The 57,671-nt window shown below is 40.8% G+C and carries 54 protein-coding genes (1 of these 54 only partly in view); 32 read left to right on the plus strand and 22 right to left on the minus strand.

Features of this window, described 5'->3' with window-relative positions; all coding sequences use genetic code 11:
- Positions 1-2 precede the first annotated feature (2 nt).
- From R2S08_RS13865 to gldN, 6 genes are all read left to right on the plus strand, one after another.
- Positions 3-977 (plus strand): DUF4271 domain-containing protein, encoded by a 975-nt coding sequence (locus R2S08_RS13865; RefSeq protein ID WP_316835747.1) that lies wholly within the window; start codon positions 3-5, stop codon positions 975-977.
- Between the two features lie 18 nt (positions 978-995).
- Positions 996-1,766 (plus strand): uroporphyrinogen-III synthase, encoded by a 771-nt coding sequence (locus R2S08_RS13870; RefSeq protein ID WP_133783430.1) that lies wholly within the window; start codon positions 996-998, stop codon positions 1,764-1,766.
- A gap of 93 nt (positions 1,767-1,859) precedes the next feature.
- Positions 1,860-3,215, plus strand: coding sequence for an SUMF1/EgtB/PvdO family nonheme iron enzyme (locus R2S08_RS13875; RefSeq protein WP_316835748.1), 1,356 nt, complete (start codon positions 1,860-1,862; stop codon positions 3,213-3,215).
- 42 nt (positions 3,216-3,257) lie between these two features.
- On the plus strand, positions 3,258-4,064 hold the full coding sequence (gldL, locus tag R2S08_RS13880; RefSeq protein WP_133783425.1) for a gliding motility protein GldL: 807 nt from the start codon (positions 3,258-3,260) through the stop codon (positions 4,062-4,064).
- A gap of 42 nt (positions 4,065-4,106) precedes the next feature.
- Positions 4,107-5,645 carry a gliding motility protein GldM gene (gene gldM / locus R2S08_RS13885; RefSeq protein WP_316835749.1) on the plus strand — a complete coding sequence of 513 codons (1,539 nt, stop codon included), beginning with the start codon at positions 4,107-4,109 and terminating at the stop codon, positions 5,643-5,645.
- A 30-nt stretch (positions 5,646-5,675) separates the two neighbouring features.
- Positions 5,676-6,632: a gliding motility protein GldN gene (gldN, locus tag R2S08_RS13890; RefSeq protein WP_316835750.1), complete on the plus strand. Its 957-nt coding sequence runs from the start codon at positions 5,676-5,678 to the stop codon at positions 6,630-6,632.
- Between the two features lie 45 nt (positions 6,633-6,677).
- Here the strand turns inward: gldN and uvrC are convergent, their stop codons facing one another.
- The 3 genes from uvrC to R2S08_RS13905 are packed head-to-tail and all read right to left on the minus strand — an operon-like array spanning position 6,678 to position 13,434.
- Positions 6,678-8,474, minus strand: a complete 1,797-nt coding sequence (uvrC, locus tag R2S08_RS13895) for an excinuclease ABC subunit UvrC (RefSeq protein ID WP_316835751.1) — start codon at positions 8,472-8,474, stop codon at positions 6,678-6,680.
- Between the two features lie 30 nt (positions 8,475-8,504).
- A complete protein-coding gene (locus tag R2S08_RS13900) occupies positions 8,505-10,730 on the minus strand; it encodes a penicillin-binding protein 1A (protein ID WP_316835752.1) in 2,226 nt (741 codons plus the stop codon).
- A 1-nt stretch (position 10,731) separates the two neighbouring features.
- A complete protein-coding gene (locus R2S08_RS13905) occupies positions 10,732-13,434 on the minus strand; it encodes a tetratricopeptide repeat protein (protein WP_316835753.1) in 2,703 nt (900 codons plus the stop codon).
- A 202-nt stretch (positions 13,435-13,636) separates the two neighbouring features.
- On the opposite strand from R2S08_RS13905, the gene R2S08_RS13910 reads away from it, so the two are divergent.
- The 11 genes from R2S08_RS13910 to R2S08_RS13960 all read left to right on the plus strand — a co-directional run bounded on the left by R2S08_RS13910 (position 13,637) and on the right by R2S08_RS13960 (position 21,538).
- On the plus strand, positions 13,637-13,858 hold the full coding sequence (locus R2S08_RS13910) for an AtpZ/AtpI family protein (RefSeq protein ID WP_133783413.1): 222 nt from the start codon (positions 13,637-13,639) through the stop codon (positions 13,856-13,858).
- Positions 13,859-13,899: 41 nt separating this feature from the next.
- Complete coding sequence (locus R2S08_RS13915) at positions 13,900-14,298, plus strand: hypothetical protein (protein WP_316835754.1); 399 nt, start codon at positions 13,900-13,902, stop codon at positions 14,296-14,298.
- 17 nt (positions 14,299-14,315) lie between these two features.
- On the plus strand, positions 14,316-15,446 hold the full coding sequence (gene atpB, locus R2S08_RS13920) for a F0F1 ATP synthase subunit A (protein WP_316835755.1): 1,131 nt from the start codon (positions 14,316-14,318) through the stop codon (positions 15,444-15,446).
- A 37-nt stretch (positions 15,447-15,483) separates the two neighbouring features.
- On the plus strand, positions 15,484-15,693 hold the full coding sequence (atpE, locus tag R2S08_RS13925) for an ATP synthase F0 subunit C (RefSeq protein ID WP_108553637.1): 210 nt from the start codon (positions 15,484-15,486) through the stop codon (positions 15,691-15,693).
- Positions 15,694-15,765: 72 nt separating this feature from the next.
- The gene (locus R2S08_RS13930; protein WP_133783410.1) at positions 15,766-16,260 is read left to right on the plus strand and encodes a F0F1 ATP synthase subunit B; all 495 of its coding nucleotides are present in this window, start codon (positions 15,766-15,768) and stop codon (positions 16,258-16,260) included.
- 32 nt (positions 16,261-16,292) lie between these two features.
- The gene (gene atpH / locus R2S08_RS13935) at positions 16,293-16,841 is read left to right on the plus strand and encodes an ATP synthase F1 subunit delta (protein ID WP_316835756.1); all 549 of its coding nucleotides are present in this window, start codon (positions 16,293-16,295) and stop codon (positions 16,839-16,841) included.
- Positions 16,842-16,894: 53 nt separating this feature from the next.
- Positions 16,895-18,469, plus strand: coding sequence for a F0F1 ATP synthase subunit alpha (gene atpA / locus R2S08_RS13940; RefSeq protein WP_316835757.1), 1,575 nt, complete (start codon positions 16,895-16,897; stop codon positions 18,467-18,469).
- Positions 18,470-18,495: 26 nt separating this feature from the next.
- Positions 18,496-19,374: an ATP synthase F1 subunit gamma gene (gene atpG / locus R2S08_RS13945; RefSeq protein ID WP_133783404.1), complete on the plus strand. Its 879-nt coding sequence runs from the start codon at positions 18,496-18,498 to the stop codon at positions 19,372-19,374.
- A 110-nt stretch (positions 19,375-19,484) separates the two neighbouring features.
- Positions 19,485-20,267 (plus strand): 5'-nucleotidase, lipoprotein e(P4) family, encoded by a 783-nt coding sequence (locus tag R2S08_RS13950; protein WP_316835758.1) that lies wholly within the window; start codon positions 19,485-19,487, stop codon positions 20,265-20,267.
- Between the two features lie 59 nt (positions 20,268-20,326).
- Positions 20,327-20,542, plus strand: coding sequence for a hypothetical protein (locus R2S08_RS13955; protein ID WP_316835759.1), 216 nt, complete (start codon positions 20,327-20,329; stop codon positions 20,540-20,542).
- Positions 20,543-20,689: 147 nt separating this feature from the next.
- A complete protein-coding gene (locus R2S08_RS13960) occupies positions 20,690-21,538 on the plus strand; it encodes a DUF4349 domain-containing protein (protein ID WP_316835760.1) in 849 nt (282 codons plus the stop codon).
- Positions 21,539-21,597: 59 nt separating this feature from the next.
- Here R2S08_RS13960 and ruvC read toward each other — a convergent pair whose 3' ends face one another.
- Positions 21,598-22,167 carry a crossover junction endodeoxyribonuclease RuvC gene (gene ruvC, locus R2S08_RS13965; protein ID WP_108551695.1) on the minus strand — a complete coding sequence of 190 codons (570 nt, stop codon included), beginning with the start codon at positions 22,165-22,167 and terminating at the stop codon, positions 21,598-21,600.
- A 42-nt stretch (positions 22,168-22,209) separates the two neighbouring features.
- Between ruvC and R2S08_RS13970 the strand changes: the two genes are divergently transcribed.
- From R2S08_RS13970 to R2S08_RS14000, 7 genes are all read left to right on the plus strand, one after another.
- The gene (locus R2S08_RS13970) at positions 22,210-23,187 is read left to right on the plus strand and encodes a hypothetical protein (protein ID WP_316835761.1); all 978 of its coding nucleotides are present in this window, start codon (positions 22,210-22,212) and stop codon (positions 23,185-23,187) included.
- Entirely contained in the window at positions 23,165-24,295 is a 1,131-nt protein-coding gene (locus R2S08_RS13975; protein WP_316835762.1) for a glycosyltransferase family 2 protein, read from the plus strand. Before R2S08_RS13970 ends, R2S08_RS13975 begins: the two co-directional genes overlap by 23 nt.
- Entirely contained in the window at positions 24,292-25,380 is a 1,089-nt protein-coding gene (locus tag R2S08_RS13980) for an ABC transporter permease (protein WP_316835763.1), read from the plus strand. Before R2S08_RS13975 ends, R2S08_RS13980 begins: the two co-directional genes overlap by 4 nt.
- 28 nt (positions 25,381-25,408) lie before the next feature.
- Complete coding sequence (locus R2S08_RS13985) at positions 25,409-26,011, plus strand: ribonuclease HII (protein ID WP_316835764.1); 603 nt, start codon at positions 25,409-25,411, stop codon at positions 26,009-26,011.
- 93 nt (positions 26,012-26,104) lie between these two features.
- On the plus strand, positions 26,105-27,295 hold the full coding sequence (locus R2S08_RS13990) for a glycosyltransferase family 4 protein (protein ID WP_316835765.1): 1,191 nt from the start codon (positions 26,105-26,107) through the stop codon (positions 27,293-27,295).
- A 39-nt stretch (positions 27,296-27,334) separates the two neighbouring features.
- On the plus strand, positions 27,335-28,414 hold the full coding sequence (gene gcvT, locus R2S08_RS13995; protein WP_316835766.1) for a glycine cleavage system aminomethyltransferase GcvT: 1,080 nt from the start codon (positions 27,335-27,337) through the stop codon (positions 28,412-28,414).
- Positions 28,415-28,429: 15 nt separating this feature from the next.
- Positions 28,430-29,143 carry a 2-phosphosulfolactate phosphatase gene (locus tag R2S08_RS14000; protein ID WP_316835767.1) on the plus strand — a complete coding sequence of 238 codons (714 nt, stop codon included), beginning with the start codon at positions 28,430-28,432 and terminating at the stop codon, positions 29,141-29,143.
- Positions 29,144-29,146: 3 nt separating this feature from the next.
- Here R2S08_RS14000 and R2S08_RS14005 read toward each other — a convergent pair whose 3' ends face one another.
- Complete coding sequence (locus R2S08_RS14005; protein ID WP_316835768.1) at positions 29,147-29,929, minus strand: patatin-like phospholipase family protein; 783 nt, start codon at positions 29,927-29,929, stop codon at positions 29,147-29,149.
- Between the two features lie 7 nt (positions 29,930-29,936).
- Positions 29,937-30,965 (minus strand): gliding motility lipoprotein GldB, encoded by a 1,029-nt coding sequence (gene gldB / locus R2S08_RS14010; protein ID WP_316835769.1) that lies wholly within the window; start codon positions 30,963-30,965, stop codon positions 29,937-29,939.
- 26 nt (positions 30,966-30,991) lie between these two features.
- Between gldB and R2S08_RS14015 the strand changes: the two genes are divergently transcribed.
- Together R2S08_RS14015 and R2S08_RS14020 are read left to right on the plus strand one after the other, a co-directional pair.
- Complete coding sequence (locus tag R2S08_RS14015; RefSeq protein WP_316835770.1) at positions 30,992-31,705, plus strand: porin family protein; 714 nt, start codon at positions 30,992-30,994, stop codon at positions 31,703-31,705.
- A gap of 3 nt (positions 31,706-31,708) precedes the next feature.
- Positions 31,709-33,349: an NAD+ synthase gene (locus tag R2S08_RS14020; RefSeq protein ID WP_316835771.1), complete on the plus strand. Its 1,641-nt coding sequence runs from the start codon at positions 31,709-31,711 to the stop codon at positions 33,347-33,349.
- Here the strand turns inward: R2S08_RS14020 and R2S08_RS14025 are convergent.
- Genes R2S08_RS14025 through rsmI form a run of 4 tightly spaced genes read right to left on the minus strand, consistent with a single transcriptional unit; the run spans position 33,346 to position 36,979 of the window.
- Positions 33,346-33,984 carry a Pr6Pr family membrane protein gene (locus tag R2S08_RS14025; RefSeq protein WP_316835772.1) on the minus strand — a complete coding sequence of 213 codons (639 nt, stop codon included), beginning with the start codon at positions 33,982-33,984 and terminating at the stop codon, positions 33,346-33,348. The two genes, R2S08_RS14020 and R2S08_RS14025, sit on opposite strands and share 4 nt — an antisense overlap.
- 7 nt (positions 33,985-33,991) lie before the next feature.
- Complete coding sequence (lnt, locus tag R2S08_RS14030) at positions 33,992-35,578, minus strand: apolipoprotein N-acyltransferase (protein WP_316835773.1); 1,587 nt, start codon at positions 35,576-35,578, stop codon at positions 33,992-33,994.
- Between the two features lie 7 nt (positions 35,579-35,585).
- Entirely contained in the window at positions 35,586-36,239 is a 654-nt protein-coding gene (locus R2S08_RS14035) for a PH domain-containing protein (RefSeq protein ID WP_108551721.1), read from the minus strand.
- 26 nt (positions 36,240-36,265) lie between these two features.
- Complete coding sequence (gene rsmI / locus R2S08_RS14040; RefSeq protein WP_108551723.1) at positions 36,266-36,979, minus strand: 16S rRNA (cytidine(1402)-2'-O)-methyltransferase; 714 nt, start codon at positions 36,977-36,979, stop codon at positions 36,266-36,268.
- Between the two features lie 48 nt (positions 36,980-37,027).
- Between rsmI and serS the strand changes: the two genes are divergently transcribed.
- Positions 37,028-38,299, plus strand: coding sequence for a serine--tRNA ligase (gene serS, locus R2S08_RS14045; RefSeq protein WP_316835774.1), 1,272 nt, complete (start codon positions 37,028-37,030; stop codon positions 38,297-38,299).
- A gap of 112 nt (positions 38,300-38,411) precedes the next feature.
- Here the strand turns inward: serS and R2S08_RS14050 are convergent, their stop codons facing one another.
- The 5 genes from R2S08_RS14050 to ileS form a co-directional block, all read right to left on the minus strand.
- Positions 38,412-38,726 carry a hypothetical protein gene (locus R2S08_RS14050; protein WP_316835775.1) on the minus strand — a complete coding sequence of 105 codons (315 nt, stop codon included), beginning with the start codon at positions 38,724-38,726 and terminating at the stop codon, positions 38,412-38,414.
- Between the two features lie 118 nt (positions 38,727-38,844).
- Positions 38,845-39,552: an SIMPL domain-containing protein gene (locus R2S08_RS14055; RefSeq protein ID WP_316835776.1), complete on the minus strand. Its 708-nt coding sequence runs from the start codon at positions 39,550-39,552 to the stop codon at positions 38,845-38,847.
- Between the two features lie 89 nt (positions 39,553-39,641).
- On the minus strand, positions 39,642-40,244 hold the full coding sequence (locus tag R2S08_RS14060; RefSeq protein WP_108550814.1) for a lipoprotein signal peptidase: 603 nt from the start codon (positions 40,242-40,244) through the stop codon (positions 39,642-39,644).
- Positions 40,244-40,627: a TraR/DksA family transcriptional regulator gene (locus R2S08_RS14065; RefSeq protein ID WP_199076627.1), complete on the minus strand. Its 384-nt coding sequence runs from the start codon at positions 40,625-40,627 to the stop codon at positions 40,244-40,246. Before R2S08_RS14065 ends, R2S08_RS14060 begins: the two co-directional genes overlap by 1 nt.
- A 5-nt stretch (positions 40,628-40,632) precedes the next feature.
- Positions 40,633-44,022 (minus strand): isoleucine--tRNA ligase, encoded by a 3,390-nt coding sequence (gene ileS / locus R2S08_RS14070; RefSeq protein WP_316835777.1) that lies wholly within the window; start codon positions 44,020-44,022, stop codon positions 40,633-40,635.
- Positions 44,023-44,556: 534 nt separating this feature from the next.
- On the opposite strand from ileS, the gene R2S08_RS14075 reads away from it, so the two are divergent.
- The 3 genes from R2S08_RS14075 (at position 44,557) to R2S08_RS14085 (ending at position 46,844) form a co-directional block, all read left to right on the plus strand.
- The gene (locus R2S08_RS14075; RefSeq protein WP_316835778.1) at positions 44,557-46,260 is read left to right on the plus strand and encodes a lactonase family protein; all 1,704 of its coding nucleotides are present in this window, start codon (positions 44,557-44,559) and stop codon (positions 46,258-46,260) included.
- Positions 46,261-46,393: 133 nt separating this feature from the next.
- Positions 46,394-46,579 carry a hypothetical protein gene (locus tag R2S08_RS14080; RefSeq protein ID WP_108555509.1) on the plus strand — a complete coding sequence of 62 codons (186 nt, stop codon included), beginning with the start codon at positions 46,394-46,396 and terminating at the stop codon, positions 46,577-46,579.
- A gap of 10 nt (positions 46,580-46,589) precedes the next feature.
- Positions 46,590-46,844, plus strand: coding sequence for an isoleucyl-tRNA synthetase (locus R2S08_RS14085; RefSeq protein ID WP_316835779.1), 255 nt, complete (start codon positions 46,590-46,592; stop codon positions 46,842-46,844).
- Positions 46,845-46,910: 66 nt separating this feature from the next.
- On the opposite strand, the gene R2S08_RS14090 is transcribed toward R2S08_RS14085, so the two are convergent.
- From R2S08_RS14090 to R2S08_RS14120, 7 genes are all read right to left on the minus strand, one after another.
- Positions 46,911-47,102, minus strand: a complete 192-nt coding sequence (locus R2S08_RS14090) for a cold-shock protein (protein ID WP_316835780.1) — start codon at positions 47,100-47,102, stop codon at positions 46,911-46,913.
- A 217-nt stretch (positions 47,103-47,319) separates the two neighbouring features.
- Entirely contained in the window at positions 47,320-47,631 is a 312-nt protein-coding gene (locus R2S08_RS14095) for a hypothetical protein (protein WP_316835781.1), read from the minus strand.
- Positions 47,632-47,862: 231 nt separating this feature from the next.
- Positions 47,863-49,056, minus strand: a complete 1,194-nt coding sequence (gene fabV / locus R2S08_RS14100) for an enoyl-ACP reductase FabV (protein ID WP_316835782.1) — start codon at positions 49,054-49,056, stop codon at positions 47,863-47,865.
- 147 nt (positions 49,057-49,203) lie between these two features.
- A complete protein-coding gene (locus R2S08_RS14105) occupies positions 49,204-50,364 on the minus strand; it encodes a TIGR03364 family FAD-dependent oxidoreductase (RefSeq protein ID WP_316835783.1) in 1,161 nt (386 codons plus the stop codon).
- An 11-nt stretch (positions 50,365-50,375) separates the two neighbouring features.
- Positions 50,376-51,707, minus strand: coding sequence for a DUF5690 family protein (locus tag R2S08_RS14110; protein WP_208300937.1), 1,332 nt, complete (start codon positions 51,705-51,707; stop codon positions 50,376-50,378).
- A 96-nt stretch (positions 51,708-51,803) separates the two neighbouring features.
- Positions 51,804-52,694, minus strand: a complete 891-nt coding sequence (locus R2S08_RS14115) for an alkaline phosphatase (RefSeq protein ID WP_316835784.1) — start codon at positions 52,692-52,694, stop codon at positions 51,804-51,806.
- Positions 52,695-52,783: 89 nt separating this feature from the next.
- On the minus strand, positions 52,784-53,353 hold the full coding sequence (locus R2S08_RS14120; RefSeq protein WP_133783358.1) for a helix-turn-helix domain-containing protein: 570 nt from the start codon (positions 53,351-53,353) through the stop codon (positions 52,784-52,786).
- A 424-nt stretch (positions 53,354-53,777) separates the two neighbouring features.
- On the opposite strand from R2S08_RS14120, the gene R2S08_RS14125 reads away from it, so the two are divergent.
- Complete coding sequence (locus R2S08_RS14125; protein ID WP_316835785.1) at positions 53,778-56,930, plus strand: TonB-dependent receptor; 3,153 nt, start codon at positions 53,778-53,780, stop codon at positions 56,928-56,930.
- Positions 56,931-56,934: 4 nt separating this feature from the next.
- Positions 56,935-57,671 carry the 5' portion of a RagB/SusD family nutrient uptake outer membrane protein gene (locus R2S08_RS14130; protein ID WP_316835786.1) on the plus strand. It continues 808 nt past the right edge of the window, so the window shows 737 of its 1,545 coding nt (coding positions 1-737); the start codon lies at positions 56,935-56,937; the stop codon falls past the right edge of the window.

Here is a 57,671-nt window from a genome sequence, read left to right on the forward strand (position 1 = left end):
GCATGTATAAATATTTGGTGGTTTTTTTCTGTTGTATACTTGGTCATTTGGCCGTAAATGCCCAGGCTTTGCCGCAGCAACCGCTCGATTCTGCAGTGAAGCCAGTGTATAGATACAGGGTGGTGAGGGATTCTGCATTTTATGCAAGACAAAAATTTGTAACCGACTCCATCCTTATGCACAGTTGGCTGATTCCGGATTCTTTGCTGAGTTCTACGCTGCTGATGGATAGTATTATGAAACTGAAGGTATACAGCAGGCCAGCTGGCGAGCCCTGGTATACGATTTATAATAAAGTGAAAAAAGAAGATTTGTTTAAATCCGGAACGCCTTTACCCAAAGGACAGGTGTGGATTTTGGGCTTTATTGCATTTCTGCTGGTTGTTTTTGCTATACTAAGGAATTCTTTTTCCAAACAGCTGGATAGTATTGTTCAGTCCTTTTTCAGTAACCGGGTTTTGAATAATTTAAATAAGGAAGATAACTTGTTTACATCCTGGCCGTTTTTGCTCTTATTTATACAGTTTGGTTTCACCATCGGAATGTTTTTCTACCTGGTGACGCAGTTTTACAATATTTCTTACTGGGGTGGTGGATTCCGGTTCTTTCTGACCATTTCTGTACTGATTGTGATTTTATATGCAGTGAAAATTATTCTTTTACGCCTGATGGGTTTTCTGTTTAACATACAAAAGCCGGTACATGAATATATTTCTATATTATATTTAAGTTATTTTAATATTTCTCTAGTATTTATTCCCCTGGTGGTGGCATTTGCCTTATCTCCACTGAGATATGGTCTTTATTATATTGCAATTTCTTTCATTCTGCTGGCTGTAATCTTTGCATTTCAGTTTATTAGAGCAGGTATAAATATTTTATCTCACTATCGGCTTTCAAAAATCTATTTATTTTTGTACTTTTGTGCCCTCGAAATTTGTCCTATTTTGATATTAATCAAGGCAATAGGGTTATAATAAAGCGGTAATTAGATAATGCAAGAAAACAAAGAAGATAGGTTGCGTAAGGTAAAAAGTATATTGATTACTTTACCGAAGCCTGAAACAGAGAAGTCGCCTTATTTTGATTTGGCTAAAAAATTCAATTTAAAGATAGATTTTAGGTCTTTTATCCATGTTGAAGGAGTTCCTGCTCGGGACTTTAGAAAGGATAAGATTAACCTTGCTGATTTTACTGCGGTTGTTTTTACCAGCAGAAATGCCGTAGATCATTTTTTCAGGATTTGTGAAGAAATGAGATATGAGGTTCCTTCTGATCTGAAATATTTCTGTATTTCAGAATCAACAGCCCTGTACCTGCAAAAGTATATTCAGTACCGTAAACGGAAGATATTTTTTGGAAAACAAACAGCAGCGGATCTTGCTGAGGTATTGAAAAAACATGCCAATGAGAAGTTCCTGTACCCATGTTCTGATGTGGCTACAGAGGATACCATGAAATTCCTTCAAAAGAACGGGTATGATTTCACACCAGCTGTGCTGTTCAGAACGGTTGTGAGTGACCTTTCTGATCTTGCTGAGGTCTTTTATGATGTCATTGCATTCTTTAGTCCTTCCAGTATCCAGTCCCTGTATACCAATTTCCCGGATTTCGCTCAAAACAATACTCGTATAGCTGCTTTTGGTGTGAATACGCATAAGGCGGTTACAGATAATGGTCTGATTGTGGATATTGCTGCACCTTCGCCCGAAGCTCCTTCGATGATTATGGCGATTGAAAACTATATTAAAAAATCAAATAAATAAGAATTCGATTCTGCTGAAGCCTTTTTTATAGCTGAATAATTGTTTATATCAATGATTATTGATAAAATTGTTATAAAATTGCTTCAGTAGAATATGAGAAAAATTTACTTTTTTGGTTTTATTGTTGTTGCAGCATTATTTTCCAGTTGTGGAAAAGGCGGTCAGGGCGAACTGGTCGGTGTTTACAACAAAAAATTCAAAAATAATAGAATCCCATTAGGGATGGTTTATATCCCCCCAGGCCGTACGCTCATTGGCATGTCAGATGAGGATATCAACAACACTCAGAGCGCTCCAAGCAGAATGACCTCTTTTAGTGCGTTCTATATGGATCAAACAGAAATTACGAACGCCGAGTACCGTCAGTTTGTAAATTGGGTAAGGGACTCGATTGCCATTACCATGCTTGGTCCAAGTGGAGCTCCTAATTTATTTAAGCCTGTGCCAACTACCCAGGGCGGTGCAACTCTGACCTCCAACAGAGACATTGACTGGAGAAAAGCAGGCGATCTGTGGAAAGGGAAAAATAATGCTTATGCCAGTAAGCTATCGGATCTCTACTATAGTGGTGACGATGCTCTTCCAGGAAGACGTGAAATAGATATCCGCAAGCTCAAATATTCTTACAGTATTGTTAACCTCGATCTTGCCGTACAGGGAAGAAAAGACAAAACCAAAAACCGTAAGGATTTTATACAGAGTTATGTGGATTCTCCGGATCCAAGTAAACCAAACGAGTTTCCTTCTGTTGCGGTTTATCCGGATACCTTGGTTTGGAAAGTAGATTTTTCTTATTCGCAGAATGATCCGATGGTTAAAACCTATTTTAACCACCCGTCCTATGACAATTATCCTGTGGTAGGGGTAACCTGGGAGCAGGCCAACGCTTTTTGCGTATGGAGAACCCGGTTCTATCAGTCGGTTGCCGCTTCGAGAAGAATGCCTCTGAATGCAAGACCGGAATACAGGCTGCCAACGGATGCTGAATTTGAATACGCAGCAAGAGGTGGAAATGTGAAAACCAAATATCCTTGGGGAGGCCCTTATGTACGTAATGCCAAAGGCTGTATGCAGGCTAATTTTAAAGTTGGACGTGGAAATTATTCTGATGACGGTGGTTTGTATACGGTGAATGTTAAATCGTATTTTCCGAATGACTATGGCTTGTACAATATGGCTGGTAATGTAGCAGAGTGGACAGTGACGGCATACAATCAGTCTGCTGCCCCAATGCTTTCAGACTTCAACCCGAACTTTACTTATGTGGCTAAACCCTCAGACAGTAAATACCTGAAACGTAAAGTTGTTCGTGGTGGTTCATGGAAAGATATTGGTTTCTTTTTGCAGAACTCTGTTGCTACTTACGAGTACCAGGATCAGGCAAGGTCGTACATTGGTTTCAGATGCGTGGTTTCATACCCGGGATCTGATATCAACTATAAAAATTAATCATAACAATTAATTATACAAATTATCTCTATCTAAATTCGCATGGCAGCAACACGTAAATTCGACTGGTTACACGTAGCAATTTCCTGGGGTGCAAGTATTGTAATCCTGGGTGCATTATTTAAAATTCTTCATATTGGGGGTGTCCTTGGTAATTATGCCATAGGTATTGGACTGGGGGTTGAAGCTTGCTTATTCTTCCTTACCGGTTTAAGACAACCACCAGCGGAGCCAGAATGGGAAAGAGTTTATCCTGAATTGAGTGACAGTTACACGGGAGAGTTACCAAAAACTTCATCCAGACCTGTTGCTGCGGTTTCGGCCGGAAATACAGCTGCATTGGATAAAATGCTGTCTGATGCTAAAATTGGTCCTGAATTGATTGAAAGTCTGGGTACCGGCCTTCGTACATTTGGGGATAAAGTTGCTGCGATTTCAAGTGTTGCTGATGCTTCGGTTGCCACAACGGAATTTACAGGTAAATTAAAGTCTGCTTCTGCAGGTTTTGAACAATTGAACAGTGCTTTTGGAAAAGCGACAGAACAATTGGCTGAAATGGGCAAGAGCAGCGGCGAGTCCAAAGCTTACCATGAACAGGTAACAGCACTGGCTAAAAATCTTTCTGCTTTAAATGCGGTTTATGAATTGGAATTACAGGATTCAAGTGCGCATTTAAAGTCAATGAATAAATTTTATCAAAATCTTTCTCTGACTATGAACAATTTTAATGAATCTATGGAAGATTCTAAACAGTTCAAGGAAGAAGTAGGCAAACTGGCCAAAAATTTATCTTCACTAAATGCCATTTATGGTAACATGTTGTCTGCAATGAACCAGACCCGTGTTTAATTAGTAGTTTATTTATTAATTAACCAAAACAGACCTATTAAAATGGCCGGAGGAAGAGAAACAACAAGGCAGAAGATGATCAATATCATGTATTTGGTATTGCTTGCTATGCTTGCATTAAACGTGTCGGATACCATATTGAATGCTTTTAAAAACATCAATGATAGTTTAGAGTCATCCAAGACGAACGTAAATACAAGTGTAGATCAATTATTTTCTGCATTTCAGAATACAAAATTAAAAGAAGAACCCGCAAGGGCGCAGCCGATTTGGGAAAAAGCCAATAAGGCAAAAACTTATGCAGATGAGCTCAATGCTTATGTTGAAAAGTTAAAGCAGCAATTTGTTGCTGAAGGTGGAGGTCTTGATCCGGAAACTGGTGACATCAAAAGAAGAGAGAATCAGGACATTGCCCAGGGCATTATGATCAATCATAAAGAAGGCGATAAATTGAAGGATAAGATCAATGAGACAAGAGAAAAGCTGATCAATTTGCTGGAACCTGCAGATCGCCATTCGGTAACTTTTAGCCTGGAGGCAAAAGATGCGACAAAGAATGTGAATGGTAAAAAACAATGGTCGGACATCAATTTCGGTGAAGGTACACCGTTGACTGCGGCAAATACGATTTTAACAAAGATCCAGGCCGATACTAAAAATGCGGAAGCGGAGATTGTGAAAAAGTTATTTGGCAATATGGATAAGGCACAAGTAAATCTTGACCAGTTTGATGCCGTTGCAGTTGCACCTACTTCTTATGTGATACAAGGCCAGCCTTATACAGCTCAGGTATTTCTGACCGCGAGTGATAGCCGTTCAACACCAGAAATTACAGTAGGCGGAAGCCCATTGGCGGTAAAGGACGGAAAGGCGACTTATATCGGAGGTACTTCTGGTGTCGGTGTATTTAAATGGGTGGGTGTTGTGCGTGTAAAACAAACGGACGGACAGATTAAAGAATACAAAACACCAGAACAGAGTTATCAGGTTGCTAAACCATCTGCAACGGTGTCTCCGGATAAAATGAATGTGATCTATGCCGGAATTCCAAATCCGTTTTCTGTTTCAGCTGCAGGTTTTCCTTTAGAGAGCGTTAAAGCTAGCATCAGTGGGGGAAGCATAAGTGGCGGGGGCGGAAAGTTTACCGTAAGTGTTGGTGGTGCACAGGTTGGAAAGGAACTAAGCATTAATGTAAGCGCAACCAACGCGGGTAAAACGGTAAACCTGGGTTCCCAGAAGTTCCGTGTAAAAGCTTTGCCTACACCGAGAGCAATGGTTAAAGGGAAATCAGGAGGCAATGTGCCTTTATCCTGGTTAACCGGTTCGAATGAGCTGGAAACCCAACTGGAAGATTTTGTATTTGACGTAAAATACAGGGTACTCCGTTATTCGGCTACCTTTATTAACCCACGTTCTGATGCGGTCACAATGCAAGGCAGCGGAGCTGGATTTGGAGGAGCGGTTAAAGGTGCGCTCAATTCCATTAAACCTGGTGCAACGGTGATCTTTAAAGATATTGTTTGTGAAGGACCGGACGGCAGGCAAAAGGTGCTGGATCCAATTACATTTATCGCCAAATAGCCTGTGAGAATAAAAGAAAATCATACCCAAATGAAAAAGGTTATATATACAGTTGTTTTATTGTTGTTGTGCAGTGCTTCATTTGCGCAGACCGGCAAGCGTAAAACAACCGCTAAAAAAGCGAAGACGACAGCTTCAAAGCCGGCTCCGACAGTTGCCCCTGCTGTTGCGGCTACGGATACAACGGCAAAAGTGCAGAAGAAAATGAAGCTGAAGACGCCGCCGAGAGATGGCTTTTCTGTAAGAAATGATATTGACAGTAATGTGATGGTGCCATATGCAGATGTTCGTGAAGAGGATGTCTACTACGCAAAACGCATTTGGAGAGAGATTGATTTGAGAGATACGGTGAATTCTGTACTGAATTCTGAGAAATCTAAACTGATCGATATTTTGCTGCAGGCTATTGGAAACGAAGAACTGACTGTATATTCTCCAAAAGATACGGCTTCGGGTAAGGTATTGGATGATAATGATTCCTTTAAGATTGCCATGTCACCCCAGGATGCGCTTCGCAGTGCCAGAGGGACCAGCGAAGGTGTTGCAGATTCTGTAACGGGTAAACTTACAGGTCCTGTACTGAACCGCCTGAATGCCGATGAGTTTGTTAAATTCAGGATCAAAGAAGATTGGATCCTGGACATTAAACGTTCGGTTTTTGAGCCGAGAATCATTGGGATTGCACCGATGAAGATGGAGGAAGGAAACTGGAGACCTGTATTCTGGGTGTACTATGACGATGCGAGGGAATTGCTGAGTAAGCAAAGATTGGTTAATCCGGGTAATGATGCATCTGTATTGACTTTTGATGATTTCTTTGTAAGAAGGCTGTTTGCAAGTTATGTGATTAAGGAAACGAATCCTTCCAATAAGAATATTACAGATATCCTAGGGCTTACAGATCCTAAAGATCCGAGAAAGCTGTATGAATCTGAAAGAATTAAGAAATCCATTTCAGACTTCGAACAGAGTCTTTGGGAATACTAAAACAGTATAAGGATTTATGGCCCCGGTTTTCTGACCGGGGCTTTTTTATTTATTGAAATAGGTTAAAAGGGTTTTGACCTGGCTTTTATTAAGTACTTTGGCTAATTCCTGTTCTTCGGCTTCCTTAATCCTTTTAACGGATTTGAAATGGCGGAGCAGTTTGTCTGCCGTTGTTTTACCTATACCTTCTATACTTTCCAGTTCTGTTTTCAGGGTTCCCTGATCTCTTTTCTTTCTGTGAAAGGTAATTCCAAAGCGGTGTGCTTCGTCACGAAGCTGTTGGATCACTTTTAGCGTTTCTGATTTCTTATCGAGGTAAAGAGGAAAGCTGTCTCCTGGGTAGTATAATTCTTCCAGTCTTTTGGCAATTCCGATTACAGTGACCTGTTTTTCTATGCCAAGCTTCTTTAGGCTACTCATGGCAGAGGATAGCTGGCCTTTACCGCCATCAATGATGATGAGTTGAGGCAAAGGCTGTTCTTCTTCCAGCATGCGCTTATATCGTCTGTAAACGGCTTCTTCCATCGTAGCGAAATCATTGGGGCCTTCAACGGTCTTGACGTTGAAGTGGCGGTAGTCTTTTTTAGAGGGTTTGGCATCTCTAAAGACGACTATAGCCGATACAGGGTATTTGCCCTGGAAGTTGGAGTTATCAAAACATTCAATGTGATGTGGAAGCCTGGTTAGCCTCAGGTCTTTCTGCATTTGTGTCAGGATACGCTCAGAACGAAGGTCGGGATTGAGTTTCTCATACTGGTTGAGTTTCTCTTTTCTGAAAAACAGCACGTTCTTTTGTGAAAGTTCCAGCAGACTCTTTTTTTCTCCGAGTTTCGGAACCGTGAATTTGAGTCCTGCATCGCTGAGTTTGATCTCAAAAGGGACGATGATTTCTTTGGAGGTGCTGTTGAATTTTGTCCTGAATTCGGTGATGGCCAGGGTCAGGAGTTCTTCATCCGTTTCATCCAACCGTTTTTTAATTTCAATGGTTTGGGTTTGAATGATGCTTCCATTCATTATCTTGAGGTAGTTTACAAATGCATAACGTTCATCTGATGCAATGCTTACCACATCAATATTGGTAATGGAGCTGTTTACTACTGTAGACTTGCTCTGGTATTTTTCCAGGACAAGTAGTTTTTTCTGATAATGGTGTGCATATTCAAAATTGAGTTCCTCAACCGCATTCTTAATGATCTGTTTAACGTCTTTGATCACATTACCAATCTTTCCGTTAAGAATGTCTTTAATTTCTTCAATATTCTGATTGTAATCTTCTTCCAGCTGGTAGGCCTGACATGGGCCTTTACAATTTCCAATCTGGTATTCAAGGCAAACTTTAAACTTTCCAGCTTCTATATTTGGCCGGGTTAAAGGAAGATTACAGGTACGGAGCGGATAAGTTTCCTTGATCAGATCCAGAATGGTGTGCATCATGCCTACAGAAGCATAGGGCCCAAAATAAGTGGAGCCGTCCTTCACCATTTTCCGGGTCCAGAAAACCCTGGGGAAAGTTTCTTTTTTAATGATGATCCAGGGATAGGTTTTATCATCCTTCAACATGATGTTATACCTTGGCTGATGCTTTTTGATCAGGCTGTTTTCGAGCAGCCAGGCATCAATTTCGGTATCGACAATAGTAAAGGTGATTTTTCGGATCCTGGAAACCAATACCCTTGTTTTTCCGTTGAGCTGGTTATCTTGTATAAAATAGGACCCGACCCGGTTTCGCAGATCTTTGGCCTTACCGATATAGATCAGGGTGCCTTCTGCATCCCAGTACTGGTAAACACCAGGTTTATGGGGAATATCGGCCAGGGCCTTTTTATGGTCAAAAGCACTCATCTGCAATCAGTTTTTGAAAAAAATATACGGTTAGAAACCTAATTTCTCATCCAGTTCGGTTTTGTTTTGGTCTGGCTGCTGGTACTGGTTGCAGTCATATACTATAGAAACACCATTCTTAGGGACATCAAAATCGTCTTTTCTGATCTTGAGTTTTGGATTGGCATACACTCTTTTCAGGAAGCCGGCAAAAATAGGCAGTGCCGTATTTCCCCCTTCACCTTCCCGGGTACTGATGAAATGGAACGCACGGTCTTCGCAACCTGTCCATACCCCACCCACAAGTTGAGGTGTGATGCCCATAAACCATCCATCGGAGTTGTTCTGCGTGGTACCTGTTTTACCTCCAACTGGTGTCTTGATACCATATTTGTAGCTTAAGCGCGATGCCGTACCATTGAGTACTACGCCACGGAGCATACGGGTCATTACATAAGCCACTTCTTCATTCAGTGCCGGGTGTACACTTGGGTGTTTCTCATATAAAACTATCCCGTTTTTATCTTCAATACGTAAGATATAAGTAGGCTCCGTCCAAAGGCCTTTATTGGCAAAAACACTGTAGGCACCTACCATATCGTATACCGAGGCATCGAAGGAGCCCAGGGAAATGGAAGGGTAGGCCGGAACGTCTGAAGTAATTCCCATTTTTTTAGCCAGTGCAGCTACAGCAGTTGGCCCAACCTGTTTCATAAGGTAAGCTGCAATATAGTTTTGGGAGTAAGCAAGGGCTTTTTGCAGGGTAATGGCTCCTGGTAAGGTTCCTGAAGACCTGGGTACCCAGGGTTTTCCGCCTGGAACATCAATGCTTACCGGTTCGTTCATTACGGTGTAGCAAGGGGAGTAGCCATTGTCTATAGCAACCGCATAGGTAAATGGTTTGGCTGTAGAACCTACCTGACGTGTACCCATTTTGACCTGATCATATTTGAAGTGCTGGTAATTGATCCCGCCAACCCAGGCTTTAACATAGCCGGTTTGAGGGTCCATCACCATCATTGCATTGCGCAAAAGCATTTTGTAATATTTTACGGAGTCAACTGGCTTCATCAGGGTATCGATGTCCCCTTTCCAGGTAAAAATATTCAGGCGGGTAGGGGTATTGAAATCTTTTTTGATCTCTTCTTCACTTTTACCCTCCAGTTGTAGTGCTTTATAACGATCTGATCTTCTAATACCCTGTTCAATTTGTAACTCTTTATCCTTGAAAGGGTTTTTCCCTTTCCAGCTGGCTGTGAATTGGGCCTGCAGGATTTTCATATACTCCTTCTGAGCTTCTTCAGCATAGACCTGCATATCATAATTGAGTGTGGTGATCACGCGGAGGCCATCTCTATCCAGGTCGTAAGGTGTTCCATCTGCTTTAAGAATGGAACGGTCCTGGAAAATTTTCTTGATATCGTTTTTTAATACGGCTCTAAAATAAGGCGCAATTCCATCGTTTACTGTTGCGGCATTAAATTTAAGACTTAAAGGTTTTTCTTTCTCTGTATCGTACTGTTCCTGTGTAAGCAGGTTCGCTTTCACCATCATAGACATTACTGTATTGCGGCGGGCAATAGAACGGTCTGGATTACGGGTTGGAGAATATCTGGTGATCCCTTTTTGCAAACCAACGAGGGTGGCCGCCTGGGGTACGGTTAACTGGTCTGGAGTGGTGTTGAAATATACCCTGGCAGCTGATTTAATTCCATACGCCTGGTTTCCAAAGTCCACCGTATTCAGGTACATGGTAATGATTTCTTCCTTCGTATAGTTTCTCTCCAGTTTAACGGCGATCACCCATTCCTGAAATTTCTGCATCAGCCGTTTAAAGAAGTTTTTCTGACGGCCTTCTTCGGAGAATAAGTTCAAGGCAAGTTGTTGTGTAATTGTACTTCCCCCTTGTTTTTTTCCAACCAGATTATAAAAGATGATGGTAAAGGTTCTGGTAAAATCGATTCCTGAGTGCTCTTTAAAACGAGTGTCTTCCGTAGATATCAGCGCATTGATCACATTTGGAGAAATTTTCGGGTAAGTAACATTGGAACGGTTTTGTACAAAATAAGTTCCGATCACCCTTCCGTCGTCTGCGACGATCTCAGTGGCCTGGTTGCTTTTAGGGTGCTCTATGTCTCTGAATGATGGTAAAGTGCCGAAAACCCCGAAGCCAATAGAGATGATGAACAGTGCAAATAATATAATACCACCAATCAGGAGTTTCCAAATGGTTAGATTATATCTCTTTATATCTGTTGAGGTAAGGGTTTGGCTCATTTCAATAATTGTTTTTGTAGAACTCTATGTACTTGTTTAGAAGGTCCTTATTTTTTAATTTATCAAAGTTTTCTTTACTGATGATGAAGGTACTGTACATATTTTCAGGTACTTTCATGATCTGTTTTAGCTGAGGGATAATTCCTTCAGCATATATTTTTGCGTCGTCAAAACTACTAAAGTTCCCGACGTAAATTAGCTGATCATTGTCAAATTCTGTTAAATGATGCTTTAAATTGTCTCCAGTGTAGTTTCCACGGTTAAATTGACCGATACCAAAACGAGAAGAACTTAAGGTTAGGCTGGCATCGGCTACGTCAATGACAAAGTAATAGGTTTCAGATTTGGCAGAACTGAAGATACTTTCTGGTTTTTTAAGTATTGGGTCTGCTGGCTTTGGCTGGGCAGGTATTGTTGGTTGAACCACCGGAACTATAGCTTGTGGCTTAGGGACTTCTGGTTTAACTGGCGCTGCTGTTTGAACCACCAATTGTTCTTTTGGTTGTTGTACTGGTGTACTGGCGATCTGCTGTTCCATAAACCTAGGTTCTCCCAGATCAAAGTCTGTAAGCGCTATTTTTCTTTTTTTGAAAATGGCCAGGTGCTGATCTATATAGGCCAGGTGGTCTTGTACCAGAGGGGTAATCAGTTTATCATCTGGAAATTTGCCGACAATCTCTTTGAAGGCATTGATCAGACTATCTACATTATTGGTTCTTCCAATGGCTATAGATTTAAGATAGGCAAATTGCGGAGAAAGATAATTGCTCGGGGAAATTTCGTTTAATGCATTTACATCAGTGATGACCTGAGGGAAATCTTTCTTTTCGTAAAGGCCAAAGATGTTATTATATCGTTTGGTGATTTCTGCTTCCTGTGCGGATTGTCTGACGGTGAAGTTAGGATCCAGGATCGTTTTTGCGTAGACCGTAGACGGAAATTGCGTCAGTACAGTGTTTTTATATCCTGAAGCTTTTGCCGGATTGGATGTCTTGTAGCTTAAATAGAGGCCGTAGTTGATGGCGGCCAGATGATTGTTGTCGGGAAACCTTTGGAGCAGGAGTTCATAGATCTTTGCGGCTTCTTCGTTGTCGTTGAGTTCCTGCTGGTAGAAGTTGGCAATCTCATAATAAGCATCAATGATCTTTTGATTGCTGGCTTTAAGGAGATCCGGGCTCAGGGGAAGTGCAGCAGTATAGGCTTTGATCTTCGCAGAATCACTAACCAGAGTACTTGTTGCATGATCTGGATTGTTCGGCAGGCCGGAATTGTCAAGGTTGGCTACATTTTGTGTATTGGCTTGTGATGAAGACCGGATACTTTGTCTCCAGTTGTCTTCCAGTTTACGGTTGCCCCATCTCTTCTTGAAATCCATGAAGCCGTTGCTTACCGCAGTTGTATTTGCAAAATAGAAGGTATTTACTGTGGCTGCTCTTTTTCCTGAGTTTTGAGTGTTATTCTGGTAAACAGGGATATTGCTGTTAACGTTTAGGGCTTGTTCTGCAGATTTTTTTACAGGGGGTGTTACAAATGCTTCAATCCTGTGTTTACGCTCCGGCTCGGGAAGCTTGGCAATCATCTGTAAGGTGTCCTGGAGGGATATGGATTCATACCGGCTGGTCAGATACTCCAGATTTTGATCCTTCTTAAGGATGAGATCGTAACCGGTATAGTTTTTTGGAAGTGTATTTACTGTACTGTCGTAATAAGCTTTGGCTTTCAGGTAGTTCTTGTATTCTTTAAAATTAAGGTCTGCGATCCGCAGATAGGATAAACCCTTTTGATAAGGATTCCTTGTGCTTGCACTTACAGACTTCATATAATATTTTTCTGCACCCTGATAGTCTTTTTCGTCTGCATAGCTCTGAGCAATCTGATAAAAGATCTGGTCAATATAGTCTGTGTTTTTATCGTCTTTTAACAAGGCCGAAAGTTCCTGCTTACGGTTCATGTTTTCTCCGCTTAACAAACCTTTAACCCTGATTCTGCTGAGGTTGGCATTAAAATAGAGTTCAAATGCAGCATTGCTCTTTTGTACCTTTATATAGTCTTTAAGTGATGGATGGTAATTTTTTTCTTCTTCATATAACTGCCCAAGGATATAATGCCATCTGATCTCGTTTCTTTTGATGCTTCCTTCTTTAAGTGCCGACTCGAGGTAGACAATCGCATCTTTGTAGCGGTTAACGGCAATACTCATTTGGGCTAGTGTGGCCAGGGGTTCTGCTCTTTTTCTTTTAATGAGTTTGAGGTTCTCTTCCAGTGTATCCAGCGTGAAACCTGCCTCTCTTAGATTGTTCAGCTGGATCAGACTTCTGGCTTTTCCGTTCAGTGCCTGTACGTATATGGGTAGATTGTTTTTATAAGTCCTGGTCACGTAGTCAAAATATTCCTGGGCAACAAAATAGTTTCCTTTTAAAAATTGTGCTTTTCCAAGAAGCAGATAGGCATCGTCTATATAGTTGCTGAAACTTTTTTCCGCTATGATCGTTTGTGCTTTATGGATCACCTTATCCAGTGCGGCACTGTTCACAGATCCGCTAAACGGATCTCTGGCGTTGGGGTCAAATTTTTCGGGCGCAATATAAACAGGTAGGATATCATTGAAATTATCTGCATAATTGTCGCTGAGTTCTGCTTCGTAGTTGTCCAATATAACGTTGGCATTATAAAAATAATTATAGCGGGCAGTTAAATTTTGCATGCTTCTGCTTGCGGCAGTATCTTTGGGAGTACCACAAGAGGCAAGAATGCAGGAGCCTAAACAAATTAATATTATCTTTAGGCTATGAATAGCGTAATTTTTCAAAAGCACTTGTTGAGTTTAATTTCAATTAAAATGTATACAAAAATATTTTATTCAGCAATTAATTCTAATGAATTGGTGTTTTTTATTTGATCAGGTTATGGAAGACTCTAATAAAGATAAAGATCAGGGGCCAGGAAATTTTATTAAATATTCCGGGATTGGTTTCCAAATGCTGGCTACCATAGGTGTATTTGCATTTATTGGATATAAGATTGATGAACACCAGCATCGTTCCAAGCCTATATTTACGGCCATATTTAGTCTCGCTGGCGTGCTTTTGTCTTTATATCAAGTTGTCAAACAATTGAATAAAAAATAAGAATGACTTCTCCAAAGGTATTTTTAATACTTTTGTAAAAAATGGAGATAAAATTGAATCTAGTAAAATTTACGTTATTCTATATAGCTTATGCGCTTATCCTTGGCGGAGTTGCATCGATGTTGCCATCGTTTTTTCCCGGCCAAACTGTTCTCGTTCCAAAATTCTGGCTGGTGTTTGGTTTCCTTGGAGGGATCACTTTTATCGCTTATGTTGTGGTTTATTTGGGGATGAAACGTAATCCGGAAACGGCAATTATGGCCATAATGGGGTCGATAGCGTTGAAAATGTTGTTCTCTATGGCTTTCGTCCTGATTTACAGTCTGAAAAGCAAAGGAAATGGCTTAGTTTTCGTCCTGAATTTTTTTTCTTTATATTTATTGTTTAGCTTCTTTGAAATATACTGTTTGTTATGTAACTTGCGCCACCAAAATAAATAGTAAAAATCTGCGAGTAAATGGATTGTAGCCACGTTTTTGATTTTAAAGTGAAAAGGTTAATTGTTGTTTTTACGCTTTTTTTAGCGTTTTTTTCTGTTACAACACCTGCGTTAGCGCAAGTTGATACGCTGCAGGCGGCAGAAAATTCCCACTCCGAACCTGAAGGTAAAGAGAAGTTTGATATTGGAAAATTTGCATTGCACCACATTGCAGATTCTCACAGCTGGCATGTGATTGGTGAACATTACATTCATCTTCCTGTTTTTCTATATACTCCAGGCGGACTGGTTAGTTTTAATTCTTCAGATTTTCAGTCTGATGATGAAGCTAAAGTTGTTGTAGAAAAAGGCGGTCAGCGCTTTGTGAAGATGCATGAGAAAATCTATTATGCATCTGCAACGCCAAACGAGCATGGGCAATACGTTCAGCTTGATGAAAAACATCATGCATCCAATGCGCGTCCTTTAGATCTGTCGATCACTAAGAACGTTTGTACATTGCTGATCTCTATTGTTATTCTTTTAGCTGTGTTTTTAAATGTAGCCAACGGGTACAAAAAACGCAAAGGTAAATCCCCTAAAGGTTTACAATCCTGGATGGAACCCATTATTCTTTTTGTACGTGATGATATTGCCAAGCCAAATCTTGGTCACAAATATGAACGCTTTATGCCTTATTTGTTAACTGTATTTTTCTTTATATGGTTTAATAATATGCTTGGACTTGTTCCATTTCTTCCCGGAGGAGCAAACTTAACAGGAAATATTGCAGTAACTATGATCTTAGCGATTGCTACATTTTGTTTGACCGTGTTTAATGGTAATAAGTATTACTGGAAACATATTTTTGCTCCTGAAGTTCCTAAGTTGATGTGGATTGTAATGATTCCTGTAGAGATTGTTGGAATTTTCACTAAGCCAATTGCCTTGATGATTCGTTTATTTGCAAACATCACAGCAGGACATATTCTTATGTTGTCTCTGATCTGTTTGATATTTGTTTTTAAAAATCTATGGGTTTCGGCAGCATCTATACCTTTTGCTATGTTTATTGGTGCCATTGAGTTAATGGTTGCTTTTATTCAGGCCTTTATATTTACCATATTGTCTGCCTTGTTTATTGGTATGGCTATAGAAGAACACCATTAATTAGAATTTTTAACAACTATTAATATATAAAATCATGATTACAGGAAGTATTGCTGCAATTGGTGCAGGATTAGCTGCGATTGGCGCTGGTCTAGGTATCGGTAAAATTGGTGGTTCCGCTATGGACGGTATCGCTCGTCAACCGGAAGCTGCCTCTAAAATCCAAACTGCGATGTTGATCGCTGCTGCCTTCGTTGAGGCTGTTGCGCTTTTCGCAGTGGTTGTTGCCCTAATGGGTAATGGCTAGTAAACTTGTACCTGGCAGCAATGCCGGGTACAAATTTTTAAAAAAACGAGAACACAATATATAAGATAGAAAATGGAATTATTAGTACCTGAGTTTGGTTTAGTTATTTTTCAGACAATAGCATTTTTATTGTTAATGTTTGTTTTAGGCAAGTTTGCCTGGAAGCCAGTATTGGCAGCAATTAAAGAGCGTGAACAATCTATTGATGATGCACTGAACAAAGCAGATCTTGCTAAGCAAGAAATGGCACGTTTAACCACTCAAAATGAAGAGTTGTTAAAATCTGCGCGTGCAGAGCGTGATCATATCTTAAAAGAAGCTAAAACTTTAAAAGACAGTATCATTAATGAAGCTAAAACTCAGGCGCATACTGAGGGTGCAAAATTAATAGAGAAAGCAAAAATTGAAATTGAAAATCAAAAGAAAGCTGCTTTATTCGAATTGAAAAGCCAGGTGTCTACTTTATCTATTGATATTGCTGAGCGTGTATTGCGTGCACAATTGGAAGATAAAGCAAAACAAGAGGATTTGGTTGCAAATCTTTTAAAAGATGTTGAATTAAACTAATTGAGATTGTCAGTTAGCTAAAGAAGATTAGAATGTCAGAAAATAAAGCAGCATCGAGATACGCCAAATCAATCATAGACCTTTCCATAGAGAATAATGCTCTGGAGAGTTTAAAGAATGATATGGTTTTGGTAGAGCAGGTGATTGATCAGAATCCTGAACTGGAGGCTATCCTTAAAAATCCAATTGTTCCCCAGGATAAAAAAGCAGGAATCCTTGAAGGGTTGTTTGCCGGTAAGGTAGATAAGATCACCATTTCATTTATGAAACTGATGGTCAATAAAGGCCGTTCTGCCCTTTTATTTGGAGCATCGAAAGAAGTGATTGCGCAATACAATTCCATTAAAGGAATCGTGACAGCAGATGTTACTTCTGCAACTCCACTTACAGAGAGCAGCAGAGCTGAGATCATTGCGATTGTGAAAAAAGAGATTGGTGCTAATGAAGTTCTGATCAGAGAAAAGATCAATGCCAATCTGATTGGTGGTTTTGTACTGAAAGTTGGAGATAAGCAGTTTGACGCCAGTATCTCTAATGGCTTAAATAAATTAAAAAAGGAATTTGCCCAGAGTGTGGTGTAATTCAAATAAATAAAAGATAATATATTACTGATTTACAATAGAAAATATAAATTATGGTAGAGGTAAGACCAGACGAAGTATCGGCAATTATCAGGCAACAATTGTCGGGCTTTAAATCAGAAGCTGAACTTGAAGAAGTTGGTACCGTATTACAAGTGGGTGATGGTATTGCCCGTGTATATGGTTTAACAAAAGTTCAATCAGGTGAGCTTGTTGAATTTGAAAGCGGTTTGCAAGGTATTGTATTGAACCTTGAAGAAGATAATGTTGGTGTGGTTTTATTAGGCCCTTCCGACAATATCAAAGAAGGTGATACAATCAAAAGAACCAAAAAGATTGCCTCTATTAAAGTAGGTGAAGGTATGCTGGGTCGTGTTGTAAACACACTGGGCGAGCCTATCGACGGAAAAGGACCTATCATAGGTGAAACCTTCGAAATGCCTATCGAGCGTAAAGCACCTGGTGTAATCTATCGTCAGCCGGTTAACGAGCCTTTACAAACTGGTATCAAAGCGATTGATGCGATGATTCCTATTGGTCGTGGTCAGCGTGAGTTGGTGATCGGTGACCGTCAGACTGGTAAGAGTGCGGTTTGTATCGATACCATTATCAACCAAAAAGAATTCTATGAGGCAGGAAATCCTGTTTTATGTATATATGTTGCTTGCGGGCAAAAAGCAAGTACAGTAGCAAACGTTGTACGTACCCTTGAAGAAAATGGTGCAATGGCTTATACAGTAGTTGTTTCGGCTTCTGCTGCTGATCCTGCTCCACTTCAGTTCTATGCGCCTTTCTCTGGTGCTGCGATTGGTGAGTATTTCCGTGATACAGGTCGTCCTGCGTTAATCGTTTATGATGATTTGTCTAAACAAGCTGTGGCTTACCGTGAGGTTTCTTTGTTACTTCGTCGTCCACCGGGCCGTGAGGCTTATCCTGGAGACGTGTTCTATCTGCACAGTCGTTTGTTAGAGCGTGCTGCAAAGATCAACGCGAATGATGATATTGCACAGGCCATGAACGATTTGCCTGAGTCGTTAAAAGGTAAAGTAAAAGGTGGTGGTTCTTTAACTGCACTTCCAATTATCGAAACTCAGGCTGGTGACGTTTCTGCTTATATCCCAACCAACGTAATTTCAATTACTGATGGTCAGATCTTCTTAGAATCTAACTTGTTTAACGCAGGGGTTCGCCCGGCGATTAACGTAGGTATCTCGGTATCTCGTGTGGGTGGTAATGCTCAGATCAAGTCTATGAAGAAAGTAGCTGGTACATTGAAATTAGATCAGGCACAATATCGTGAATTAGAGGCTTTCTCTAAATTCGGATCTGACCTGGATGCAGCAACTAAATCTGTTTTGGATAAAGGTGCCCGTAACGTGGAAATCCTTAAACAAGGACAGTTCTCTCCAATGACTGTAGAGAAACAAGTTGCTATTATCTATATTGGTACTAAAAACTTAATGCGTACAGTTCCTGTAAACAAGATCAGAGAATTTGAAGCAGAATTTTTACAACAGCTGGAACAACGTCATGCAGATACTTTAAAAGCTTTAAAAGCTGGTAAACTGGATGATCAGATCACTGGTGTATTAGAAACAGTAGCTAAGGAATTAGCAGGTAAATACTAAAATTGCGCTGCAGAAGATAAAAAAGAATGGCTAATTTAAAAGAAGTAAGAATACGCATATCATCGGTACAGTCTACACAGCAGATCACCAAAGCCATGAAAATGGTTTCGGCTGCAAAGCTGAAGCGTGCGACCAATGCTATTATACAATTACGTCCCTATGCTACAAAGCTAAAAGAGATCTTAGGAAATCTTTCAGCTAGTCTGGAAGGATCTTCGTCGCCTTTTATACAGGAACGTGAGCCTAACAAAGTTTTAATTGTTGTGGTATCTTCTAACCGTGGTCTTGCGGGAGCTTTTAACATGAATGTGATTAAAGCCACCAATAACCTGATCGCAGAGAAGTACAGTGAGCAATACAAGAACGGCAATGTGAGCATCGTTGCTATTGGTAAGAAATCTCAGGATTTTTACGAAAAGCGTGGCTATAACGTTATTGGTAATAACAATGATGTCTATTCTGCCTTAACCTTTGAGAATGTAACTAAAATTACAGATTCCATTATGAATGGTTTCAAAAAAGGGGAGTACGACAGAGTAGAGGTAATCTATAACCGCTTTAAAAATGCTGCTGTTCAGTTTGTAACTACAGAGCAATTATTACCGCTTCCTAAGGCTGATACAACTGAGGTGAAAGCTTCAAATGTAGATTATATCCTGGAGCCTTCTCAAGAAGAAATTGTAGCACAATTGATTCCTAAGTCAATTAAGATTCAGCTGTACAAAGCTGTACTTGATTCACATGCTTCTGAACACGGTGCACGTATGACTTCTATGGATAAAGCAACAGAAAATGCCGGTGACCTGCTGAAAGCCTTAAAACTTTCTTACAACCAGGCTCGTCAGGCTGCTATTACTACAGAGCTTACGGAGATCGTGAGTGGTGCAGCTGCATTAAACGGATAAGTTTAACCGACTATATTATTAAGCCCTTATCGATCTGATAAGGGCTTTTTTTGTTTTAATTGTAGTCTACTGGCCGATATTGGCTAATTTTGGAAAAATAAAATAAATAGATGAAAAGACAATTGATTTCTATAACTGCGCTCTTCCTATTGCCGCTGGCCTTGATGGCTCAGCAAAATCCTGCTGGGGGTGCGCGTGATTATACCACGTCAATTTTATGGCAGCAGCGTTCAGGTGAATACCGGGCACTTGCTTTCCAGGCTTATAATTTTGCCCGTTTGTCTCTTTTGGAGCAAATGAAAATTGCCGATACGACAAAGAAGAATTGTGTGGTTGTTGATATAGATGAGACAGTACTGGATAATTCTCCTTTTCAAGGGACAGAATTAAAGCGTGGCATTAGCTATAACGCAGTTGACTGGTCAAACTGGACAAGTAAGGGAGCTGCAGACACAGTTCCTGGAGCATTGGGCTTTTTAAAATATGCGGCATCTAAAAATGTAGAGGTATTTTATATCACCAACCGGGAAGTAACAGAGCACAACGGAACGCTTAAAAATCTGCAGGATCATGGTTTTCCTTATACCGATGAGGCACATCTGGTATTGAAAAGCAGTACCTCTGATAAGGAACCACGCAGACAAAAGGTGATAGAAACTTATAATATACTCTTGCTTTGCGGAGACAACCTGAGCGATTTTTCGAATGTGTTTTACCGTGAGAATAAAGATACGAAAGAAGAAGTTGATCGTGCTCAGCAACTATTTGGAACGAAATATATTGTATTGCCTAATCCAATGTATGGTGATTGGGAGAAACCGTTTTACAAAGGAAAAGACCTTAAAGAGAGTGACCGTTCCAAGCAAAGGATGGAAGGATTAAAAACTTATTAAGGAATGTGCTTTATTTTAATGAATTAATCTTTATTTTTGTGCATTAAATAAAACTTAAGATGGAGCAAACACCAAAACACAATACAGAAAGCATGAAAACAGCGAACCAGACATCAATATATCAATTGTTGGTGGTGGGTATCATTGTCAGTATCCTAGGCGTATACCTTCGTTTTGCTGGTGATTCTTCAACCTTATCCATCATTTCATGGGTAATTTTATTTGCAGGTGCATTTATCTGCTGCAAAGCAGTATTTAAAATATTAGCTGCCTAACCATCTCAGGCAATTTTCAACAAGAAGTCCTCATTGGTTTACATGCCAGTGAGGACTTCTTGTTTTCAGATATTTGTGGTCTCCGATCGGGTAAAGGTTACTTTTTCTATACTCATGGTATTAAGGGGAAATCTAACCTTTATAATTATGAAAAAGTATTTGTTTTTTGCAGTGATCAGCATAGCCATTTGGAGTTGTAACAGCAGTAATAAAATGAAATCAGCGGATACAACAGAAGCTTTAAACGAAAGTTCGGCGGATACTGTAGCGAGTGATAAGATCATAAAAACCGCCGACATGCGTTTCAGGGTGAAAGATGTTCAGGAGGTAAAAGAAAAACTTAGTCACTCTATAAAAGAAGAAGGTGGTATGGTTGTGGAATTTACCGTTCAGAGCAATATCATGCGCACAGAAAAAGCGAAATATTCGACAGATTCTCTTCTGGAACTCACTTCATATAGAAAAGAAGGACAGGTTGTTGCTAAAGTCCCTTCGGATAAGCTCGATGATTTTACCAATAAAGTAGTTAAAATGGCAGTATTTGTTGATCAGCAATCGCTAAAGCTAGACGATCAGAGCACGAATTATCTATCAAACGCTTTAAAAAATAAGAATAGGGTGGAAGCTGTTCAACAGTTGAATAAACATGCGAATAAGAAAAGCAATAATGTAGAAACTGCATTAGAAATTAAAGATGATTATGTGGATAAAAAGATCCAGAATCAGTTGATCGACAGTCGGGTAAAGTACAGTACAATTACCTTAAACTTTTATCAGGACAATACGGTGCAGCGGCTGGTGGTTGGAAATGATGATTTATATGATTACCGTCCGGCATTCCTTAACCGGTTTTGGCTGGGGATTCAGAATGGATGGGTAATCTTTAAGGAGTTTATTTTAATTCTGACCAATTTATGGGTACTGATCCTTTTGGCTGGGGCTGGATATTTTGTATTCAGACATTACCGCAGGAAGAAAAAAATGATTAGTGCATAGTTTAAAAGAAGCCAGGTTTAAAATGTCCCCAGTCAATGTCTAACTGATCGGGGGCATTTTTATTTTACCCTCTTTTTATTGTCCTGAACAAAAGAGGCCCATCCCGAATAAGATTTAGCCTTGCCACTGCCACCGCTAGGCACTCTTTGAAAAGAGTGGCAGACAGCGACAGCCAGCCCATCTGTCGCATCCAGGAATTCGGGTGTTTCTTTGAAATTTAAGAGTCTTTGGAGCATAGCAGCCACCTGTTCTTTACCCGAACTTCCATTCCCTGTAATGGATTGTTTGATCTTTCTGGGGGCATATTCTGTAACCGGAATATTTCTGGATAGCGCCGCAGCCATGGCAACACCCTGTGCCCGGCCTAATTTTAACATAACTTGTATGTTCTTTCCATAAAAGGGAGCCTCAATGGCTAGCACATCAGGTTTATACTCATCTATCAAATGAATGGTTTTTTCGAAGATGCGCTGGAGCTTCAAAAAATGGTCATCAAGGTGTTCCATTCGCACAATACCCATCGTAACCAGCTCCATTTTGCTGCCCTTTTCCAGAATCGCCCCGTAACCCATTACAGCCGTTCCGGGATCAATCCCCAGGATAACCCTTTCCTTTTTTTCCACCAACATAAAACAATATTAAGCATATTTGCAGAGAGTAAAATAAAAAGTTTGACATCGAAGTATAAAAAGATATTCTCCTACCTCATCAAAATTGCAATTGTTGTTTTTGCATTTTGGTTCATTTATATCAAGCTGACCACCAATAATGATTTGAAAAGTTTTGGCAGGTTGATCAAGGGTATGCCCGAACACCAAATGGAAGTTATCCTGGCGGTGGTGGTGGTACTTATGCTGGTAAATTGGGGCCTTGAGGCCTTAAAGTGGAAAAGATTAGTGAGCAGTATAGAAAAAATCAGTCTTTGGAAAGCAATAGAATCTGTGTTCTGTGGCCTCACCTGGGCTGTGTTTACCCCCAACAGGATTGGCGAGTATGGAGGGCGGGTCTTTTTTCTCTCCCCCAAAAGAAGGATCATTGGCGTGGTGGCGATGGCTGTGGGAAATATCGGTCAACTGGTATTAACCAATGTTTTTGGTTCTATAGCCATTTGTGCATTTATTTATAAGTTTAATCTTCTTGATTACCGCTTATTTTTTGCCCTTTGTGCCTTGGCTGGTACTTTTAGTTTATTTTTCCTGGTCTTTTTCTTTAACATCAGATGGCTGAATGGCATTTTACTATCTATTCGTTTTACAAGAAAATATAAAAGATTTTATAAAGTGCTTGCCCGGTATAAAAAACTGGAGCTTTTAAAAATCTTACTGTTCTGCCTTGCCCGTTATCTGGTGTTCAGCACCCAATACTTTGTGATGTTCTTTTGGTTGATTCCTGGTTTGCATTATGCGGATATCATGATGATGGTTTGTATACTGTTCTTTGTTCAGTCTTCCCTACCCTCACTTGATCTCTTTGATATCGGAATAAGAAGTGTTACGGCACTCTTTTTCTTTAAATATATCACAGATCAAAATACAGCGGTTGTAGCCTGCACCGCGAGCATTTGGCTTATAAATATTATAATTCCTGCTATATTAGGCTCTTATTTCGTTTTTAAACTCAATTTTTTTGGAAATACTCAACGTACCTAATTATTTTTCTGCTATTCTGACCATCAATTATGTCCTGGTTGTTGTTGCTTTTATTAGGGGCTGGCATAAATTAATGCCTTACAAAGCCTCTGCAAAGAAATGTACGACCCCAGTATCTGTTATTGTTGCTGCGCGGAATGAGGCGGGAAGTATATCTCACACCATAGAAGATTTGTTGGCACAGGATTATGATAAGGCCTTGCTGGAGATTATTTTTATAGACGACCATTCAACAGACCATACAGTAGAGATCATTACGGGTTACAAGGATATAAAACTGATCATTCTGAATGAAGATAAGGCTTTAAACTCCTATAAGAAAAAGGCCATACAAACGGCTATAAGCGGAGCAACAGGAAAATTGATTGTGACTACGGATGCAGACTGCAGGATGGGGCCAAACTGGTTAAAAACAATTGTAAGCTATTACGAAGAGCATGATTACAAAATGATCTCCTCGCCAGTGGTCTATTTCAAAGAGCAAAGTTTTTTTGAACGTGCACAGGCGCTGGAATTTCTCTATCTGATCGGCCTTGGCGCCTCCACAATTGGAAACGGAAAACCTTCTACCTGTAACGGCGCAAACCTGGCTTATGAAAGGGACGCATTTTATGAGGTGGGTGGATTTAAAGGGATAGACGATCTGGCTTCTGGTGATGACGAATTGCTCCTCCATAAAATGGCAGCCAGATACGGAAAAAAGATTGGATTCCTTAGAAATTATGAGGCTATGGTCTATACTTTTGCCAAGCCCAATATGTCGGAATTTATCCAGCAAAGGAAACGCTGGGCTTCAAAGAGTACCCGGTATAAAAATAAATCGATCATTGTGCTTGGTGTATTTGTCTGGTTGTTTAACCTGAGCATACTGGCCAATATTGTTGCCGGACTGTTTATCGGTCTGTTTTTTAAAGTCGCTCTTGTCCAGCTGCTGATTAAAATTATTTTTGAATTTTTATTTCTTTGGGATGTGACCAGATTTGCGAAAAGAAGGGAATTGCTTGCCCTTATGCCCGCACTGAGTCTGATGCATATCATTTATATTATTTTTATCGGCGTTGCCGGTAATTCCGGAAAATACAAGTGGAAGGGAAGAATGGTGAAATGAGTAAACACAGTCCTTCAGGAAAGATCTGGGTAAAATTCAAAAGGAACAAACTGGCCTTTTGCGGATTAATCTTTTTAGGACTGCTGATCCTTCTGGGTATTTTAGGTTACCTGGTTACACCAGACCAAAGCCCGATGGCCAATACCATGCATCTGCAACTGAGCAATAGGAAACCGGGAAGGACTTTTCATTTCCTGATCATCAGCAAAAAGACAGATGTGAAAAAAGTAAACCTTCTGGAAAAAATGCTGTATGGACAACCGGCAGATTTTATGAGTATCCCGGTGACCACGTACCGCCAGCAGGGGAATAAGGTATATGCAAGAGAATATATAGGTGACGATGAACGTGCAGAAGAAACCATTTATCCATTGGTTCAGGGTAATAACCGTTATACACAAACTTTCTGGCTGGGTACCGACCTCTACGGGAGAGATCTTTTAAGCAGACTCATCTTGGGGATCCGGGTTTCCCTGTCGGTGGGTCTGGTCGCAGTATTGATTTCTCTTTGCATTGGGATTAGCCTCGGGGCCCTGGCCGGGTATTTTGGTGGTAAGGTAGATGCACTGATCAGCTGGTTCATGAATGTGATTTGGTCACTACCTTCGTTATTATTGGTTATTGCCATATCTTTTGCCTTAGGAAAGGGCTTCTGGCAGATCTTTATTGCCGTTGGCTTGTCAACATGGGTTGACGTAGCTCGTTTGGTTCGGGGACAAGTACTTGCCCTCAAAGAAGTTGAATTTGTAGAGGCATCCAAGGCTTTGGGCTTCTCTACATCCAGAACGATTATGAAACACATTTTGCCCAATATTGCCGGGCCGATTCTGGTGGTGGCTTCCGCTAATTTTGCTTCGGCGATCTTACTGGAATCCGGACTTAGTTTTCTGGGCTTTGGTGCACAGGCACCTATGCCGAGCTGGGGCGGAATGATTAAAGAGCATTACGGTTATATTATTATGGATGCGGCTTACCTTGCTGTTTTACCAGGTCTTGCTATTATGCTGACGGTATATGCCTTCAACTTGCTGGCTATAGGTTTAAGAGATGCTTTTGATGTAAAGTCAGAAAATGTAACAGTCTAGTTAAATGCTAAATCATTAACTTTACAGGATGTTATTGAATTGTTATCAGGAAGAATTATTGGAAGCTGGCTGCGATGAAGCCGGAAGAGGTTGTCTGGCAGGTCCGGTATTTGCCGCAGCTGTGATTTTACCAAAAGATTTTGTGGCTGGTGAACTGACAGATTCCAAAATGCTGAAGCATTCACAGCGGGAGCAGTTGAGGCACATTATAGAAAAGGAGGCTTTGGCCTGGGCTGTGGCTTCTGTAGATAATGAAGAAATAGACCGTATTAACATTCTAAATGCTTCTTTTCTTGCCATGCACAGGGCCATCGAAAAGTTAAGCATTGCACCGAAGTATTTAAGTATCGATGGGAACAGGTTTAAAGCTTACCCTGAGATTCCGCATAGCTGTATCATCAAAGGGGACGGGAAATATCTAAACATTGCCGCGGCCTCTATATTGGCTAAAACTTACAGAGATGAATATATGGTTAAAATAGGAGAAGAATACCCTTTATATCAATGGCATCAGAATAAAGGATATCCTACAATTGCTCATCGTACAGCTTCTTTAGAACTGGGTTTAACGCCATACCACCGCAAAAGTTTTACGGTGAGTCACCCACAACTGGATTTATTTGCCCTTTAAGGCCATATTTTCCTTCTAAAATTGGGAAAAAACTACTTTCTGTGGCGAAATTAGTCCACTTAATTTAGTATTTTCACACTGTTGAAAGTATTGATGCTAACATACCGCGTCCCGTTTCCACCCAATAGTGGATACCCTATCGTTGTTTACAACACGATAAAGGGACTGCTCAGGCACGATGTAGACGTTACTTTATTCAGTATCAACACCAATAAACACCGGGTGGATGTGGATGATATTTATGACCCGATCTATGACGGTGTAAAATTTTACTCCTATGATATCGATACTGAGGTGAATATCTGGGGAGCGATATTCAACGTATTTTCTAACCAGTCCTATAATGTTTCCCGTTATTTTGATGACAATGCAGCCAAATTGCTGGAGAACATTTTAAGGGAAGCAGAGTTTGATATTATTCAGTTTGAGGGACTTTTTGTGGTTCCTTATCTGGATACCGTGAAGGCCTTTAGCAAGGCAAAGATCATTTACCGGGCACACAATATTGTATTTGATGTATGGGAACGCATTGCCTATACAGAAAGGTTCAGGCCAAGAAGGCGTTATCTGGAATTTTTGGCCAGGAGACTGAAATCTTACGAGACGGAACAAATGAACAGGTTCCACCAGATATTTGCGATTAGTGAACAGGATAGACAGAGTATTCTGCGATTTGGTTGCGAAACCAGCCTTGATGTGTTCCCTGTAGCGCTGGATTTTGATAAATATGTTACTGATCCTTCGAAAACGAGCTTCGCTACCCTTTTTCATTTGGGGGCAATGGACTGGCGGCCAAATAAGGAAGGACTGGAATGGTTCCTGGATGAAATATGGCCGGATATCGAAAAGCTGAACAGTGAACTGCGATTTTATATTGCTGGAAAGAACATGCAGCAACAGTTTTTTGACTATGATTCGGAGAATCTGGTGGTAGAAGGAGAAATTCTGGATGCGGTTGAGTTCATCAATTCCAAAGCCATTATGATCGTTCCTTTGTTGTCCGGAAGCGGAATGCGTGTAAAGATCATAGAAGGTATGGCCATGAGAAAATGCATTATCGCTACAACGATGGCTGCCGAAGGGATCACCTGCGAAAATGGGAAAGATATCCTGATTGCAAATACACCTGACGAGTTTTACCGGGCCATTTTACAATGCATTACCAATCCCAACAAATGGAGGGAAATTGGAGAAAATGCACGTAAAACGGCCGAACGTAATTACGATATTTCTACAATTACCGAAGGAATGGTGAATATCTACAGGCGGCTTATAAATGTGTAAAAATTGTGTACTTTTGGCCACCATTTTTATATAAAAAGTATGAATAATACCGCATTAACAGATAAACACATTTCATTGGGCGCTAAAATGGTGCCATTTGCAGGATACAATATGCCTGTTCAGTACGAAGGCATTAATGCCGAACACAATACGGTAAGAAACGGAGTTGGTGTTTTTGATGTAAGCCATATGGGAGAATTTATCCTGAAAGGAGAGAAAGCCCTTGACCTTATTCAGCGTGTAACCAGCAACGATGCCTCTAAACTGTATGATGGAAAGGTTCAGTATTCTTGTTTGCCAAATGAACAGGGTGGAATTGTAGATGACCTTTTGGTATACCGCATAGATGATAAGACCTATATGCTGGTGGTTAATGCTTCCAATATTGAAAAAGACTGGAACTGGATCCAAAAATTCAATACAGAGGGTGTAGAAATGCACAATATCTCCGACAAAACCTCTCTTTTGGCTATACAGGGTCCAAAAGCAGCAGAAGCCTTACAAAAATTAACAGATATTGACCTGGCTTCTATGGAATATTATAATTTCAAGAAAGGCATGTTTGCAGGAATTGACAATGTAATCGTTTCGGCAACTGGATATACAGGTGCTGGAGGCTTCGAAATCTATTTCGAAAACGACAAGGCATATGCCATCTGGGATGCTATTTTTGAAGCAGGTGCTGAATTCGGTATTAAGCCAATCGGGCTTGGTGCACGTGATACCCTGCGCTTAGAAATGGGCTTCTGCTTATATGGAAATGACATCGATGACACCACTTCTCCAATTGAAGCCGGTCTGGGATGGATCACTAAATTTACAAAACCATTTACCAATTCTGAGGCTCTTCAGGCGCAGAAAGAAGCCGGTATCCAAAAGAAACTGATCGGTTTTGAAATGATAGACAGAGGTATTCCGCGTCATGATTATGAAATCGTAGATGAGGCCGGACAGGTGATTGGAAGAGTAACTTCAGGTACACAATCTCCCTCTTTGCAAAAGGCGATTGGCATGGGCTATGTGAATCTGGATAAAGCCAAAGAAGGTACAGAAATCTATATCCATATCCGTAATGCTAAAATAAAAGCTAAAGTCGTTAAGTTCCCATTTTATAAATAGACCACTAAACCATAGATGCAAAGGAAAATTGAAGTTTGTCTAACTCCGGCTTTACTGGATTTATATGCAATTGAAGAGAGTATAGTTGTTGTCATTGATATCTTAAGGGCAACATCATCTATGGTATATGGTATTGACAATGGGGCTGAGGCCATTATACCCGTAGCACAAGTGGAAGACTGCCTGAATTTTTCAGGTAAAGGCTATTTACTGGCGGCGGAAAGAAATGGGGAAGTGGTTGAAGGCTATGACTTCGGCAATTCCCCATTTTCTTATACTAAAGAAAAAGTATCGGGCAAAACGATTGTTTTGACCACGACCAACGGGACGAAGGCCCTTCATCTGGCCAGAGCACGCGCCTTCAAAGTGGTGATCGGTTCCTTTTTGAACCTGGAGGTATTGTGTACCTGGCTTAAAGCACAGGATAAAAATGTATTGCTGCTTTGTGCAGGATGGAAGGACCAGTTTAACCTGGAAGATACCCTGTTTGCCGGGGCTGTGGTTCATCAGCTGAAAGCAAATTTTGATCATTTCGATGACTCGAGTGTTGCCGCTGAAGACCTCTATATCTTGGCTAAAGAAGACCTTAGAAAGTATATTGCAAAGTCATCTCATAGCCACCGGCTGGCTGCGTTAAACATCGAGGAAGATGTTAAATTCTGTTTGCAACTGGACCTTTGTAAGGCCATTCCAGTTCTGGAAGGAGAGCGTCTGGTTCTCTTAAAATAAGGATTAGACCTGCGGCTTGTTCATGAGCGCCCGTAGTTTCTCATTGTTTTTAATGGTCTTGAGCGTCTCTTCGTAGGCCAGCCAGTAGATGATTTCGGCTTTTTTCATATCAAAAGTACTGATTTCACCCATACCCTTTGGTTCTATGAGGACATCACAGAAAGCAGATTTTTGCTCCATATCTTTGTTAATCGACATAATACCTGCCCTGCTCATCAAGGCTGTAATCCCGGTAATTTTGTCTACTTCCTTCAGGTGGTTACAGGACGATCCAATGATGAAGTCGCAGTCTTTCATTAAGGGCTCCACCGGAAAGTTATTCAGAATACCACCATCTACATACATTTGACCACCAATCATGATCGGTTTAAATATCCCGGGGATGCAGCTGGAGGCTTGGATGGCCTGGATCAGCGGTCCTTTGTTAAAATAGACAAGTTTGCCCTCACTAAAATTTGTTGCTGCAATGGTGAGCGGGATTTTTAATTTCTCTATACTGTTTTCAGGGAAATATTCTTTCAGCAGGTCAGAAGTATGCTCAATATTGATCAATCCAAGAGAGCCAACAGCAGGTCTTACAAAGCGGAGTAATTTAGTTTTTGTGAAAATATTAAAGCCTTCTTCGGGATCTATACCCGCGGCGTAAAAAGCACCTGCAATAGAGCCCGCACTGGTGCCACTAATGTGGCTAAAGCGGATACCTGCATTTATAAATGCTTTTAAAACCCCAAGATGCGCTATTCCCCTGATCCCTCCGCCCGATAATACGATACCAATCTTTGTCATTAATTTCTTATTTAGGTTTGTACTTTGAAGCGCTTAATATCTTTTGCGCATCATTATCCTCCATCAATTGCTGCAGCGTAATTTCCGGATTTTTCTCCATATACTTCCTAACAATTTGCCAACCTGTCCAGATGCCCAGCTTCGGGGCAGATTGATTTTTTTCTCCGATACCCGGTGTAAAAGGCCCCTCACTAAGAAATACCTGCATTTTTGGGTAATCTGTACTAAACAACAATTCGTTTTCCATAAAGAAGGCCCAAATGTTGCCCTCGTATTTTTTACACCAATTTAACTGTTCTGGGGTATAACCGATCTTTATTTCGTCCGGAACCTGATCATCGAGCACTTTATCCATAAAATAGAGGATCTTTCCGCTGTAGATCATTTTGGAGATCAGACTCCTGTTCTCCTCCTTTTCAGGAAATAGTTCTTCTCTGGCGTAAGTTTCTGCTATTCTCGGGCTGATGTACTCTGGTGAAAACCTTCTGGAAAGGTATACCGGGACACTGGTCACAATGGCCCTGTAGAACTGGCTGTCCTTGCCCAGGAACATGTCCAGACCTATGCCCATATACTTGTCACCGATGGGCATTTGTACGGCAAAACCTGAAATAAATGCAATGAACTTGGGTACCCGGGCATTGGGATAATAGTATTTGATGTATTTGAAAACCTGGCTAAGCGATTGCTCTTCAGATGTCAGAGAAGGAAATACACTGTCTACTTCTTTGCTGAGGTCTGCATAGGCCTTGTCCTGATAAAGGGTGTCCAGAATCTGAGCTCCGGTATAATCGGGGGTCCCAATCATCCTGTGAATATAATCATCGTAAAAAGGGCCATATTTTTTTTTTAGTAACTGGTCTGCTTCTAAAGTGCCCAGTTTTTTAAACTGAGCCAGGTCTTTATCGAAACGTTCTATATGAATGTCAAGCTTAATCTGGCTTACATCAGGCTTTTTCGACCGTTGGCAAGAAAAAAAAACAAGCGCTAACAGAAAAAATAGATAAATTTGGGGATGTTTTACGTTATATCTCATTTAGAGCAAATATAACCAGATCAAGCATGAAATTACAGTATCTGTATTTAACACCAACCACAATGATTAAAAAAATACTCCTTTCTCTCTTCTTCTTCATTTCCGCCAGTCATCTTTTTGCCCAGAATACTCCAATTATGGATTACGGATTTCGTCTTGGTTTAACGGCACATCCAACTTTTGGATGGATAAAGGCAGAAAACGGAAAAGGTAATGGTACAAGTTTAGGCTTTTCTTACGGACTTCTGGCTGATTTTAATTTTGCCGAAAACTATAGCCTGGCAACTGGTATTACTGTGACCACTATTAACGGAAAAAGCACTGAAATCAACCCAAGATTATATGCACAAAATGCCAATACCACAGCAGCTACTGCTTATGATCTAAAATATAAACTTCAATACCTGGAGTTGCCGCTTACAGTGAAACTTAAAACCAATAAGATTGGTGATCTGAGGTGGTACGGACAGTTTGGTTTGTCTAACGATTTCAACATTGGTGCACGGCAGGACGCAGAAAGCGGAGGTAAAGGAATTGTGACTAACCAGAACATCAAATCTTCTACCCGTTTTTACCGTGCAGGTTTGATCCTGGGCGGTGGCGGTGAATTTGACCTCGATACCCACACCAGCATTACTGCCGGTTTAACCTATAATAACGGGTTTACCAATATTGTTAAAGATGGTGACAGAAGCGTAAAGAACCATTATATTGCCTTGAACTTCGGAATATTCTTTTAAAACATGAAGATTGCACTCGCTCAACTGAACTACCATATTGGAAATTTTGAGGCCAATACCCATAAAATCATTGAACATCTTGGTAAAGCCAAAGAAAAAGGCGCAGATTTGGTGGTCTTTGCAGAACTTGCTGTTTGCGGCTACCCGCCACGCGACTTCCTGGAATTCGAAGAGTTCATTTCTCTTTGTGAGCAGGCTGCTTTAAAAATTGCGGAACATTGCACAGACATTGCCTGCATCATTGGTTTACCTGTGAAAAATGAACAGCTTGCGGGTAAAGATCTGTTCAATGCGGCTTATTTTATTGAAAATGGTCAGGTCAGGAGCATCGTCAGAAAGGCATTGCTTCCAAACTATGATGTTTTTGATGAGTACCGTTATTTTGAGCCGGCCACCAGTTTTGAATGTATACACTTTAAAGGGAAGAAAATTGCGCTAACCATTTGTGAGGATCTGTGGAACATTAACAACAATCCTTTATATGTTTCCAATCCCATGGATGAACTTATCCTGCAGCAGCCGGATTTGATGATCAATATTGCCGCTTCTCCTTTCTCCTATTGCCATGATGATGAACGTATCGTAGTACTGGCAGAGAATGCCCGGAAATATAAATTACCACTGTTGTATGTCAATCAGGTTGGCGCGCAGACAGAGATTATTTTTGACGGAGGCTCTATGGTTTTTGATGCAAAAGGGCAAATGCTTGACGAGCTTCCGTACTTCAAGGAAGCTATAGGCTTATATGAATTTAAAGATCAACATATTCAGCACCTTCAGCCGCTGGAACATCAACCAGTTCCAGATATAGAACAGATCCATGATGCGCTTATCCTGGGTATCAAAGACTATTTTGAAAAGTCTGGTTTTAAAAAGGCTGTATTAGGTCTGTCTGGCGGAATTGATTCGGCGATTGTATGTGCACTGGCTTGCCGGGCCCTTGGCGCAGAAAATGTTATGGCCGTACTGATGCCCTCTAAATATTCTACAGATCATTCTGTACAGGATGCATTGGACCTGGTCAAGAATATTGGTTGTCAACACGAGATCATCCCCATTAAGGAGGCGGCAGATGCTTTTGATCAGATGATGGCCCCTGCGTTCCATAATTTGCCTTTTAATCTTACTGAAGAGAATATACAAGCCCGGTGCCGTGGCATTGTGGTGATGGCCATGTCTAACAAATTTGGTTATATCTTACTGAATACCTCCAATAAAAGTGAATGTGCAGTAGGATATGGTACTTTGTATGGAGACATGTGTGGTGCTATTGGCGTCATTGGTGATGTATATAAGACTCAGGTCTATCAGCTTGCGCATTATATTAATAAAGATGCTGCAGTCATTCCTGAAAACTCTATTGTGAAGCCACCTTCAGCAGAACTTCGCCCAGGTCAGAAAGATTCGGATTCTTTGCCGGATTATGATATCCTGGATCAGATTTTGTTTCAGTATATAGAGCTGAAGAAGAGTTCTTCTGCCATTATAGCCCAGGGGTTTGATGAGGCCTTGGTACGCAGGATCATTAAAATGGTCAATACAGCCGAATTTAAACGCTATCAAACACCACCAATCTTAAGAGTATCACCAAAGGCATTTGGTATGGGAAGAAGAATGCCTATAGTAGGAAAGTATTTATCCTAGTTGTTTTTCTTTGATCTGGGTATTTTTCCGAGAGCAATCATCAATAAAGATAATCCAATAAAGAGTGCTGCTACACCCAAGCAGTTGATCAGCACTCTTGAATATCCTAACTGTGTTACATCTATAAAAGGGTAAGGGTAGGTTGCGCCATAGGCTCCGGCAAAAAGTGTAATGCAGAAGTAGGCAAGGGGATAGAGTAGCCAGGGCCACATATCCGACCATTTAAGTGTTTTCTTGTCTACAAAACAAATCCAATATAAAACAGTCATTAGAGGGACCACCAGGTGAAGCAGTTCATTTGCGAGCCAGTTTAAGCCCTGCGGCGTGGCGAGTGGTCTTAAAACTACATTATAAACTGCCCCAACTACGATAATATAGACTGTTGTTGCAGTCAAAACTTTGGCACTGGAAAAGAACCTGCCATAAGAGGAGCCTGGAGAAAACAGGATAAAGGAAAGGGCAGTAGCCACCAGAATATTGGTTAAGATCGTGAAATAACTGAAAAATTTAGCGATGCTTTGTAATAGCGGAAGCTGTCTGTTGATTAACGTAAGATCAAATTGAAGTACGATGGCAAACCAACTGAGTAGTACAATGATACTCAGGGATAAGGTGTTTATATTTGATCTTCTCATTTTGCAATTATTGTTTAACTTTTCTACCCCATTTTCTATAAGGAATGATAAGCGCGAAGAATATTGCCGTAAGGCTGCACAGCTTAGCAATCAGATCACCGCTTTTGGTATAAAACGTGATCTCATCATTCAAATTGATATCCGCTTTAAGGGCTGTTCTGGTCCACCATTTGCTTTGCTTAACCACATCTCCGGTTTGGTTGATAAAACCCGAAATACCCGTATTCGCTGATCTGACAACATATCTTCTGGTTTCAATGGCCCGTAGTCCTGCGTAGAGGAAGTGTTGGTCTTTTCCGGAAGTATTGTCCCACCACCCATCATTGGTGATGATGGCGATAAACTGAGCCCCGTTTTTCACAGACTTTCCTATCCAGTCGCCCCATAAAGATTCATAGCAGATCACTGGTGTGGCCCCAATGCCACCGTAGGAATAAAATACACCTGGATCTTCCTGGCCTTTGTAACCCCCAACTGTTCCACCAAAACCATCAAAAACAGGTCCCAGAATAGATAAAGCACCTGGGAAAGGCATCTTTTCGACACCAGGTACAAGTTTAGATTTATGATAAAACTGTACATTGGCCGAGTTTTCCAGCTGCATGGCCGTATTAAAACTGCTGACCTGATCGCCATTTCTCTTGATGCTCTCAATTCCTGTGATCAGACTTGCATTTTTATACTTGTACAGAAAATGCTGTGCGGTAAGGAAATCTGGATTCTCCCTGATACGGTCTTCATCTGCATAACGGGGAATGGCTGTTTCAGGCCAGATAAAATATTCTGTATTGGGTTGAGCAATAGAATCAGATAAATGAGTTAGAATTTTCAGCTGCTCACTGGCAGGTAAACTCTCGTACTTTTGATAGGGATCAATATTGGGCTGTACCACGACTACATTTACTGGAACAGGCTTCTCTTTATACTGAACATATTTTGTTAGGGAAAGTGCCGCTGGAAGAATTACAAATAGCCCCCAAATGAATGCAGGCCTGAATTTCGGATAGCCGGTTAGTTTTGACTTGAAAACTTTATAGGCTTCAAAGGCCAGGATATTACTCGCCAGAATCCATAGGGACCCTCCATATACACCTGTATATTCATACCATTGGGCCAACTGATGCATGCCTGCCAGTCCATTGCCCAGGGTCATCCATGGGAAGGCCAGGTCCCAGGTCTGGTGCAGGTATTCCATCGCAATATAAAAAGAGATCAGACCAAAGTAAGCGATCTTTTTACTGGCAACAACGCTCAGTCTGTAATACAGCCAAAAGGCAAAGGTCATCAACAAAGCGCCCAATCCATAAGGGATTAAAGAGATCAGGAAAGCCACAAAAGCATTGTTTACTGCGCTTATGGCATTGTATACCCAATAAATACTGGCGGTATTCCAAACCAGGAAGGTAAGGCCTGCAGTTAAAAATACTTTTTTACCCTTCTTTGGAGCGTCAGACTGGCGGATGGAATCGATAGCCAATAAGAGCGGAACCAATCCAACCAGGAGTAAAGGTGTGGTATAGGGAATAGGAGGCCAGGCCAGCCACATTAAGAAAGCACTTAATAAAGCTGGCAGAAGAAAGGTCTTGGATTTCATAGGATGACTAAAAGCTATCTAAAATGCTTGCTTTCTTTGCTTCATATTCTTCCTGGGTAATCAGCTGCTTATCATATAGCGTTTTGAGCTTTCTGAGTTTAAGTGTGGTCTCATCTTCAGGCTCTTCAACATGGACAACCGGAACAGGATCAGGTACCACAACAGCCTCCTCAATATGACTGAAATCTGCGATTCCCTGTGGCTGGGCATTAACAGTCACCGGAGAAACAGCAGCCCGTTTATCTTCTATATCAGATTTTCTCTGTTCTTCTTTAAAGTTTTCCAGTTGCTCATAGGCCGCCTGATACAGTTTTCTGGCTTGCGTTTTAGGGATGTATTCGGTAATGATGTTTTCACCCTGCTGCGGTACGCAGATAAATTTGGAACCAAACAATTCTTCTTTAAAGGACACTTCTTTTATGCTCTTCCAGGAAATATCTGTGAATTTCATCGTTATGCCAAAATTGGCCGGCTCACAGTAAAAGATACGTTTGTTGCTCACGGCAATACAGTCTGGCAACAAATTGACCGCAGGTTTCTTTTGTACGGCCAGGTAGATCAGTTCCTCATTGCTGGTGAGTATATCATTTAATTTTCCCAGAACCTTTTCTACGGCTTTAGGATCTTGTTCGTCACTTAAAAATCTATCTATTAATATCATTTGTTCTTCTTGATTAGGTTAAATAACTATTTGTAATCGCGGCCATCTGCCTTTGTCTTTTTTGTTTCGGGCTTACCTGCCACACAAATTACAAATTCTCCCTTTAAAATATTGTTTTCAAAATGTGATTTTATCTCTGCCACGGTACCCCTTACGGTCTCTTCATACATCTTGGTGAGCTCCCTGCTGACCGAGGCTTGTCTCTCTTCCCCAAAATACTGGCCAAACTCTTCCAGTGTTTTTAATAAACGGTGAGGACTTTCATATAATACAATGGTACGCTCTTCTTCCGCAAGTTTTTTAAAACGGGTTTGTCTGCCTTTTTTAACAGGTAGAAAACCTTCAAAAACAAATGCATCTGTTGGTAAACCAGAATTGACCAGGGCAGGTACAAATGCTGTAGCTCCCGGAAGACACTCTACCTGCAGGTCATTTTTCAATACTTCCCGCACCAGGAAAAAGCCCGGGTCTGATATGGCTGGTGTACCTGCATCTGAAATGAGCGCCACGTTCTGTCCTTGTTTCAGGAATTTAATGATCTCAGAGGTTGCCTTGTGCTCATTATGCTGATGATGAGAATAGGCCTTTTTATCAATGCCAAAATGTTTAAGTAATGGTGCACTGGTACGGGTATCTTCTGCTAAGATAACATCTGCTTCTTTTAAGACTCTGACGGCCCTGAAAGTCATATCTTCCAGATTACCTATGGGCGTTGGTACAAGAAATAGTTTACCTTCCATGTTATTCTCTCTAAACTCTTGTTATCTTTGTTTAAAATATTATAAATAATGCTGCAAGTTAACTATATCCGCGAAAATAGAGAGAAAGTTTTAGAACGCTTAAGTGTACGTCACTTTAAACAGGTTGAACTGGTTGATGAAATCATTCAAATTGATGATGAACGCAGACAAACTCAAACTTCGCTGGATAACCTTTCTGCTATAGCCAATGCCAGTGCCAAACAAATTGGTGAGCTGATGCGTAATGGAAAAAAAGAGGAAGCTGATGCGATTAAAGCGGAAACTACTGCAAATAAAGATAAAATCAAGCATCTGTCTGATCAGTTAAGTACGGTGGAGCTTCAATTGCACAATCTGCTGGTACAATTGCCTAATTTGCCTGGACCTTTGGTTCCTTCAGGAATTACACCAGAAGAGAATGAGGTAGTGCTGACTTATGGTGAGCCCGCTGTATTGCATGAGCAAGCTCTGCCACATTGGGAGCTGACCTCCAAATATGATATTATAGATTTCGAACTGGGAACTAAAATTACCGGAGCAGGATTTCCTGTATATAAAGGTAAAGGAGCCCGTCTGCAACGTGCGCTGATTAACTTTTTTCTGGACCACGCCACTGCAGAGGGTTATAGAGAGATGCAGGTTCCCCATTTGGTTAATGAGGCTTCAGGCTTCGGAACAGGGCAATTGCCAGACAAGGAAGGGCAGATGTATCACTCTACTGTTGATAACCTTTACCTGATTCCAACAGCAGAAGTACCGGTAACGAATTTATATAGAGATGTTATTTTAAAAGAAGAAGATCTTCCAGTTAAAAATACCGCTTATACACCTTGTTTTCGTCGGGAGGCGGGTTCATATGGTGCACATGTAAGAGGATTAAATAGATTGCACCAATTTGATAAAGTGGAAGTGGTGCAAGTTGTACACCCCGACAAATCTTACCAGGTGCTGGAAGAGATGAGCATTTATGTACAGTCCTTATTAAAGGAACTCGGTCTGCACTTCAGGGTACTTCGCTTATGCGGAGGAGATATGGGCTTTACTTCTGCAATGACCTATGACATGGAAGTATGGAGTGCAGCACAACAACGCTGGCTGGAAGTTTCCTCTGTATCCAACTTTGAGACTTATCAGGCCAACCGTTTAAAACTGAGATATAAAGGAAATACCGGTAAAACCCAACTTGCACATACGCTAAATGGAAGTGCTTTGGCTTTACCACGTATTGTAGCCGCTATTTTAGAAAACTACCAGACTCCAGAAGGCATCCGTATTCCGGAGGCTTTAGTGAAATATACCGGATTTGATCTGATTGATTAGTCTTCTTCATTTCCCCACGGGGATTGAACAGAAAGAAAAAGGCCTTATTGCTTACGCATAAGGCCTTTTTACAGATAGATATATTTAGGTGAATAATCTCCGATAATTTGATCTACAGGATCAGGATCAATAAAAGAATAATAATAATGATCGCTCCAACAGAAAGATAAACACCTCCGCCCATAGCACGTGCATGTTTCTTCATCTCTTTCAGTTCCTTACGCAGTTCTTTTCGCTCCTCTTTGGAAAGATTTGATTTGTCCATGTGTTTGATTTCTTCCACACGGTCAGTAATGCGTTTTAGTTCCACCTGCTGTTCAGCTGTAAGTTCTGTTTTATTCTTATCCCTGTTTCCAGCTGCCATTACAGTGTTTGCACTAATCCCCAACATAAAGACTAGAGCAAGCGAGTAAATAATTTTCTTCATAAGTTTATTTTTAAGGGTTATGTATATTATAACAAAAAACCCGCCAAGTTTGTTGGCGGGTCTGTTTATTATATAATAAGCTTAAATTTTTATCGGTACTGTATAGTGTTCAGATCAATTATTTTAATTCGAAGACTACATTCACTACATAATTCAGTTTGATCTTCTTGAAATCAATTTCCGGGGCTGCAGACTCTGCGGCATCACCGGCATAAGCAGATTTCATCATTACATTGGCGCGGTACATGGGCTGAGGATAGTTTTCATTGTTGACTTCCTGTACATCGATTGCGCTTCCCAAATGGTCTTCAAGTGCTTCGGCCATATAAGTACCTTTAGCTTTGGCTGCCTGAATAGCCTTAATTTTCAGCTCTTTCTTCAAAGCTTCAATTTTAGAGTAATCATAGCTTTCAATATTGGTATAGGCTACTCCTTTTGGATCAACAGCACCAATAATTGCATTCCATTTGTTTAAGTCTGTTACTTTTAAGCGATATTGTTTACTCACCAGGAAATCCGGATCTTTCTTTTTCTCCGTTGCATAATTATAGCTGGAGAGGTTATTGATCATCAGATTTTCTTTCGGTATACCTGCGCTTTGGATGGCATTGAACAACTGGTTCTCCAGCGTAGTGATGTCTACTTTTTTCTTACTATTGTTGTCTTTAAGATACTCTTTTAATGAAATGCTTAAGTAGATAATGTCTGGGGTAACTTCTGTTTCGGCCGAACCGCTAACGGAAATCTTTCTTCTCATATCTACTTGCTGGGCCATGGCGCTCATACTAAATAAGGCAACAAAGGCAAGGGCTACTAATTTTTTCATAACGGTATAAATTAATTTCTTTTGTGTGTTTAATATTCAGATGTAATTATCATACCAATTCCATAAGGACAAAAGAAAAAAAGAGTAGATTAATCTTCAACGATCTCATTATTAGGGCCTATTTCTTCAATAATTTCTTCTTTGAAATAGCTTTTTTGAAATACGAGGATTAAGATTACACCCACAGAAATAGCTGCATCCGCAATGTTAAATACGGGTCTGAAGAATATATAATCTTCTCCGCCCCAGATGGGTACCCATTTTGGGAAAACGCCTTCCAGTATAGGAAAATACATCATATCCACTACGCGGCCATGAAACAGACCTGCATAACCATAGATTTTACCATAGAATACAGAGTCAATAATATTACCCAGTGCTCCGGCAAAAATAAGGGCTACATTTAAAATCAGGCCTCTGTGATATTTGCGCTGAATGAGATAATGCAGGCCATAGCCAATACCAGCTACAGCCGCAATTCTAAATAAAGATAAAGACAGCTTACCAAACTCCCCGCCAAATTCCAGACCAAAGGCCATACCATTGTTCTCTGTGAAATGTATAATGAACCAATTGCCCAGGATTTTGAACTCCTGGCCAATGTACATATGGGTTTTGATCCAGGTTTTTACCGCCTGGTCTATAAGTAATACTAAAAAAATAATTAGTAAAGGTTTGGTATAGCCTTTCATTATGCCTGCTTCAGTTTAGCTTCCATACTTAAAGTTGCATGAGGAACAGCACGTAAACGTTCTTTCTGGATCAGTTTACCGGTTTCCCTGCAAATTCCATAAGTTTTGTTTTCAATGCGTACCAGAGCAGCCTCAAGATTTTCAATGAATTTTTTCTGGCGGGCAGCTAACTGATTGATCTGCTCTTTTTCCAAAGTGGCAGAACCATCTTCTAAAGTCTTATATGTTCCGGAAGTATCTTCTGTACCATTAGAGTTCGGGCTACTTAATGAATTGGTTAAAGACAGGAATTCTTCTTTTGCCATACGTAATTTGTCAAGGATCAGGTCTTTGAATTCCTGTAACTCACTATCAGAATACCTTGTTTTCTCAGTTTTTTCCATAATAATTATTGTGTTTCAATCGAAATTAGTAATTCAACATCATCTATTACGATTTTGTTTCCTTTGTCTATATTCTCTGTTAAATTAATGTCATCTGCTAAAATTTCCGAGCAAATGTATTGTTTATTTTGTTCTACTGCGGCGGTGATCAAATTATCCTTTTGTAAACTCACGGTAATCCGATCCGTCACTTCAAAGTTCAGTTCCTTTCTCAAATTCTGGATGCGGTTAATGAGTTCTCTGGATAAGCCTTCCTGTTTCAATTCTTCAGTAATGGTTACATCCAGGGCAACAGTTAAACTGCCCAGATTGGTCACCTGCCATCCTGGTATGTCCTCGGCAATAATCTCAACGTCGGCCAGTTGGATCAGATAATCGGTACCCGGGATCAAATATTCTCCGGCACTTTCAAACTGTCCCAGCTGCTCCTGGCTCAGGTTATTGATGACCTCGGCAACCAGCTTCATATCTTTACCAACTTTTGGCCCCAGGGTTTTAAAGTTAGGTTTGATCTTTTTCTTGATGAAGCCTGCAGTGTCAGTAATATACTCAATATTTTTAATATTCGTTTCGGATAGAATTAATTCTTTCACCAATTCTACTTTGTCTGCAAATTTCTGGTCCAGAACAGGTAAAAGGATCTTGGCTAAAGGCTGACGAACATTGATGCCGGATTTCTTACGGAGCGACAATACCATAGAGGAAATGTCTTGTGCAAGCTGCATCCGTTCGTTCAGGGCAGTATCTATAAGAGATGTCTCTGCTTCTTTCCACAAGGCCAGGTGAATGGACTCGGCAGCGTTCTTGTCTGCTACCGCCAGGTTACGGAACAACCAGTCTGCAAAGAAAGGTGCTACTGGTGCCATCATCTGAGCCACACTCATCAAACAGGTGTACAATGTTTCGTAAGCGGCTTTTTTATCAGCGGTCATCTCGCCTTTCCAGAAGCGGCGGCGGGACAATCTGATGTACCAATTGCTCAGGTGTTCATCTACAAAAGCCTGGATAGCCCTTGTGGCTCTCGTCGGTTCGTAAGCATTATAGCTTTCGTCAACTTCTGCAATCAGCGTTTGCAATAAGGATAAGATCCAGCGGTCCAGTTCGCTGCGCTCGGCAACTGGTGTCAGATTGTTCTGGTCTATCACAAACTGATCGATATTGGCATATAGCGCAAAGAAAGCATAAGTATTGTATAGGGTGCCAAAGAATTTACGGCGTATTTCTGCAATACCTTCTGTGTCGAACTTCAGGTTGTCCCATGGATTCGCATTGGAAATCATGTACCATCTGGTCGCATCTGGCCCGTATTCTGCCAGTGTTTTGAAAGGATCTACGGCGTTGCCTAAGCGTTTGGACATCTTTTGTCCGTTTTTGTCCAGTACCAGCCCGTTAGAAACTACATTTTTATATGCAACCTGATCAAAAACCAGGGTGCCGATAGCATGCAGGGTATAAAACCATCCACGGGTCTGATCTACACCTTCAGCAATAAAATCTGCGGGGAAATCTTTATTGCCATCAATTTTATCTTTATGCTCAAATGGATAATGCCATTGTGCGTAAGGCATAGCCCCGCTGTCAAACCAAACGTCGATCAGATCGGATTCGCGTTTCATTGGTTTGCCTGATGGAGAAAGCAAAATAATTTCATCTACCACATTTTTATGCAAATCGACCAGGTCATAGTTTTCTTCAGACATGTTTCCAATCTCAAATCCTTTGAATGGATTTTCTTTTTGCAGACCTGCCTCAATAGATTTCTCTATCGCCTGGTACAGCTCTTCTACAGAGCCAATGATCATCTCTTCTTTTTTGTCTTCTGTTCTCCAGATCGGCAAAGGAATTCCCCAGTATCTGGAACGTGAAAGGTTCCAGTCATTGGCATTTTTTAACCAGTTTCCAAAACGACCTTCACCAGTGGATTTTGGTTTCCAGTTAATGGTTTCGTTCAGATCAAACATACGGTCTTTTACGTCCGTTACCTTAATGAACCAGGAATCCAGCGGGTAATATAAGAGCGGCTCGTCAGTTCTCCAGCTGTGTGGATAACTGTGCACATATTTCTCTACCTTAAAGGCTTTATTTTCTTCTTTTAAACGGATGGCGATTTCTACGTCCACAGATTTTTCCGGGGCTTCACCAGAGTTGTAGTACTCATTCTTTACATATTTACCTGCAAGATCTCCCAAATGAGAGGTGAACTTACCTTGCAAATCTACCAGGGGCACTGGTGTTCCGTTTTCATCCAGAACCAGCATTGGTGGAACTTCCGGGGTGGCTTCTTTTGCTACTTTAGCATCATCTGCACCAAAAGTAGGGGCCGTGTGTACAATACCGGTTCCATCTTCTGTGGTTACAAAGTCGCCCGAGATGACGCGGAATGCATTTTCAGGGTTTTGGTAAGGAAGGGTATAGGGTAAAAGCTGTTCATATCTGATGCCTACCAGATCGGTACCTTTGCATTCAGCTAAAATCTGATAAGGGATTTTTTTATCACCTGCGGCAAAATTATGGAAATCTTCTGCTGAGGCACTTTCAAAGTATACTTTGTTGAATTGTTTTCCAACCAGGTTCTTTGCTAAAATCACATTTACCGGCAGAAAGGTATACTGGTTAAAAGTTTTGACCAATACATAGTCTATTTTTGGTCCAACGGTTAAAGCGGTATTGGAAGGCAATGTCCAGGGGGTTGTTGTCCAGGCCATCAGGTGGATTTCTCCAAATCCCTGTAAAAATTCGGGAAGGGTTTCTGGCAGTGATTTAAACTGTGCAACAATAGTGGTGTCGGTAACGTCTCTGTAAGCACCTGGCTGGTTAACTTCGTGAGAACTCAGTCCGGTTCCGGCTTTTGGAGAATAGGGTTGTATGGTATAACCTTTGTAAAGGAGGCCTTTATCGTAGATTTGTTTTAAAAGCCACCAAACAGACTCCATGTATTTGGACTTGTAGGTCACATATGGATCATCCATATCTACCCAGTAACCCATTTGTTCTGTCAGGTCATTCCATACATCGGTATAACGCATCACTGTTTTTTTACAGGCTTCGTTATAATCTTCTATGGAAATGGTTTTGCCAATGTCTTCTTTGGTGATGCCGAGTTCTTTTTCAGTTCCAAGTTCTACTGGTAGTCCATGGGTGTCCCAGCCGGCTTTTCGCTTTACCTGGAAACCTTTTTGTGTTTTGTAACGGCAAAAAATATCTTTAATCGCACGGGCCATCACGTGGTGGATCCCCGGCATGCCATTGGCAGAAGGGGGGCCTTCGTAAAAAGTAAACGGATTGGACTCCGGACGAGTAGAAATGCTTTTTTCAAAGATGTTCTCCTTTTTCCAAAATTCAAGTATTTCTTTGCTTAGTTTAGCTAGTTCCAGTTGTTTAAATTCCCTATACATCAATCAAGTATCTCCAAAAAATTAAGGTTGCAAAGTTAAGATATTAAAATTAAGTTTCTCTTACGGTAGAGGCATAATTTTAATGAATTGTAAGGAAAATTCTGTACAGCTGCTTCAAGACTAACGATATCAGGCGGGCCGAAGAGGCCCGCAGATCTCTGAGGTCTTTCCGCAGCGTACGAGAATTTTCCGTAGCAAATTGCAGAGGGTGGGTGGTGACCGGGTATGGCGCGTAGACTAGGTATGGCGCATAAACTAGGTATGGTGCAGAGTGGGTTATGGATGGGGGCTGGATAATACCTGGCTTTGTGTTAGTTGTTCGATGATCCGGCCTTTTAGCGCCGATTGTCCGGTAAAAGTACCTGTTTACCTAAGTTACGGCGGAGAAGCGGCGGAGAAGTGACGAACCAAGACGAAGCCTGTCTAGAGCTTTGGGGGGATCTAGTATTTCGTGTCAGTAGTTTGTATTATTGTTTTTAAAAAATATATTATTATATTAGGTTAAATGTTTTTTTAAAGGAAAATACTTAAGCTATGTCACAATTATTTAAAACAGTCATTTTCATGTTTTTTGCCTTCATGCTACATGCTGTGCTGAGGGCACAATCCATACCCCGGCCTTACTTTCCTATGATAGAAGAAGGGAATAAACAAATCACCGTATCGATTCCAGGTATAGTTTCTTATAAATCTTATGCGATTTTTTGTGATACTTCGACTATTATTCCCAACAAAACCCCGTTTGTCCGGTTCGACGCTAATGAATCCGGTGATTTTTTGGTGAAAAAGACTATTAAAAATATCATCAATGGAAAAATATATCACATTGCCGTAGCCATTATTAACGGCAATAATTTTGGTCCCTTGGGTCATGAAACTCTTGGCACAGGATCAGGTTCTTCTTTCCTAACCGTATTAAACCAGAACAACACGATATCATCGTTTAATGCCGATCCTTCAGGAATTTTAACGGCTAGCGCAGGCCAGCCCTATGGTACAGGAATGCAGATGGCAACTTCAATGGCTCTTTCTCCGTCAAAAAAAGTAGCTTACCTGGTATCACCGTACACAAGCAATTTTTCGGCACTGACCTATAATCCTTCACTGAACAGCTTTGCAACAAAAGCAGGATATCCGAATGGGGTGGGGCAAAATGCAAGTTTTATAACTACCAGCGCAAATGGTAAAAATGTCTATATCGCTAACTCCGGCAGTCAACAAATCTCTGCTTTTACAGCTGATGATGATTATGGCAATATTACCATTATTGGAAATTATCATGCCGGCAATGTTCCACAATTTATAGTCATTCATCCGAGCGGTAAATATTTGTATGTTGCCAACGCAAGAGACAATACGATAACTGCGTTCAGGAGAGATACCTTGACAGGTGCTCTTACTGCTATAGTGCCTGCTGTAAACGTGGGTAACAATCCTACATGTATGGCGATTTCCAGCTCAGGTAGCTGGGCCTATGTGGTCAATAACGAATCAAACACGTTATCGGTTTTAAAAATAGATATAACAACAGGCGTACCTAAAGTAGTGGCTAACTACCCTACGGGTGCAAATCCTTTATCCGTGACCATCGCTCCGAATGATGCAACAGTGCTGGTTACCAACTCTTCTTCGAATACAATTTCGGGTTTCATTAGAAATGAGGCCGACGAAAAACTGACTCAAATGTATGGAAGCCCCTTTTCAACAGGAGCGGGACCTAATCAGTTGGTCTTTAGTAATCCTTCCATGTGCTATGTAACCAATAGTGGAGATAACAGCATCACAGGATTTTCATTGTCTAACTGGTCGCAATCCGCTCAGAGTACTTTGATAAAGACAAGAGCCTATACGGCGGTTGACGGTGTTGGAGAACAACCCTCGCAGATCATCGCAACCGGCGCTACATTGTTACCGCCACCAACAAAGTTTGCTGCACATCTTATTCCCAGAGATTCTCTTCTAAAGGTTCCCTGGGAAGGTGTCCTGAGATTTAATCCCGTTCCTGGAGCTACTTCGTACATCGTCTGGACCGGTGGCCCCAACCTTTGTCCAAATTGTCTTAACCCTACTTCTGAAAGTATGCTAATAGAGGTAGAAAGAGGTTATCCTGTGCAAACCCGGCTGATCAGAGCATATAAAGGGCTTTATTTTAGGATTGCCTCTGTGAATGAAGCAGGTATCGGTTTCCTGTCACCCGTTTATTCGTTCTCGGATTATATTTCTGATCAGACGCCTTAGCTACCCATAAGAACAGGCGTCCCAGGGCGTGTCTTTTGCTTTAAAGGCATTCCGTTTTTGTTCAGAGAATGTTCTTAATTAAAGTTGTTAGTGAAGTGAAGAAATGTGGCTCAAGTCCTCTTATCTTTGTGGTATGACAAAACACCTGAAAATAGGAATGATTTGTATGGCTGGTGCTGTGTTACTGATGCCAGTTGCCCTGTTGCTTAAAAATACAAATACTGCGGCTTGTATCGCAATAATCATTGCCAGTATGCTTCTTGAAGTAATTGGATTGATATTTGTGATTGTAAGTTTTATCAAAAGAAAAAAATCTTAACAGCAGATATATGGTAAAGGTACTTAAGCTCCAGAATGCAGTTATAGTGATTGTTTTAGGGTTATTACTGCTGATTCCTTATAAGGTGATGAGCATAAACAGAATGGATTCGAGTATCTATTTTCTGGAAGCATCGGGTGCTTTACTCATCATTGGTGCATTGATGTTTTTGTACCCGATTCTGTTAGGTAAGAAAGACAAGGAAGGAAATGTAGAGTTGGATCCGGAGCAGGAAATCGTAGAAGAGGCAGATGGTAAGAATTAAAATAGCCCTAAAATGAAAAAACTGCCCTTTGTGGGGCAGTTTTCACAATATATGTAATAAGGAACTTTAGATTACTTGAACATTTACTGCATTTAATCCTTTACGACCTTGTTCTTCGTTATAAGAAACTTTGTCGTTTTCACGGATTTCGCCTAAAAGGCCACTTGAGTGAACAAAGATTTCGCTATCTCCGTTAGATGGGATAATGAAACCAAAACCTTTTGACTCATTGAAAAATTTTACTACTCCTTCTTGCATTGTATTATTATTAAAAAATTGAGTTGCGAAGGTAGGCACAAATAACTGAAAATCAGTAAAATTTATAATTTATTTTGCCTCCTGGCCCTTCAGAACAGAATTAAGCAGGTTTTGCTCGCTGCCCATGGTTTGAAAAATGATGTTTTTTAATTTATTTTAATAAGAAAAGCCGGATTGCTCCAGCTCTTCTTATTTAGGTAGATGTTAACAATTGGGATTATTTAACAGCTTTACCGTCTTTATCCATTTTGATGGTAGCCGTTTTATCTTCTTTCTTTAAGTTAATTTCATAGTAAGAAGTTTTATCTGCATTGGTTACTAAAAATGCAGCAGTTGGTGTCCATTGTTTAATTGGATCTGTTTGAAGTGTAGTTTGCACCGGAGCTGGCAGATCTTTAAGTTCAACCGGTGCTTTTGAAGCACTGTCTTGTTGTAAAGTGTATTTAACTTCTGTTTTAATTTCGCTTGCTTTTACTGTGGTTAATCCAACGAAAGCTAAAAAGGCTGCTGATAAAATGATCTTTTTCATATTCTAAGTATTTCGATTAATAATCTTGTTAATTACGATTAGAATAGATTTAATAATGATGCCGAAGCCGTTGGTTTTTGGCACGGATCTGATTATCAGTGTTTTGATTGTTTTTGTCTACTTTGGAATTGTGGAGTATGTCAACAGTTTGCGGAAGGACTGGTCGAAAATAACAATGGCCGCTACCTCTTTTTTAAAAGAACTGCGGCCATTTATTTTAAAATATCGATGCTAGTTCTGTATTCCAGCTATTTCTACCACCTCGTTAACATCTGCATCATAGTCTACACCTGGCACTTCAAAACCGAAAAGATTAAAGAAGTCTGTGCTGTAACCTTTAAGGTCTCCAATAGCAGGAAGGGTTTCTGTAGTGGCCTGTTCCCACAATTCGGCAACTTTATGCTGCACATCTTCGCGCATTTCCCAGTCGTCTATTCTGATTCTTCCTTTTTCGTCTGTAGAGATCTCTTCACCTGTATATAGACGGTCCTGGAATAAACGCTGAATTTGTTCAATACAGCCTTCGTGGATGCCTTTTTCTTTCATTGTTTTATACAGTAATGAAATATATAAAGGAATAACAGGAATTGCTGAACTGGCCTGAGTAACCAGGGCTTTATTTACAGAAACGTAAGCTTTGCCATTAAGATCTTTCAATTTATCCGTAATGGTAAAAGCAGTGGCTTCCAAATGGTCTTTTGCACGGCCAATGGTGCCTTTGCGATAGACAGGTTCTGTAAGCAGGGGGCCAATATAGGAGTAGGCTACAGTTGTGGCTCCCGGAGCCAAAAGGTTCTCTGCCTTTAAAGCATCTATCCACATTTCCCAGTCTTCTCCACCCATTACTTTAATGGTATTTTCTATTTCTTCTTCGTTGGCTGGCTGAATAGAGATTTCAGATACAATACCGGTATGGAAGTCGACCGTTTTGTTGGTAAAGGCTTCTCCGATTGGTTTTAAGGTTGAATTATGGGTGATGCCTGTAACCGGATCAGTTCTTCTGGGAGAGGCTAAACTGTAGATCACCAGGTCTATCTGTCCAAGGTCAGCCTTTATGAGATCTATGGTTTGTTGTTTGATTTCTGTAGAAAAGGCATCTCCATTGATGCTTTTAGCGTAAAGACCTGCTTCATGGGCTTGTTGTTCAAAGGCAGCAGAATTGTACCATCCTGGTGAGCCTGGTTTGCCGGGTGCTGATGGTTTTTCGAAGAACACACCTATCGTAGCGGCGTTTGATCCAAAGGCACTGGTAATCCTGGAGGCTAGTCCAAAGCCAGTTGAGGCGCCAATAACCAGTACTTTTTTAGGTCCATTTATGGCACCCTTTGATTTTACATAGCTGATCTGGTTTTTAACATTTTGCTCGCATCCTTTTGGGTGTGAGGTAAGGCAGATAAAACCACGTGTTTTAGGAACAATAATCATAAAATGTTTTTTATATTCTAGTTGTACTTAATTAAAAATACGGAAGGCGTAATTTAAGGTAAACCTAATGTTTTTATTTAATTCCAATAGGATAAAAAAATAAAAGACACCTTTTGGGGTGTCTTTTACAGGTAAGGTTAAGAAATGCTAACCCAATATTTTCCGGATGCTCTGTTCTGCGTATCCTGCACTTGCCGTCATCCCTTTGCCGCCTATGGCCGTACGGATATGGATCCGGTTGTCCAGATCATATTCTACAATGTGGTGGGTTGGATGTTGCGGGTAAAATCCTGCCCAGGTACTTTGAAGGCCTCTGACGTTGAAATCAACAATGCGTTCCGCTTCTTTTAGCATGAGTTCATTCACGTGCTGGTCCAGATCAAAACCTAAATGATCAAACTGGTTTACTCCGGCATAGATATGGGAGTCTCCTATAATAACGCTGTTGTCGGCTGCTTTTTTAAACAAGATATGAATACCCCATTTTTTGAGTTCTTCATAGTGTTCCGGGGTTTTTATACTTTGGAAAGAAGGGCAATAATGCTCGAAACTTTCGTATCTTCTGATGGTCAGTCCGGTGAGTATATTGCCTTCCAGCTGTAATCCTGGCATCGGAATACTCCTCATCATTTGCAGCTTGCTGATTACAATTCCGCTGCTGCTGAACAATTCAGGATAGAGCAGTTTAAATTCATAGCCATTACAGATGATGGCCTTTTCTGCATTGTAGGTAATTCCCAGACTCGTTTTAACCTCGATGCCGCTCCCCTTTGAAACACAGTCAATAACCGGGGTGTTGTAGTGGAGGGTGTAAGTGCTGAACTTCGATTGCATATAACGATGCAGGTTATAAATCATCAGTTCCGGTTCTACACTAACTTCCTGTGGGAAATAAAGTGCTTCTTTGGCATAAGATGCTTTTATAGAAGGGTATTTTGCAAGAACGGATTCTTTGCTGAGCAACTCGGCGGTGTAACCCAGCGTATCATAATGAGCTTTAAGTTCGTGAATTAAGGTTTGTTCGTCGTCATCAGAAGCAATATAGACGCTTCCATTTTTACGGACGGATATATCGTATTCTTCCTGGATGGATTGGTAGATCTCCAGGCCCCTGGCTCCATATTCGAACCATTCTGCTTCCATACCTGAAGGGACCACCTGCCCAAAGTTACGTACGGTTGAACCTACCGGATAGTTGTCTTTTTCCAGTTGAAGTACAGTTTTGCCTTCGATTAAGGCATGATAAGCGTGAAAGGTTCCGAGTATGCCTCCGCCAATGATGATAAGGTCAAAATGTTGGTCAGTCATGGTTTATAATTTTAATTGATACTTATTTCCGGCTCAGGGAGCCGTTTTGAGTAAGTGGTGTTTTTTTTAGTTTCTTTTATTGTTTTCCTTCTGAAATAGAGCAAAGAGAGTACGCTGCAGGTACCGCCTATAAGTGGTACCGCCATTAAGCATTGCTTGAAAAAATGCGCCCAGCTGATATCGGTATGTCCAAATTCCCTGAACAGCAGTACAGAAAAACTACCTAGATAACCGATTGAATCTGCTACGTACATGATGAAGCCAATATTGCTTTTGTAGTGGAAGTTAGCAATCATTCTTTCAAAAAAGATGGCATTGTAGGGGATATAGCCCATATACAGACCTGTTCCCAATAAGGCCATCCAGGTTACCGGACCAATATGTCCGCGATCAAAAAGAAATGTGCTGACGCCAACCAGCAAACAGCCGGCAATGATCATGATATGGATAACGGTAAAGGCTTTAAGATTGTTTTTAATCAGGATCAACAACCCCATCATAGCCAGTATGACGATAGAAATTACTGTATCTATTTGTGTGTATATGTGGTTGTTGTGGATGCCAAGTCCATTCCAGATCTCCACCTCAAAATTATCCCGCATATCCCGAATACAGGTCAGAAGGACATAGGTGATGATGGTGAGGACAATACCGGGAAGGAAGGTGCGGATGAATGTGCTCCTTTGTTTTGCATCCATAGGGACCCTTTTAGTTCTCAGCTGTTGATCTTCTTTAGTTGGTGGAGGAATGATTTCCAGGCAGAAAACGAAGAGTAATAAAGGGAGTAAGAAGACCAATCCGGTTAAAAAGGGCATCCAGTGATCGCTTACACTGAAGGCAGACATGAGTATGCGGGCCACAGTTTTTACAAAACCTGAAGCAAAAATCAGGCTAATGGACATCAGTGCCCCCATAAATTCAGTGGTTCGTCTTCCTTCCAGGTAGCTGAACACCAGTCCCCAGATCATGCCTAAAGGAAATCCGTTCAACAACAGAAAGACAATATTGTAGGGCGCAGGAATCAAAGCAAAACCCAAAAGGGCGATCCAGGAAAGAAAAATCAGAAGCAGGATACTCTTTGCACGATGGCTCTTTCCCGATTCTGAGATAAAACGGATCCCATAGAATTTACTCAGCGTATAACCAACCATTTGTGCGACCACGAGCCAGACTTTATAATCTATATGCAAAAACTCCTGGTGTTCGAAGGTGGCCGAAGCAAAAGCTTTTCTAAAAGCATACATACTGGTATAGCATCCAAATGCAGCTATACCTCCCAGTACGGTGATGATCCAATAGGGCCAATTGGAAACTTTTTGGCGGATGACGCTGAGCAGGTTCATTCTTTAGGCTTTCTTTTTTTTACATTGCAATACTAAACATTGTTTATTATTTGTAAACAAAAGTTAAGTTATGAAATTGTTAAGATTTGATAAAGTCTAATGTGCAAATGCTTCTTTTACGGGCTGGCCTCTCCAGCTTTGTGGTGGGGTAAGCCCCATGATCCAGGCCAATGTAGCTGCGGTATCGTACGTAATGATAACGTCTTTGATTTCATGATTTTTCCGGACACCAGGACCGGATATGATCCAGGGGATTTGTACTTCATCGAGTGATTTTCCACCATGACCTTTGCCTGTTCCGCCATGATCGGCTGTAACCAGGATAATGGTCTCATCAGCTATACCCGCATCTTTTACAGCTTTGATAATTTTTCCTATGCGTTGGTCTACCAGCTCCAGTTGCTTGTAATAAGCTGGGGTACGGTGCCCTATATTATGACCTGTACCATCTGGTTCATCAAGATGAAGGAAGGTGAACAATGGTTTTTCCCTGCGGATAATGGTTGCTGCGGTGTCGGCACAAAAGTCATCTTTATCTTTTCCGTCTACAATGATATTAACGGCCTGACGCTCAAATAAGTGTGCAATTCCTCCCCAACTATATACAATTGCGGTTTTTGCGTCTTTTTTTTGATCTCTGATGACACTGAATATTCCCGGGAACATATCATAGCCGGTTTTTGTTACCGATGGAATCTCGGGTGTTTTGCTGTCCCATTCGGTGTAGCCATGTTCAGTTGGTCCGGCGCCCATCAATAAAGAAGCCCAGTTTACAGCACTGGAAGATGGAAGTACACAGCGTGCCTTTGCTGTCCAGGAGCCATTGGCCATCATTGCTTTAAGATTGGGCATATTGGCTTCATTTAAGGCATAACCTCCAAATCCGTCACAGCCAATCAGCACAACGTGTTTAATTTTTTTTAACTGTGCCGTTGCTGTAAGGGAAAGGCAGAGCAAAAGCAGGGTGATTTTTAGATAATTCTTCATAATTATTTTTTATCGTGTAAAACTAAGTGATAGTTATAACTATGAAGGTAGACTTTTGTTAAGTATTTATAAACAATGTTTATAAAATGTTACTCAAAAAAATACACCACCAACATGAGTGCTTTCGTATTTCCAATATTTACAGGCGTGTGTGAAAGCCTGCCATCAAAAAGCATGGAATCTCCTTTTTCTAGGATGACTTTCTTTTTGGAGAATTGGTACTCTACTGTTCCTTCAATCATATACTTAAACTCATAGGCTTCAGTTTTAACCATGGGCCTGTGAGCGTTTACTTCCAGTTCCAGCAAGACAAAGTCGGCTGTAGAGAATTTGATGTTCTTGGTTAAGATACGGGAGTAGTTAAAACCAATAGCCTGTTCTTTTTCGAATTGCTGGTATTGGTCTCTTCTTTTGATCAGGACCGGGGCATCTTTTTTATGAAAATTAATGTCTTTGAAGAAGCTGTTCAGGTCAATCTCAAGACTTTTGATAATGTCCATGAGTACCATAAGAGAGGGAATGGTTCTGCTGTTCTCTATTTGGGAGATCAGACCTTTACTTACTTCTGCTTTATCTGCCAGCTCCTGTACGGTAATGCCTAGTTCTTTGCGGCGTTCTTTAATTTTAAGGCTTATTTGTAAAAGGATTTCCTCCTGCATGAGTAAACGTGGTTTGTATATGCGAATGTATCGCTTTTTTTTAATCGCTAATGCTTAAATAATGTTAATTTTTAAAGATATAATTGATTTGTTGATGGTGAGATGCCAAAATTAGATACTAATAAGCCAATTTAACTAAATAATCAGCCGGGATAATTTGTTCAATTGCATTATCCAAATATAATTTTTAACCTAACCAAACGAACGATGAAATTGAACAAAAGACCTGCCGTCTTCAGGCGAGAATAGCTACACCGATAATTTTTCTTAAATCATAAGCCTGTACTCAATGGGATAAGCTTTAACGGAGCTGGTCTTATTGAAGGCCATTGTTTTAACTAAAATTTCCAGTCCAGGCAGGGTATGTTCTGTCAGGATTCAGCGATTAAAAAAAACGATTATTTGATTTTTTAAAAAAGACAGTATGAAGAAAACTTATACTAAGGATTTCTATTTGCCATGGAAATGCAAACATGGTAATGCCCTGCAGTTCAGTGCCGCTTTTTTTATGGTCCTGGCGATGTTATTTTCTATACCATCGTATGCTCAAAAAGCGGTTAGGGTAAGGGGAATTGTAAAAGATGATCAGGGAGCGCCGCTTCCTGGCGTAAGTGTTCGGGTTAAAGGCACCTCAGTAGGTACTTCTACCGGGAAAAATGGCGACTATAGCCTGGATATAAATGGAAATGCTGCAGTAATTACGTTCTTTTACATTGGTTATTTGACTCAGGAAATACCGGTTGGAGGTAAAACAGAGATCAATGTGAGCCTGAAAGAGGACATGAGCAGCTTGAATGAGGTGGTTGTTACCGGATTTGGGCAAGCCGTTAAAAAAAGAGATCTGACTGGTGCCGTTGCGTCTGTAACAGATAAGCAGATCAAGGAGCGTCAGCCTGTTACTTTATTTGAGGCTTTACAGGGACAAGCAGCTGGGGTAATGGTGACCACAGAAGGTGGAGATCCTTCCGGACAAGGTACAATTCAGATTCGGGGTGCATCTAGTATTAATGCTGGTAATGGCCCTTTATATGTCATTGATGGGATTACGAGTGAAAATGCAGATTTCGTTAATCCAATGGATATTGCCTCCGTAGAAATTCTAAAGGATGCTTCTTCAGCGGCAATTTACGGTGCAAGGGGAGCTAACGGTGTAATTATCATTACAACCAAGAGGGGTAAAGAAGGAAAAGCTTCTGTTAATGCGAGCTACAATAATATTTTTGGAAAGCTTGCGCATAAGCTTCATACTTTAAGTGCAGATGAATTGCGTAAGTATCGTTCTATGAGGAGTGGCGGAAATGGCGCTAATCCCGATTCATTAAATCCGTATACCAATGCCGATAATGATTTCCAGGATTTATTGTTCCAGACCTCCAACAGGAAAGTTATTGCTTTAACCGTAAGTGGTGGACAAAAAGGATCTACCTATTATGCAGGTGCAAATTATACGGATGACAAATCCATTGTGCTGAACAGTACGCTTAAACGTTTACAAACGAAATTGAATGTGGAAAGTAAGTTGAGCGACAGGTTAAAGCTGAGCAATAACCTGGCTTTTGCCTGGCAAACAGGAAATGAAATTCCTGTTGGTACAAGTGCAAAACAAGTGTTCGAGAAGAACCCCTGGACCACGATTTACCGGCCCGATGGCTCATTGGCAGGATATATTGAGTCTAAGCGAAACCCGGTTGCTTACGCTTTGCTGGTCAGCGATGTTGACAACAACTATACGGTTCAGTACAATACGAAGGCAGATTATCAATTGTCAAAATATTTTACGCTGACCGGGGTATTTAATGCGCAATTGGACAATAAAACCAATAAGACTTTTTCTCCTTCTTCATTAACCAGCGGTGGGACCGGGGATGCAACTGGAAGCAATACATTTAACAAACGGTTTTATTGGGAAGGTCAGACTTATTTAAACTACAACAGAACCTTTGGTAAGGATCATACGGTTACCGGAGTACTTGGTTTGACTGCCGACAGGGCAAGAAATGACGGGTACACCATAGGAATGAAAAATTACCTGTCGGAAGAAATCAATACCTCTAATGCGGCAACAATTGATTTGCTTCGGACCCGGACTACGGCTTCTGCTGTAGCGAGTGCTGCGGCATTTATACGTGGTAACTATAGTTATAAAGGGCGCTATATTGCGCAGGTCAATTATCGCCGTGACGGATCTTCGAAATTCGGCGATCTTAATAAATGGGGTAATTTCTATTCTGGTTCTGCAGCCTGGCGTTTTTCAGATGAAAGATTCATGACCTTTGCCAAAGGTTTTCTGGAAGATGCAAAGTTTAGGGTGAGTTATGGGCAGGTGGGCAATGACGCCATTAACCCATATGGTTATTTCAATGTGATGGAGTTTGGTAACTATTATTACAATGGCCAGCTGAGTGCAACGGAAAGTCTGACTATGGGTAACCCTAAAATTAAATGGGAAACTGTAAATACAGGGAATGTTGGGATGGACCTGACCTTCTTCAAAGGCAGGTTGAATCTGACTGCGGATTACTATAAAAAGACAACTTCTGACCTTTTATACGGAAATGAAATTCCTAAGGAAACCGGTAAATCAAAATCGACAGTCAATTTGGGGACCATAGAGAACAGTGGTCTGGAGTTTGCTGTGGGGGCAACACCTATTAACAAGAAGGATTTTTCATGGAATACGACATTTAATATTTCTTTTCAAAAAGGAAAAGTTAAAGAGCTCGCGAACCACGTGCCTTATCTGGCAGGAAATATTTTCTATGTATATGAGGGCGGTAAAATCGGGGATATGTACGTTTATAAAAACCTTGGAGTGTATTCTTATGATGCATCAAATGCTTATAACCAGCAGGGAGCGAAATTAACACCTGACTTGTCTACTTTGTATATTGATCAGGCTACAGGATTAGGAAAAGCCCGCCGCTATACCTTAAACGGACAAGAGTATTCGGGTACTGTATATCAGAAGAAGAGCGGAGACTATATTCTCCGCGGAGGGGATACGGAGTGGCAGGATACCAATAATGATGGTGTTATTGATGAAAAAGATATTGTGATTGGTGGAAATGGAGTGCCTAAGTATTATTTTGGATTCAGCAACACCTTCAGATATAAACAATTTTCATTGAACCTGTTGTTTAATGGCCAGGTAGGAAACCAGATTTATAATTCGGTTGCAAATGGGCAAAATACAGGCAGTTCAACCTATTCTCCGCCAACTTATGAGATGACTCAGAATTCATGGTGGAAACAAGGGGATGTTGCAAGCTATCCGAATATCGCAAAGAAGGATGATAATGGAAATATCCGGAATGGCTATAATAGCTTGTATATCGAGAACGGAACATTCATCAGGTTACAAAGTGCCAGACTTGCTTATACTTTCGATCCAAAGTTGATGAGCAGAATTAAGATGAGCTCGGCAACTGTCTTTGTTTATGGTACCAATCTGGCCACCTGGACAAATTACAGCTGGTATGATCCTGAATTCACCTCTAATGTGCTCACTCCTGGAGTAGATGGTGGTAAATATCCAAGAAGAAGAGAAATAGGGTTTGGTATTAACGTTAATTTTTAAGGGAATGAAAAAGATAAATAAAATTGCCCTGCTGTTTGTAGCACTGATGTCGTTGGGCAGCTGTAAAAAATTTCTTGAAGAAAAGCCTTTAAGTCAAGTGCAGGTATCTGATTATTTTAAGTCTGTAAAAGATATTAACGCTTCTCTTGCCGGGATGTATGGCTCTTTTCAATTGGAGATGATCGGAGATGGCGTGAACAAGTATGGAGGGAAATATCATTACTGGGGAGAAGGAAGGTCTGATAATTTTGATGAGTCCGGATATGCAAATTCTATTATGAGTCAGCTGGCTTTTAATGTGCTGACCTCTGGAAACTCTGTATCGAACTGGGAAGGCTTGTACAGAACAATCGCTGTCGCAAATAATGCGATTAAATATTTCCCTGAGATCCCAAAGTATGATATTACGGCGACCAAAACTATTGTAAACAATGGCTTGGCGCAAGCTTATGCAATGCGGGCGATGTGTTATTTTTATATTATCCGCTTGTGGGGAGATGCCCCTATGCGCACAGCTCCTTATGATGATCTGGCTCAGGAACCCAAGCTGGAAAGGACTTCTAAAGATGTTTTAATGGATAAGATCATTATTCCTGATCTTCTAAATGCCTATGAGCTCATTCAAAAAGGGCAAACGGCAAACATCTGGAACATCAATGAGGGCGCAGTTGCGGCCATGCTTGCTGATGTTTACATGTGGAAAGCTGGAACCACCAGCAATAATGGTGATTATGCGAATGC

Origin of the sequence: Pedobacter nutrimenti, assembly GCF_032678445.1 — a bacterium.
Lineage (GTDB): Bacteria > Bacteroidota > Bacteroidia > Sphingobacteriales > Sphingobacteriaceae > Pedobacter > Pedobacter nutrimenti_A.

Excerpts from the sequence above, each read along its gene's own strand:
- R2S08_RS13865 (WP_316835747.1), top strand. The coding sequence starts at position 3 with ATGTATAAATATTTGGTGGTTTTTTTCTGTTGTATACTTGGTCATTTG.
- R2S08_RS13870 (WP_133783430.1), top strand. The coding sequence starts at position 996 with ATGCAAGAAAACAAAGAAGATAGGTTGCGTAAGGTAAAAAGTATATTG.
- R2S08_RS13875 (WP_316835748.1), top strand. The coding sequence starts at position 1,860 with ATGAGAAAAATTTACTTTTTTGGTTTTATTGTTGTTGCAGCATTATTT.
- gldL (WP_133783425.1), top strand. The coding sequence starts at position 3,258 with ATGGCAGCAACACGTAAATTCGACTGGTTACACGTAGCAATTTCCTGG.
- gldM (WP_316835749.1), top strand. The coding sequence starts at position 4,107 with ATGGCCGGAGGAAGAGAAACAACAAGGCAGAAGATGATCAATATCATG.
- gldN (WP_316835750.1), top strand. The coding sequence starts at position 5,676 with ATGAAAAAGGTTATATATACAGTTGTTTTATTGTTGTTGTGCAGTGCT.
- uvrC (WP_316835751.1), bottom strand. The coding sequence starts at position 8,474 with ATGAGTGCTTTTGACCATAAAAAGGCCCTGGCCGATATTCCCCATAAA.
- R2S08_RS13900 (WP_316835752.1), bottom strand. The coding sequence starts at position 10,730 with ATGAGCCAAACCCTTACCTCAACAGATATAAAGAGATATAATCTAACC.
- R2S08_RS13905 (WP_316835753.1), bottom strand. The coding sequence starts at position 13,434 with ATGCAAAATTTAACTGCCCGCTATAATTATTTTTATAATGCCAACGTT.
- R2S08_RS13910 (WP_133783413.1), top strand. The coding sequence starts at position 13,637 with ATGGAAGACTCTAATAAAGATAAAGATCAGGGGCCAGGAAATTTTATT.
- R2S08_RS13915 (WP_316835754.1), top strand. The coding sequence starts at position 13,900 with ATGGAGATAAAATTGAATCTAGTAAAATTTACGTTATTCTATATAGCT.
- atpB (WP_316835755.1), top strand. The coding sequence starts at position 14,316 with ATGGATTGTAGCCACGTTTTTGATTTTAAAGTGAAAAGGTTAATTGTT.
- R2S08_RS13930 (WP_133783410.1), top strand. The coding sequence starts at position 15,766 with ATGGAATTATTAGTACCTGAGTTTGGTTTAGTTATTTTTCAGACAATA.
- atpH (WP_316835756.1), top strand. The coding sequence starts at position 16,293 with ATGTCAGAAAATAAAGCAGCATCGAGATACGCCAAATCAATCATAGAC.
- atpA (WP_316835757.1), top strand. The coding sequence starts at position 16,895 with ATGGTAGAGGTAAGACCAGACGAAGTATCGGCAATTATCAGGCAACAA.
- atpG (WP_133783404.1), top strand. The coding sequence starts at position 18,496 with ATGGCTAATTTAAAAGAAGTAAGAATACGCATATCATCGGTACAGTCT.
- R2S08_RS13950 (WP_316835758.1), top strand. The coding sequence starts at position 19,485 with ATGAAAAGACAATTGATTTCTATAACTGCGCTCTTCCTATTGCCGCTG.
- R2S08_RS13955 (WP_316835759.1), top strand. The coding sequence starts at position 20,327 with ATGGAGCAAACACCAAAACACAATACAGAAAGCATGAAAACAGCGAAC.
- R2S08_RS13960 (WP_316835760.1), top strand. The coding sequence starts at position 20,690 with ATGAAAAAGTATTTGTTTTTTGCAGTGATCAGCATAGCCATTTGGAGT.
- ruvC (WP_108551695.1), bottom strand. The coding sequence starts at position 22,167 with ATGTTGGTGGAAAAAAAGGAAAGGGTTATCCTGGGGATTGATCCCGGA.
- R2S08_RS13980 (WP_316835763.1), top strand. The coding sequence starts at position 24,292 with ATGAGTAAACACAGTCCTTCAGGAAAGATCTGGGTAAAATTCAAAAGG.
- R2S08_RS13985 (WP_316835764.1), top strand. The coding sequence starts at position 25,409 with ATGTTATTGAATTGTTATCAGGAAGAATTATTGGAAGCTGGCTGCGAT.
- R2S08_RS13990 (WP_316835765.1), top strand. The coding sequence starts at position 26,105 with ATGCTAACATACCGCGTCCCGTTTCCACCCAATAGTGGATACCCTATC.
- gcvT (WP_316835766.1), top strand. The coding sequence starts at position 27,335 with ATGAATAATACCGCATTAACAGATAAACACATTTCATTGGGCGCTAAA.
- R2S08_RS14000 (WP_316835767.1), top strand. The coding sequence starts at position 28,430 with ATGCAAAGGAAAATTGAAGTTTGTCTAACTCCGGCTTTACTGGATTTA.
- R2S08_RS14005 (WP_316835768.1), bottom strand. The coding sequence starts at position 29,929 with ATGACAAAGATTGGTATCGTATTATCGGGCGGAGGGATCAGGGGAATA.
- gldB (WP_316835769.1), bottom strand. The coding sequence starts at position 30,965 with ATGAGATATAACGTAAAACATCCCCAAATTTATCTATTTTTTCTGTTA.
- R2S08_RS14015 (WP_316835770.1), top strand. The coding sequence starts at position 30,992 with ATGAAATTACAGTATCTGTATTTAACACCAACCACAATGATTAAAAAA.
- R2S08_RS14020 (WP_316835771.1), top strand. The coding sequence starts at position 31,709 with ATGAAGATTGCACTCGCTCAACTGAACTACCATATTGGAAATTTTGAG.
- R2S08_RS14025 (WP_316835772.1), bottom strand. The coding sequence starts at position 33,984 with ATGAGAAGATCAAATATAAACACCTTATCCCTGAGTATCATTGTACTA.
- lnt (WP_316835773.1), bottom strand. The coding sequence starts at position 35,578 with ATGAAATCCAAGACCTTTCTTCTGCCAGCTTTATTAAGTGCTTTCTTA.
- R2S08_RS14035 (WP_108551721.1), bottom strand. The coding sequence starts at position 36,239 with ATGATATTAATAGATAGATTTTTAAGTGACGAACAAGATCCTAAAGCC.
- rsmI (WP_108551723.1), bottom strand. The coding sequence starts at position 36,979 with ATGGAAGGTAAACTATTTCTTGTACCAACGCCCATAGGTAATCTGGAA.
- serS (WP_316835774.1), top strand. The coding sequence starts at position 37,028 with ATGCTGCAAGTTAACTATATCCGCGAAAATAGAGAGAAAGTTTTAGAA.
- R2S08_RS14050 (WP_316835775.1), bottom strand. The coding sequence starts at position 38,726 with ATGAAGAAAATTATTTACTCGCTTGCTCTAGTCTTTATGTTGGGGATT.
- R2S08_RS14055 (WP_316835776.1), bottom strand. The coding sequence starts at position 39,552 with ATGAAAAAATTAGTAGCCCTTGCCTTTGTTGCCTTATTTAGTATGAGC.
- R2S08_RS14060 (WP_108550814.1), bottom strand. The coding sequence starts at position 40,244 with ATGAAAGGCTATACCAAACCTTTACTAATTATTTTTTTAGTATTACTT.
- R2S08_RS14065 (WP_199076627.1), bottom strand. The coding sequence starts at position 40,627 with ATGGAAAAAACTGAGAAAACAAGGTATTCTGATAGTGAGTTACAGGAA.
- ileS (WP_316835777.1), bottom strand. The coding sequence starts at position 44,022 with ATGTATAGGGAATTTAAACAACTGGAACTAGCTAAACTAAGCAAAGAA.
- R2S08_RS14075 (WP_316835778.1), top strand. The coding sequence starts at position 44,557 with ATGTCACAATTATTTAAAACAGTCATTTTCATGTTTTTTGCCTTCATG.
- R2S08_RS14080 (WP_108555509.1), top strand. The coding sequence starts at position 46,394 with ATGACAAAACACCTGAAAATAGGAATGATTTGTATGGCTGGTGCTGTG.
- R2S08_RS14085 (WP_316835779.1), top strand. The coding sequence starts at position 46,590 with ATGGTAAAGGTACTTAAGCTCCAGAATGCAGTTATAGTGATTGTTTTA.
- R2S08_RS14090 (WP_316835780.1), bottom strand. The coding sequence starts at position 47,102 with ATGCAAGAAGGAGTAGTAAAATTTTTCAATGAGTCAAAAGGTTTTGGT.
- R2S08_RS14095 (WP_316835781.1), bottom strand. The coding sequence starts at position 47,631 with ATGAAAAAGATCATTTTATCAGCAGCCTTTTTAGCTTTCGTTGGATTA.
- fabV (WP_316835782.1), bottom strand. The coding sequence starts at position 49,056 with ATGATTATTGTTCCTAAAACACGTGGTTTTATCTGCCTTACCTCACAC.
- R2S08_RS14105 (WP_316835783.1), bottom strand. The coding sequence starts at position 50,364 with ATGACTGACCAACATTTTGACCTTATCATCATTGGCGGAGGCATACTC.
- R2S08_RS14110 (WP_208300937.1), bottom strand. The coding sequence starts at position 51,707 with ATGAACCTGCTCAGCGTCATCCGCCAAAAAGTTTCCAATTGGCCCTAT.
- R2S08_RS14115 (WP_316835784.1), bottom strand. The coding sequence starts at position 52,694 with ATGAAGAATTATCTAAAAATCACCCTGCTTTTGCTCTGCCTTTCCCTT.
- R2S08_RS14120 (WP_133783358.1), bottom strand. The coding sequence starts at position 53,353 with ATGCAGGAGGAAATCCTTTTACAAATAAGCCTTAAAATTAAAGAACGC.
- R2S08_RS14125 (WP_316835785.1), top strand. The coding sequence starts at position 53,778 with ATGAAGAAAACTTATACTAAGGATTTCTATTTGCCATGGAAATGCAAA.